Origin of the sequence: Enterovirga sp. (assembly GCF_035325185.1) — a bacterium.
GTDB lineage: Bacteria > Pseudomonadota > Alphaproteobacteria > Rhizobiales > Beijerinckiaceae > Enterovirga.
On record NZ_DAOLAJ010000014.1, the window covers coordinates 1 to 54,168 of the forward strand.

Consider the following 54,168-nt stretch of genomic DNA (forward strand, 5'->3'; position numbering starts at 1 on the left):
CCGCCTCTGCGCAGGCCAGGTTCTTCCTCCAAGAGAATCCAAGCTTAACCCGACAGCTTCAGAGCGCCGGCAGCCTCGATGAAGCCAACAGGCTCATGGCCAATGCCTGGAAGTTCAAGGGCTACGACGGCTCAACCGCCGAATTCGGCGCCCGGCTCGGCTCTTCCCGATCGTACCTCGATCAGTTCGGCATAGGCTCACGCGCCGATCTCAGCAACAGCACGGTCGATTACAGCGCTGCGCTCAAGAGCGCGCAGGATTCGACCGAACAGGCGTCGAAAGCCTTGACCGACCTCGGCCAGTCGGTGGGACAGATCCCGGGTGCGGCTTCGTCGGCGGAGAGCGGGCTGGCGTCGTTCGCCTCGTCGCTCTTCAACTTCAGGCCCGGAGGCAGCGGGATCAATCTCGGCAGTCTGTTCGGAGGCGGAGTGGGCGAGTCAGCCGTGCCCGCGGGCGGAGACTGGTTCGCCGTCGGCGGCTATACCGGCCCCGGCGGGCGCTACGAGCCGGCCGGCGTCGTCCACCGTGGCGAGTATGTCTTCTCGGCCTCCGCCGTGGATCGCATTGGCCTCGGAACCCTCGACGCCATGCATCGCGGGCTTCCGGGCTATTATAAGGGCGGGCTCGCTGACTCTATGGCCGCATCTGCGCTTGAGCCTAGCGGAAACGGAGGCAAGCCCATGATTTTCGTGAAAGCTGCTGCATGACGGCAATAGCGATGTGGGTTGGCCCCAGCGAAATCGCCGTCGCTTCGGACGGCGTCGCCTATGACTATGGCGGCACCGTGCGTCAGATCCATGCAAAACAGATCGTAGACCTTGCCTGGGGTGCTGTTGTCACAGCATCGGGCTCGGGCGGTGTGTTGGATTATCTCCGCCATTATCGACCCGCCACCCTTTGGATTCGACGAATTCCTGAGGGTTCTTCCGGATGCGGGCCGCTGGATAATGCAGCAGATCGCCGACAGACGACTCGTCGGTGATGTCGATGGCTCCAGCCCCCCAGGGTTCCAAATGCTCATCGGGGGGGTTTCAGACGAGCGCCAGCGCTATGAGGGATATTGGTTCGGTTCGGTATCCTTTGAGAGCGAGGGTAAGACGATCGAGGCATTCACGCCCGTTCCGGTGCAGGCTTTTGCCAAGCCTGAAGCGTCAGAAGAGGCGCTGAAGGAGGTTGGGCTTTGGCCGATCCCGGCGACAATCGACGATCCTTTGAACTTTGCAATCGGATTGATGGACGCACAGCGGCGAACGCCAATGTTGCTGCATAACCAAGTTGATGGCCCGCGAGGCTATGGCGTCGGCGGGTTCTGCCAAATCACGAAGTTTCGCAAAGACCTTGTCACAACCTTTTTTGCCAAACGTTGGCCCGATAAGATCGGTGAGAAGATCGACCCGACGTCGGGCTATAGCTTTACGAGCTATCCCGATCTCCTGGCCGATGAGGGCGAGGACGAGAAAGTCGGATGAAACTCGCCGCCGTCGCGTCGTTCCTCATCATCGCGGCGATCGTCGCGGCGCCGCTCTGTCGGTGATCGGATCGGGATGAGGATGGGTTAGAACGAGTAAGATCGCGCTGGCATTGGCCAATGGGAGCATCCTGGCAGACTCGACCGGCAATCGACGCCGTGGAATCTTACGTCGGACGACAAGGGATTGCTTAGGACATGGCGAGAGGGGAGCGGGGCACCCAAATCATTCTGGGCGCATTGAACATTGTAGCCAGCCCGCATCCCGAAGGGATTTACCTCCGGCTGCTTGAGTCATCTGCTGACATAGAGATCGAACTATACGGAAATGATTGGGCTAAAATCACCAAGCCCTTAGCCCGCGCCGGACATCCCGATCATTTTCTGGGTCAAATACTCGTCTGGACGCATGTCGACAAGTCAGGGAGATGGATCCACAAAAACAAAAACAAAGAGGCTACTGATGAGGACAAGGCTGGGATTACTATCCCCGATCCTCTTCAGCCGAATTTTCGGCCTTTCAGCTATGGATTTATATTATCAAAGCACCGTCTAGTGGTAGAATACAAAAACGAGTTCGGCGATAGATTCGGAGCGAAGAGAGCGGAGCGATTTTTTGCAAGATTATTTTCAAAGGAGACTTTAGGGCACGAATTCCCAGAGGTTTCCGTCACAGCAATACCCGAGGATGACACCATTCAAAAGATCTTGTCGATACCCCGGTTGCGACGGCTTGAGATTCACCTGCGCCGGCCTAATCCAGACGATCTTTCAGACGATGTTGCTAGGATATTAGCGGAACTCGAGGAGCAAGGCGCAAAGAGCCAAGATATAATTCTGACCAAGGCACCTAAGATAGATAGCCTTACGCCTAACGAAGAGACTGTGAAGCTCGCCAAAGTTGCGGCCGAAAATGGCTACGTGAGGGGTAGAGGAGCGAGCAATGATGGAACCGTTCTCGACGAGTCGACTAAAGAGCACCCTAAATCTCTGGTGGTGTCGGTCAGTGCGGATCAGTCTGCGAATGTACGCTTTCGCAATGCGATGGAGAGGTTCTAACGCGTGGCGGAACCAGTCTAAGCAGTTCCATAGAGCATATGTACTCTATGGTGGCGCTGCTGCCATTGTCAGATCGCCTTATCTTCACGTCGCCGCGGGTGCGGCTCTTGTCCTGTGCCTCCTCCCATCTCGTATTCGTTTTGGCGAAGTCGGACTTACCGTTCTGCCTAACCTTCTGGGTTTTACCATCGGCGCCATGGCAATTGTCCTGTCCGTCAGTTCGAGCAACATATTCATAAGTCTGGCTGAACACGGCAAGCCAGACTCTTTTTTTATGAAGCTTGTTGCGAATTTTATGCATTATATCATAGTTCAAGCGCTAACTATCGGTTGTTGTGTGCTTGAGAAGGGCTTCCTGGAGGTTTTTTGGCCGCTAAATTACATATCAGCTACGATGTTCATATATTCTATACTTACTCCGGTTGCGATAGGAACGCAGTTGTTCCAGATGGCTAGCATCTATAATGCCTCAGCAAGCCTGAAGAAGAGCGCAGCCGAGACCTGCACAAGCGATGATCCTCACCACGGACCATCCGAAAGGTAGTGCTGTCTTCGTAATCCTACGGCCGTCGGCTCGGCTGCGAGGTGGGCTGAGCTGGGCTTCCGGTCAGAAGATCACGTGTAGCAGCTTATACGTCGCGCCGGCCACGAGGCCCGCGAGCGCTGCATTGTCGACCGCGGTGGCGTGCGCCTCCCATGCTGCCACCCCGTGCGAAGTCTTTGCCGTTGCGAGGGAGAGGATAGCGAGAACGAGCCTCATTCCCCTGCCTTTCGCTTCGCCCGAGCCCACGCAGGAACCGTCAGGCCGCTTTACGGGACGGCGTCGGAACAGCCCGGCCCATCTCATGGGCGCCTTCGATCCAAGCTTCGATCGCGTTGCGGACGTTCGCGAGGGCGAGGTGATGGACACCGGAAATCCCGGCATCCAAAACGCCATCCCCCGCGCGCATGGAATGGCTCAGATTTGGATCATGTGCCCGAATGCCGGAAATCACGGCATTTTCGCCCGTTTCGACGGAAACCTCTGCCGGGCCGAGTTGGGCCCGGCGGAGAGGGCCGCGCAGACCTCGCGCCGCAAGGAGATCTATGAGGCGCTGCATCCGGCGACGTCCCATGGCGCAACCGGGAAGGGGCGGCCAAAGAGTCGCCAAATTGGCGACTCTAACGAACCCGAGCGCTTCACCGCTTCCACCGCCAATGCCACCGGGCGTTCCGAGCGAGAGGGTCTGCACAGAAGCCATCGACCTGATCCGCGGTACCGATCTCGACAGGGTTGGTTCCCCCGATCTGGGGAATCGCCTCGCTCCCCAGATTTGGGGACTGGGGGGCCGCGGCTCCGCCCGCCGCTTCGCCTTCGGCTCCTCGGGGGCAGGGTCCATGCCCACAGACGCGCGCAGAACACTGCGGACTCGGTTCTGCCAGCCCTTGCCGGCCGACTGCAACGCCGCCAGCAGCTCCGGTTCAACCCTCACCGGCAACTGCACCTTGGCAGGTAGCTTGCCGGGACCGCGCTGGCCGGGAAGCCGCTTCACGAATTCAGAGAGAGGGGCGGCGCGCTCGCTGCCGTCTTCGGCCGCATGACGCCGAATATCCGCCTGCGTCGTCGCGCGCATCTTCGCCCGGTCCATCGAAGCCAGAGCCCTCTCCCGGTCGATCACCCGCCCCGCCGGCTTCTTGCTTTCCGCTTCCATCGTTCCACCTCGTCGTCCTCTGCGAGGCGGGCGGAGATGATCCAGCGATAGGGCTCGCGATCCGTGTAGACGACGAAGAGAATCTCCCCATCGACCTCGCCGATCGCCTGCATGCGCGTCTCGCCGTAGTCTTTCCGCCTGTCCTCGGCTTCCACCGTGATGCCATCGAAAATCAGGGCGGCGACGTCGAAGCCGAAACCCCGCTCAGCGCGGTTCCATTCGTCCTTGTCGTCGTCCCAATCGAAGAGCATTGCTTTTCGTAAGACGGAAAGAGGCGCCGGTCAATAGCTTTTCGTAAGACGGAAAGGAGAATGCAGACGCGCGGGATGAGATACGCATCACGATTTCGTGACTGGCAGTTCCGAGTTTCGCCTCGCTTGCGCCGTCACGCGCTCACCCCAGCATCCCCTTCGCCTTGAGCCATTCCGTCACGATCCGGCGGATCAATTCGGATCGGCTCGGCTTGTCGTCCTCGGCGGCGGCCGCGGCGTCGAGGGCGGCCGTCATTTCCGGAGGCATGCGGACACCCGTCATGGGGTCGGTGCCTGTCGCAGGGCGCCCTAGTTTACGTTTAACGGGAATTGACATTACAGCTATTTACGTTAAACGCAATTGCGAGCCGGGGCAAGGATTGCAGCCTCGCCGCCGGCTCTAACCCCACCCGAACTTAAAGGGAGTTCAGGGCATGGCTACGTACGCCAATAGCACACCCGCGCCCGAAGATGGCGCCCATCATCGCACCCGCCGCGCCGTCGAGGCGCATATCGAATGGCTGATCGCTCTTCTCGACGATCTCGACGACGATCCGGACCTTGAAGACGATGGGACGGCTGAAGAGGAGCCCGATGCCGAGCCGTCCATCGGCTGGCCGGAGAGCTTCGGTCGCACGCCCATCAGCTGCCACCGCCTGATGTACTACGACACGGGCGAAGAGGAGCACACCGCGCCGGAGCGGGCTGGCCGGGGTTATCCGTACCGAATCGCTCCCGACGACGCCGAGGACACCCACGACGCCGAGGCGATGGACGAGGACGGTTCCGAGACCGGGCCGAGCGACAACGGCATCGCGGACGCCGGCGGCGCGGCCGAGCAGTTCTTCGGCTTCGTCCACGGCAATGTCGAGATGACCCGCGACATGCCGGGCGGCGATGTAATCGGTGCCGATGAAGGCCGGGGAGGTGTCCGATGACCGGCCCCTCGGATCGCCGCGGCTTCCTCCGCGGCCTCGTCTCGCTTCCGCTGATCGGCGGCTGCGTGACGCTCATCGGCCAGCCCACGGCGGCAGCCGTGCCCGTCACCGAAGCCCTGATGGCAGAGTATGCCAACTGGCTCGCCTTCGAGGCGTATCGGGCCGGCGTGGAGCTATATGGCCGCGAGGGGCAGCGGTCGCGAGACTGGTACGAGCACGAAGGCCCTGCTTATCGCTGGCACAAGGCAATGGACATGACGGGCGTCCGACCGTCAACCCGAGCCGCCGTCGTCCTATCGGCGGTCGGATGCGATTGGGGGCGGTCATGAGCGCGTCTCCCTCGAAGCACGTCATCAACAACGCGAAGCTCGAGAGCGCCCTCATCGACGTGCAGGGCGACGTGCTGCTCCTTGATCTCGCCATCGAGGACATGGGGATGGGCGACGCCTGGGGCATCATGAGCCGGGTGCCGCTGGACGGCTACAAGCTGTTCCTGCTTACCAACGAGCAGGTCCGCGCGATCCGCCACGCGATATGCCGGCTCAGGGGCAGCATCGACGAAGCCGCGATCGAGTTCTGGGGCCGCGAGCTGGCGTTCAACGCATGACCCGCCACCTCCGCGACCTCGTGCTCCGCAAGATCCGGCAGGCCCGCCGGCTGCACGACGTGGCCCTTCGACACTGAGAGGTTTCATGATCTTCGCCCCGGTGGCTCCAGCCGCTGGGGTAAGCTTGAAACGAAAGAGGAGCGCATGGTGCGAGAGGAGGAGCTTGAGAGGGCGGCTGCGATGATGGCTTACATCGTCGTCCGACACGGACCGCGCTATGCGCCCATCTTCGATTTCCTGGCGACGGAGCTTGAGAGGATGCGCGCCGACGGTGGCGATCCCGTCGAACGAGCGAGACGCTACCTTCAGAATCATTCGCTCATGGCGATCAAGGGATCTCGGGCCGGCGAATGCGACGCCGAGCAAGGCGGTGACACGGATGTGACACGACCGAAACTGTCAGTGACACGAAAATCTAGAAGATAGTGATTTCAGTGAGTTAGCTGGCTGGGGGACGAGGATTCGAACCTCGACTAACGGAGTCAGAGTCCGCTGTTCTACCGTTAAACTATCCCCCAACGTAAGACGTTGAGATCGCTTGATTTATCTCATCGCTTCACGAGCCGGCAAGTCAGTGTCCGCAGACTCGCTGCCGGAGCGGTTCCATTAGGCGGCTTCGGGCCTTGCGTCAACGCTCGCCGGGTTGCTTTCCCGGGCGATCGGGTGAAGCGGGCTGCCGGTCATCCCTCTGTCATTCCGGCCCTTGTCATTCCCGGCGGCCCGAAGGGCCGAGATGGGAATCCGGAGCCGCAGGCGAGCCCTCCTGGATCCCCTCTCCCTCCGCGGAGTTTACTTCGGGCCGGCCGAGGATGACAGAAGGAAGCTTCAGGCGCTCGCCCTGGGCCGCTTTCCGGGCAGCGTCAGCCCTTGTGGGGCTCGAGGATGTGGATGGAGCGGCTCGCCAGGAGATCCTTCGTCCTGGCGCCGTATTCCTTCATGTGGGGAGAGACGCTGTGGGCGGCGAGATCGGCCATCGTCTCCCATTTCTCCACCACGACAAAGGTGTCGGGGCCGAAGGCGGCCTGGGCGGGGCCCGCATCGGCGGCATCGACGGTGGGCACGTACTCGACGCAGCCCTTCTCGGCGAGGACCGCGGGCACGTTGGCGTGGAAATGCCGGAGCACCTCGTCGCGCTTGCCCGGCTTGGCCGTGAGGACGGCGATGACATGGATCATGGATGCTTCACTCCCGATGCGGCGCCAGGCCCGACGCGGCCCGGCGAAGCATCCTCCTGCCGGACAGGCGCCGGGATGCCAAGGCGTGCCGTGCAAGTGGCACTTGCGCGGCACGCCTTATCGGCCGGGAGCGGGGCCGGTCAGCGGGTGGCGAACTTGATCGTCAGCGAGCCGCGAGCCTGGAAGCCGGGGCTGTAGTTGAGATCAAGATAGCGAATGTAGCGCACGTTGCCGACATTCGCGAGGGTCAAGTCACCGCGAATCCAGTCATTGTACTGGTAGGAGGCGAACAGGTCGACGAGCGTATACGCCTTCGCCGGATAGATGGACGTCGTGTCCGGGACGTTGAGCCGTGAAGCGAAATGCGTCACGCGGGCGCCTACCGTCAGCTTATTGTCGAGGAAGCGCAGGCCGAGCGAGCCGCCGATCTTGTCGGGAGCGATCGTCGTGAGGGTCTCGCCCGTCGTCTTGTTCTTGCCGTCGGTATGCCCATAGAAGACCGAGGCGAAGCCTCTTCCCCAATCATAGGCGCCCTCGGCCTCGACGCCCGTGATGTCGGCTTTGGCGATGTTCACATATTGCTGGTTCTGGATCGGGATCTGGCAGAAGGCGAAGGGCTTGGTCCGCCCGGCGCAGAAGGAGTTGAAGAAGGCGCCGGGGATGACGGACAGGTAATAGGTCGGCCCGACGCCCGTCATGTCGATGTAGTTGTCGACGCGGTTCTGGAACACGACCACCTTGCCACGGAACTTGTCGCCGTCGGTCAGGAGGTCGTCGAGCTTGATGTTGACGCCGCCTTCCGTGTTGTGCGCCGTCTCGGGCTTGAGCGCGGGGTTGGGCAGGATCGTGAAGGCCGGGAACGGATGGACGCCGGAAATCAGCGTCTCCGTGATGGTGGGCGCGCGATAGCCCTCGGCATAGGTGCCGTAGAACTCGATCCACGGGAAGGGCGAGATGCCGATCGTCCCGCGCGGCGAGACGCGGTCGCCGTCCGACTTGTAGGGGCCGCCCTTCAATTCATAGGAATCGTAGCGTGCCGCCGCCACGGCGCGGAACCAAGTGTCGTAGCGCATCTCGTCCTGGACGAAAGCGCCGAGAAGCCGGCGCTCGCCCGAGGGCGTGAAGGCGGTGAGATAGCCGCCGGCCTGATCGGAAGTGTGGACCTTGTCGAAGACGCCGTCGCCGCCGAAGGTGAGGGCGTGGCTGATGGGCCCCGTGTCGAAGCGGGAGGTGTTGTAGATGTCGAAGCCGCGCGTATCGAGATTCGCCCGGGTCTTGTCGCCCGGCCGCACGCCGAGATCTGTATAGGTGCCGTCCGAATCCGACGCGATGAAAGTTTGCCCCTGATTGGTCCGGGTATAGTATCCCTTCACGTTCAGGTCGAACAGCTTGTTGTCGGCCGGGTTGAACCTGTAGCCGAGCGTATAGGTCTGCGTGTCGAGGTTGGTCCCGAAGCGCGCGCCGCTGGACGACGTTCCGTTATTCGTGAAATCGTATTTCTGGATGAGCGCCGTGGCGCTGAGCTGGTGGCCCTCGGCCGGGTTGACGTTGACCTTGAAGTTGCCGGCCCGGAGTTCGCTGCCGGTATCGGGGATGATGGTGCCCGCGCCGTCCTTGTAGTTGTAGTTGTTGCGCAGCACGAACTGGCCGAAGGCGTTGACCGCGTTGTCGGGCAGGCGGAAGCCGGCCGCCGTCGAGTTGAGGAAGCCGGCGCCGTTGGTGCCGCCCCCGATGGTCTGCTCGACGCCCGCCATCTCGTCGGGCTTGAGGATGTCGTCGATCCCCTTCGTGCGGAAGGCCACCACGCCGCCGATCGCGCCCGATCCGTAGATGGTCGAGACGGGGCCGCGGGTGATGTCGACCCCGCCGATCAGGGCCGGATCGAGGAAGAAGGTGCTCTGGGGGCCGTGGCCCGTGACCTGGAAGTTCTGGCGGGCGCCGTCGACGAGCACGTTGACGCGGCCGAAATCCTGCATGCCGCGGATATTGATCGCCTGGGCGGGGCTGTTCGGGTTGGAGGCCGTGTTGACGCCCGGGACCTGCTGCAACAGGTCGGAGACCGTGTTCGGCTGGATCTCGCGCATCTGCTGCTGCGTAATCACGGTGGCGCCGCCGAGCGTGTCGATGGCCGGAGTGTCCGTCTTGGTGGAGGTGGCGCTGAACTCGTCGAGCTGAACCGGCGGCAGGACCGGCGTCTCGGAGGAGGGAGCCGGCGTGCGGTTCACCGTGTTGGTCCGGCCGAGCGGACGCTGCGGCCGGGCGACCGCCCGGTGCACGACGGGCTCGGGAGCGGCCCGGACCGGAGCCGCCCGGCGCGCCGCCGGCGGCGTGACGGTCACCGGCGGCAGGGCCGTGCTGGAGCCTTCGGCCGGCGTGGTGCTCTGCGCCTGGGCCGCGCTCAGCGTCAGAAGGGACACGCCCACGAGGGCGAGAAGGCGGTGGGACGCGATGGACATGACAAAACTTCCAGCAGCGAGATCATCCGGCTGGCTGGCTGGGTCCGTCCCGGCTGGCTGGCTGGCTGCCGCGAATGCGACTGCGCGGGGAGAAATGCGAGGCCGGGCCGCGCAGCGTCAAGCGATCTGCCCTAGAATAGACTTAATCGAATGTAGATCTGCGAAAAGATAGATTTCTTCCAAAATAGAGGCTAAGCGAGCGTCCCGGCTGGACAAGTCTGGGGGAAAAAGGCGCTGCTCGCGTCGGCACCGGTTGTTTCCAGCCGGTCAAGAGCCGCCGCCTCTGTGACAGTGCTGCAACAGAGTGGCCGGTCAGATACGCTGCGGCAGCAGGAAGGGCCGGCCGGCGGGAGGCACGGTTCCGACCCTCAGGGGCACGCCGAAAACCTCCGCGATCATCGAATCGGTGACGACCTCTTCAGGCGTCCCCCGTGCGGCCGCGCGGCCCTTCGACATGACGAGGATCTCGTCCGCGAAGGCCGCGGCGAGGTTCAGGTCGTGCAGGACGGCGAGCACGGCGACCCCCTCGCGCGCGAGCCCCGCGGCGGCCTCCAGCAGGGAGAGCTGGTGCTTCAGGTCGAGGCTCGCGATCGGCTCGTCGAGCATCAGGACCTGACGCTCGGCGACCGTGCGGCCGGCGGCGAGCTGGGCCAGCACCCGCGCGAATTGCGTGCGCTGCTGCTCGCCTCCCGACAGGCTCTGGAAGGTCCGCTGCGCGAGATGGGCGACATCGGCCCGCAGCAGCGCCTCCGCGACGATCGCCAGCCGCCGGCGGCGGTCGAGGCCGCGCCCGATGCCGTCGACGCCGATCCGCACGATCTCGCCCGCGGTGAAGGGGAAGGCGAGGCGCGAGGCCTGCGGCAGCACGCAGCGCAGGCAGGCGAGCCGCCAGGGCGGGATGGCGCGCGCATCCGCGCCTTCATAGGTCACGCGCCCGGAATCGGGCGGATTCTCACCGGAGAGCAGCTTGACGAGGGTGGATTTGCCGGCCCCGTTCGGGCCGACAATGACGGTCATCCGTCCCGGCGCGAGATCGAGCGAGACGCCTTCGACGAGGGTCGCGCCGCCGATCCGGTAGCCGACGCCCTCCGCTTGCAGGATGGCGGTGCTCATGCGTCCAGCACCGTGTTGCGGCGCAGGAGCAGCCAGAGGAAATAAGGCGCGCCGAGAAGGGCGGTCACGATCCCGATCGGCAATTCGGCCGGCGCCACGACGACGCGCGCCGCCATGTCGGCACAGACGAGCAGGATGCCCCCGCCCAGGGCCGAGGCCGGCAGCAGGAGGCGGTGGTCGGGCCCGATCGCGAGCCGGATGATGTGCGGCACGACGAGCCCGACGAAGGAGATCAAGCCGGACACGGCGACGGCGGCGCCGACCGAGACCGCCGTGAGCACGATGATGAAGCGCTTCGTCCGCTCGACGGCGATGCCGAGATGGAAGGCTTCCGCCTCGCCGAGGACGAGGGCGTTGAGCGCGCGCGCCGCGAGCGGCGCGAGGCAGAGGGGAAGGGCGATCAGCGGTCCGACCACGGCGAGCTTGCTCCAGGTCGCGCCTCCGACAGAGCCGAGCGTCCAGAAGGTCAGGTCCCGGAGCTGGCGGTCGTCGCTGAGGAAGCTGAGAAAGCCCGTAACCGCGCCCGCAAGCGCCGAGATCGCGATGCCGGCGAGAAGCATGGTCGCGATCGAGGTGCGGCCCCGCCGCGTCGCGATGCCGTAGAGGATGGCGGTCGCCGCGAGCGCGCCGAGGAAGGCGGCGACCGGCAGCACCGCGAAGGGAAGGGGACCGGCCGTGAAGGTATGGCCAAGCACGATCACGCAGGCCGCGGCAAGCGCCGAGCCCGAGGAGACCCCGACCAGGGCCGGATCGGCGAGTGGGTTGCGGAACAGCCCTTGCAGGAGCCCTCCCGCCGTGGCGAGGGCCGCCCCGACCAGGAGCCCGATCAGGGTCCGAGGCATGCGGATGTCGAACAGGATCACCGCGTCGCGGGCGGTGGCCGGATCGGCAAGTCCCGCCTCGCGGCCCCGCGCCACGATGGCCGCGACCCGCGCCAGCGGCAGGGAGACGGCGCCCGTGCCGAGGGAGGCGAGCGCGGCGAGGACGAGCCCGGCGGCGAGCACGCCCAGCACGAGCCCCGTGCGCAGGCGGCCTTCCGGGGATTCGAGGATGCCCCGCCGCCGGGCCGTTCGCACGGCCGCTTCGCCGCTCATCTCTCCGCTCGCCCGGCTTTCAGGTCCGGGTACAGGGCGAGGAGCAATTCGCGCGCCGCATCCGGCGTGCGCGGCCCGAAGCCCAGGAGATAGAGTCCGTCCATGGAGACGAGGCGCTTGTGGCGCCCGGCCGGCGTCTGCGACAGGGCGGGCTCGTCGAAGAGGTCGGCAGGGGGCGTTCCGCCGGGGCCGTGTTCCATCATGACGACGATGTCGGGAGAGGCCGCGACGATGGCCTCGTCGGTCATGAGCTTGTAGCCCTCGATGGCGGAGGCGACGTTGCGCGCGCCGGCAAGGGCCAGGATGCCGTCCGCGGTGGTGCGGCGTCCTCCGGCCATGATCCGCCCGTTCTGCATGGAGAGGATGAACAGGGCCCCGGCCGGCTCGCGGATGCGGCTGCGCAGGGCGGCGAGGTCTGCGAAGCGGCGGCTCGTCTCCCCGGCCAGCTTCTCGCCCTGCTCCACCCGGTCGACGGCGCGGGCGGTAGCCCGGATCCGCGCCAGGACGCCCTCCTCGGTCGGGTCCTCCGGCACCATCACGAGCGGCACGCCCGCCTCGCGGACGAGCTTGAGCGCGTCGGGAGGCCCCGCACCCTCAGCCGCGATGACGAGGGTGGGGCGGACCGACAGGACGCCCTCCGCCGAAAGCTGGCGCATATACCCGACATTCGGCTTCGAACTCATGGCCTCGGGCGGATAGAGGCTCGTCGTGTCCACGGCGACGATGCTGTCGCCGAGGCCGAGATCGTAGAGGATCTCGGTCACCGCGCCACCGATCGAGACGATCCGCGGCGCGGCCGGGTCGGCGAGGGCGGCGGCCGGCCGCGAAGCGACAGCCAGCCGCAGGGCGAGGACGCCCAGCGCGCCGCCGATCAGGAGGCGCCGGGAGGGGAGGGGGGGGCGGCTCATTTGGTCAGAATCAGCTTTCCGCTCTGCGTCTGGCGCAGCCGATAGGGCTCGCCCTTGTGGACGAGAATCACCTCCCGCTTCGTTCCGAACAAGGTGCTCGTGTCGAACGTGGGAGGCCGTTGCTCGCGACCTTCCGGCTTCGCATGGCCGGCGCGTCGGTCGGGGTCGCCGTCCGTCATTACTTCGGTTCCTGGCTCGAAATATTTACGGGCGGAATTGCTATTTTTGTTTAGAAAAATCAAAAACAGACGACTTTCCGCTTGCCATCGGATTAGATCGGCGGCTAAGCGCTGGCAAGCGCGCCGATCGCTGCCGTGCGATCCGACTTTTTGGAGGTGCCTCATGTTCATTGCGATGAACCGCTTCAAAGTGTTCAAGAATGCGGCGGAGGAGTTCGAGGCGATCTGGAAGAACCGCGACAGCAGCCTCAACGAGATGGCCGGCTTCGAGGGCTTCCACCTGCTGCGCGGGCCGGAGACGCCGGACTACATCCTCTATTCGTCCCATACGACCTGGCGCTCGAAGGCCGATTTCGAGGCGTGGACCAAGTCCGAGCAGTTCCGCAAGGCGCATTCGCGCGCCCCGAGCAGCATCCCGCTCTATGACGGCCATCCCCAGTTCGAGGGGTTCGAGCCCGTCCAGACGCTGCCCGCCACGGGCCCCAAGGAGGTCGCGGCTTGAGCGCGGTCGCGGAGAAGCTGGACGGCACGGCCGAGCGGCTGCGCGCGGCCGTCGCCGCCGATCCTGGCGGCGTGCTGGAGAACATCGCCCGCAACGAGGGCGTCTCCTACCGCGCCGTCCTCGACATCCTGCCCGAGGGGCAGGCGGTAGCCTTTCCCGGAAGCGCGTTCGAACGCGTCTGGGAGAGCCTCGTCGGCTGGCCCGGCGAGGTGACCTTCATCGTGCATACGGCGGACGGCGTCTTCGAGACCCGCGGGGCGATCCCGCCGGGCACCACGGGCCGGGGCTATTTCAACATCCACGGCGACAGCCCGATCGGCGGACATATCCGCGCCGACAGGTGTGCGGCGATCTATTTCATCGACCGTCCCTTCTTCGGCCGCCGCTCCTGCTCCGTCCAGTTCGTCAATCATGACGGGACGGCGATGTTCAAGGTCTTCGTCGGGCGCGGGGCCGACCGCGAGCTGGATGCCGGACAGGTCCGCCTTTTCGAGGACATGCGCTCGGCGGGCGCGTAGAAGGCAACGTTCCGGCGCCTTGCGAGGCGCCGGGGTTGCGGCACCCTGCCCGGTCCTCGGGAGGGTGGAAGCACAAAACGCCCATGACGAGGCGGGTGCCGCGCAAGCTAACGGGTCAGCCCGCTTATGATGCGGTGCGGCATAATCGCCGGAGCGCCGGGCGGGATGCCGATCGGGTGGATTGCCCGTGCAATTCGTTTCTTCCGCGATATGCTTTGGGCATGGCCGCCGACCTCCTCACCGAGATCGTCTCGCCCGACCGTCGCCTCACTGCGCTCGCGGCCGGACCCGAAGAGGGGCCGCCCGTGCTGTTCCTGCATGGGGTCGGGGGCGGGGCGCGGCTCTGGTCGCGCCAGCTCCGTGACCTCGGGGCGCGCGGCTACCGCGCCATCGCCTTGAACCTTCCGGGCCATGGCGGCTCCGCGCCGGTCGAGCCGGCGAGCGTCGGCCTCTACGGCGACATCCTGGCCGGCTTCATCAGCATGACGGCGCTCGCGCCGCCCGTCCTCGTCGGCCATTCGCTCGGGGGAATGGTCGTGCAGAGCTATCTGGCCGACGGCCTCGGCCTGTCGCGCGGGGTGGTGCTCGCCCATACGAGCCCGTCCTTCGGCGGACGCGATGCGGCCTGGGCCGGCGCCTTCGTCGAGACCCGGCTCCAGCCGCTCGACCGGGGCGAGACGATGGCGCAGGTCGCCGAATGGAGCGTTCCGGCGATGATGGGCCGCGACCCGCCGCCGGAAGGCGTGGCGCTGGCGCGGCGCCTGATGGCGGAGACCCCGCCTGCCACCTATCGCGATAGCCTCCTGTCCATGATCGGCTTCGACAGGCGCAGCGCCCTGGCGCGGATCGGCGTGCCGGCGCTCCTCGTCGCCGGCGTGCTGGACGAGATGGCGCCCGCCGCGACGATGGAGAAGATGGCGCAGAAGATCGCCGGCTCCGAGTTCCTGTGCCTCGAGGGCGTCGGTCATTTCGCGATGCTGGAGCGGCCGGAGGCGTTCGAGGCCGCGATCGCAGGCTTCCTGGCACGGGTCGTGCCAGTGGGCTGAAGGGGCCGCGGGCTGCCCTCGCGGCTGGCCTGCATTCCTTGCATGGCGGCGAAAGAGGGGCGGATCCAGCCCTTCCGGCCGCGATTTTCTTCGAAAGGCCGGGGAGTAGCCGCCGGATGGTCGAGCTTGCGTCACGGTTTCGTGTGCGGATCAGCACCTGGGAGGCGGCCTCGGCCCCGGGCCTTCGGCAGTGGTGTTGCTCCTTTGCGGCATGTTGCTGCCGGGGCACACTCATTTGGCCCTTGTCTTGATAAAGTCTCGTCAATTCCTCAAAGAGCGATCCGAACGGAGCCATGACTACAAGACGCACCGTGCTGGCCATGTTGATCGGCGCCCCCGTCGCCGCCTGCCAGACGAGAGCCGACGGGCCGCTCAGCCTGACTCCCTCCCAGCAGGCCGATGCCGATTACGCGCGCTGGTATGTCGGCAAGGTCCCCGATGGGGAATACGACATCCCGAAGGTCGATCGCAGCCTCCTCGATCCCGATCTCGCGCCGGTCGAGGTCGAGTATGCGAGCCATTACGCCCCGGGCACGATCGTGGTCGATATCGACCAGAAGCGCCTCTATCACGTGCTGGGCGGCGGCCGTGCCAAGCGCTACGGCGTCGCCGTGGGCCGCCAGGGCTATTCGCTCCGCGGCAGCGGCACGGTCGGGCGCAAGGCGAAATGGCCGAGCTGGACCCCCACCGCCCACATGGTCAAGCTGCGCCCGAGCCTGACGCGCTATGCCGGGCCGGGGCTCGCCAATCCCCTCGGCGCGCGCGCCCTCTATCTCTACCAGGGCGGCCACGACACGATGTTCCGCATCCACGGCACCAACGAGCCCTGGTCGATCGGCACCTCCGTCTCCTCGGGCTGCATCCGCATGCTGAACGAGGATGTCCTCGATCTCTATGACAACGTGCAGGTCGGGGCGCCGGTCGTCGTGCACCGCAACGGGCCCGCTCCGAAATCCGCCTGATATGCCGCGTCCCGGCCGGCGCGAAGCGCTTCTTCTCGGGGCGGCCTCGCTGATCGCGGTGGCCTCCTCGGGCCGCGGCCTTGCCCAGGGGCACGGCTCGGTCTCCGGCATCGCCCTCGACGAGGACGGCCGGCCCCTCGCCGGAATCCAGGTCGAGGCGGTCTACCGGACCGTCACGGCCCGCCAGCTTCCCTATGGGGGCCGGAGCATCAAGGCCGAGGGCGCGACCGGGGCCGACGGGCGCTACAGCCTCTCCCTCGCGGGTCTGCCGCCCGGCGAATATGACGCCCATGCCTATCAGGTCGTCGCGAACGGGGGACGGCGGCTCAATATCGATCTCGTGGCTTCCGATTCCTCCGGCTTCGGCTCGCACGAGACGGTCCGGCGCGACTTCCGGCGCGTCATGGTCGAAAGCTCCCCGGAGCTTCCCTATGGCAATGGCGGCGTCTTCGTCCTCGAGAACGCCGTCATGGACTTCACCGATCTCGGCGAGGCCGAGGTCACGCTCGCGCCGGCCGCCGGCGGGCGGCCGATCGTGCGGCAGGTGCGGCGGACGGGGGAGGGGCTCGTCGTCACCGGCATCCCCTTCGGAGCCTACCGGGCCTCGGTGCGGCTCGGCGCTCGGCCGCTCCTGCTGCGCCTCTGGGGGCCGGATGTCGAGGACCGCTATCGGGAGAGCGTCGAGCACGATTTCACGATGGGCTATCTCGGCAACCAGTTCCGCGTCCTCGCCAAGCCGGCAGGGTGACGGAATCGCGGAAGTTTCGGGGCCCGGACCCGCTTCACCGCCTTGAAGGCGCGGGGCATCTGCCTATATCGGTTCCATCGCTGGGAACGGTGCTTCGCCGCAGGTTTGCCCCGAGGTTCCGCGCCCGAATTTTCTCCACCATGGGCCGGGTTGCCTTCGAGGGACCCGGCGGTCTGCTTGAAGGATGAGGGATCCCGCCATGGCAAAAGTAATCGGTATCGACCTCGGCACCACCAATTCCTGTGTCGCGGTCATGGAAGGCTCGACGCCGAAGGTGATCGAGAATCAGGAAGGCGCGCGCACGACGCCCTCCATCGTCGCCTTCACGGATGACGGCGAGCGGCTCGTCGGCCAGCCGGCCAAGCGCCAGGCGGTGACGAATCCCGACCGCACCTTCTTCGCCATCAAGCGCCTGATCGGGCGCACCTTCGACGATCCCATGACCAAGAAGGACATGGGCCTCGTCCCCTACAAGATCGTCAAGGGCGGCAACAACGACGCCTGGGTCGAGGCGGACGGCAAGTCCTATTCCCCCTCCCAGATTTCCGCCTTCATCCTCCAGAAGATGAAGGAGACGGCCGAATCCTATCTCGGCCAGCCGGTGACGCAGGCCGTCATCACGGTCCCCGCCTATTTCAACGACGCCCAGCGCCAGGCCACCAAGGACGCCGGCAAGATCGCCGGGCTCGAGGTGCTGCGCATCATCAACGAGCCGACGGCGGCCGCGCTCGCCTACGGCCTCGACAAGAAGCAGACGGGCACGATCGCGGTCTACGACCTCGGCGGCGGCACCTTCGACGTCTCGATCCTGGAGATCGGCGACGGCGTCTTCGAGGTGAAGTCGACGAACGGCGATACGTTCCTCGGCGGCGAGGATTTCGACAACCGCATCGTCGAGTACCTGGCCTCCGAGTTCAAGCGCGAGCAGGGCATCGACCTGACCAAGGACAAGCTCGCCCTCCAACGCCTCAAGGAGGCGGCCGAGAAGGCGAAGATCGAGCTGTCCTCGGCCGCCCAGACCGAGATCAACCTGCCCTACATCACGGCGGATGCGTCGGGGCCGAAGCATCTCGCGCTGAAGCTGTCGCGCGCCAAGTTCGAGAGCCTCGTCGACGACCTCATCCAGAAGACCGTCGAGCCCTGCAAGAAGGCGCTCAAGGATGCCGGCCTCTCGGCGGGCCAGATCGACGAGGTCGTCCTCGTCGGCGGCATGACCCGCATGCCGAAGGTCCAGGAGGTCGTGAAGAACTTCTTCGGCAAGGAGCCCCACAAGGGCGTCAACCCGGACGAGGTCGTCGCGATCGGCGCCGCGATCCAGGCGGGCGTGCTCCAGGGCGACGTCAAGGACGTGCTGCTGCTCGACGTGACCCCGCTCTCGCTCGGCATCGAGACGCTGGGCGGCGTGTTCACGCGCCTGATCGACCGCAACACCACCATCCCGACCAAGAAGTCGCAGGTCTTCTCGACGGCGGAGGACAACCAGAACGCCGTCACGATCCGCGTCTTCCAGGGCGAGCGCGAGATGGCGGCCGACAACAAGCTGCTCGGCCAGTTCGATCTGATGGGCATCCCGCCCGCGCCGCGCGGCATGCCGCAGATCGAGGTGACCTTCGACATCGACGCGAACGGCATCGTCAACGTCCAGGCCAAGGACAAGGCGACCGGCAAGGAGCAGCAGATCCGTATCCAGGCTTCGGGCGGCCTGTCCGATACCGAGATCCAGCGCATGGTGCAGGAAGCCGAGGCGAATGCCGCCGAGGACAAGAAGCGCCGTGAGCTGGTCGAGGCGAAGAACCAGGCCGAGGCGCTCGTCCACTCGACTGAGAAGTCGCTGGCCGAGCACGGCTCGAAGCTGGCCGAGGCCGACAAGGCCGCCATCACCGGCGCCGTCGAGGCGCTGAAGACGGCGGTGGCCGGCGGCGACGCCGAGGCGATCCGGGCCAAGACCAACGACCTGATGCAGGCCTCGATGAAGCTCGGCGAGGCGATGTACGCGGCCTCCCAGGCGGAGGCGCAGGCCGGCGGGGAGGGCGCGTCTTCCGCGCCGAAGCAGGACGATGTCGTCGATGCCGACTTCCAGGAAGTCGACGGCAACAAGAAGAAGAGTGCGTGATCGTCATGTGACGCCGTCCCCAGGCTTTGCGGCCCGGGGATCGCGCTCCGCGGGCGTGGCTCGCGGAGCGGGATGGCCGGGCCGAGCCCGGCCATGACGCTTCGAGGGGCTAAGGCTAAGGGCGGCGATGTCCAAGCGCGACTATTACGAGGTGCTCGGCGTCCAGCGGACCGTGACCGAGGTCGAGCTGAAGGCGAGCTTCCGCAAGCTCGCCATGAAGTATCACCCGGACAAGAATCCCGGGGACCATACCGCCGAGATCAAGTTCAAGGAGATCAACGAGGCCTACCAGGTCCTCTCCGATCCTCAGAAGCGCGGCGCCTATGACCGCTTCGGCCATGCCGCCTTCCAGAATGGCGGCCCCGGCGGCGGTCCCGGATTCGGCAACGAGTTCGGCGACTTCATGTCGGATATTTTCGACACCTTCTTCGGCGATGCGCGGCAGGGCTCGCGCCGGGGCGCGGGCGGCCGCGAGCGCGGCGCGGATCTGCGCTACAATCTGGAGATCAGCCTCGAGGATGCCTATAAGGGGCGCGCCGCCTCGGTCACCATCCCGACCTCGGTCACCTGCGAGGTCTGCTCGGGGACGGGCGCCAAGATGGGATCGAAGCCGCGCCCCTGCCCGACCTGCGGAGGCCAGGGCCGGGTGCGGGCCGCGCAGGGCTTCTTCTCGATCGAGCGCACCTGCCCGAACTGCCACGGGCGGGGCGAGGTGATCGACGATCCCTGCCCCAATTGCAGCGGCGCCGGCCGCGTCACCCGCGAGCGCACGCTGTCGGTGAACATTCCGGCGGGCGTCGAGGACGGAACGCGCATCCGCATCGCGGGCGAGGGGGAGGCGGGCCTGCGCGGCGGCCCCGCCGGCGACCTCTATATCTTCCTGACCGTCAAGCCCCATCCCTTCTTCCAGCGTGACGGGGCCGATCTCTATTGCCAGGTGCCGATTTCCTTCGTCACAGCTGCGCTCGGCGGCGAATTCGTGGTGCCCACGATCGACGGGCAGGATGCTCGCGTGAAGGTGCCGGAGGGGACCTCGTCGGGCAAGCAGTTCCGCCTGCGCCAGAAAGGCATGTCCGTGCTGCGCACCCGCGACCGCGGCGATCTCTACATCCAGGTGGCGGTCGAGACGCCGCAGAACCTGACGCGCCGGCAGCGCGAGCTGCTGATGGAGTTCGACCGGGTGTCCTCCAAGGACACCTCGCCGGAGAGCAGCGGGTTTTTTGCGCGCATGCGCGATTTCTTCGACGGGATCAGCGGTTCGGCGGGTCGCGCTTGAGCTCACAATGGGATAAGCCCGCTTCTTTGGGGCTGTTTTGAACAGGGGTCCGGGGGTGCTTCAGCTTTCCGAGGATGGCTCGCCACGCAAGCGGCTCATCGGCCGCGGTCGCTTCGCCAACGAGGCCCGCTTTCTCCGCTCCTGGTTCGAGCGGCCGCTCCTGACGGGCGCCGTGACGCCGTCCGGCCGGTTTCTGGCCGACGCCATGGCGTCCTACATCCATCCCCGCCGCAAGGGGCCGGTCGTGGAGCTGGGCCCCGGCACGGGTCCCGTGACCGAGGCGCTGCTGCGCCGCGGCATCGAGCAGGAGCGGCTGATTCTCGTCGAATACAGCGAGGATTTCTGCCAGCTTCTCAAGCGGCGCTATCCGCGCGCCACCATCATCCAGGGCGATGCCTACGGGGCGGGCGAGGTTCTGGCGGATGTGGTGAAGGAGCCCTGCGCGGCGGTGCTCTCCAGCCTGCCGCTCCTGACCAAGCCGATGGCTCAGCGAATCGAGCTTCTCGCCGCCGCCCACGACCTGCTCGACCGCAACGCGCCCTTCGTCCAGTTCACCTACGGCGTGAAGCCGCCGATCCCGACCGCGGACCATTACACGGTCACGCCTTCCGACCGCATCTGGCTGAATTTTCCGCCGGCCCGCGTCTGGGTCTATCGCCGTCCCTGAGCCGCCGGACACGACAAGGGAGCGAGCCCATGCCCAAGGCCTATTGGATCGGTCGCGTCGACGTGCACGATCCCGACAACTACAAGAACTACGCCGCCGCGAACGGAAAGGCTTTCGCGAAGTTCGGCGGCCGTTTCCTCGTGCGGGGCGGGGCCTTCGAGACGGCCGCCGGCGCCGCCCGCCAGCGGAATGTCGTGATCGAGTTCCCCTCCTACCAGGCGGCCCGCGATTGCTGGGCCTCGGAGGAATACCAGGCAGCCCGCGCGCTCCAGAAGGGCGGGGCGGAGATGGATCTCGTCATCATCGAGGGCTACGAGGGTCCCCAGCCCGGCGAGTAAAATCCTCCGCTCACTGGGAACCTTTTGTGCGTCCCGCGCGTCGTGTCGTGCCGGCCCGCAACGCGGGCCGCGATGTCCCGGAGGGAGTGATGCGGCGATCCAGCTTCGCCCCGAGAGGGCATGTCCCGACGCGCGGCCGCTGATCTCACCTTCGCGCCGCGTCCTCGTCGGGCGATTCTCACCCATCCCGTTCATCGTCGGGCCCGGCCTTCGCGCCGGGCGCGGGACTTCGCCATGTATATCCGGTTCGCCCTCGGGCGGCTGGATCCGTGGTCGGGCGCGCCGATGGGTTTCTTCCGCGTGGCCTATCTTCTCCAGGGCGACGAGCGCGTGCCGGACTGGCTCCGCGAGGTGTTGCGCGAGGAGACGGATTGGTTCGACCGGCATCTCGGGCTGCCCGCCCGGTGCTGGCGCGGCGACCGTGCGCGCCTCGGCGAGACCGGCATCTGCTGGTTCCGGCCCGAGGCGCGGAAACATATCGCCCACGCCCATGTCCTGAAGGCTCTCATCGAGGAGGCGGGCGTGGCCGTGGGGCGCTTGCAGACCCGGGATCCCGGCGACGTCGTCTGGCATGACAGGCACCAGATCGTCGCCAAGCCCGTCCATACGACGCGGGTCGCCTGGTGATCCGGGCGGCCCGCGCTTCCTTCAGCCGCAGCGGAAGCGCGGATCGCAGCCGGTGCGCGCGAAATGGGCCCAGTCGGATTCGCTGCCGTAGAAGGCGTTGCGGTCGACGGCGCCCGAGATGCCCGGCACGCGGCCCGTCGTCGTATACTGCCAGAAGGTCCAGGTGCGGTCGTGATAGCGCTGCTCCGGCTCGGCCGCGGTCGAGCGGATCCAATGCGCGTGGTTCCTGAACTCGCCTTCGAGGATGTCCTTGTGGAAGGTGATGTCGGTATAGATGATCGGCCGCTTGCCGGTATGGGCCTCCATCTCGCGCAGCATGACGGCGATCATGTGCAGGGCCTTCTCGCGGTTGACCTTGTGGGGGCAGGTGCGCGATTCCCCGTTCCATTCGACGTCGAGCACGGGAGGCAGGGCGTTCGGATCGCGCGGCACGACCTGCTTGAACCAGGCGGCCTGCTGCTCGGCGGGACGGCACCAGAACATGAAGTGATAGGCCGAGCGCGGGACGCCCGCCCGCGCCGCGCCGACCCAGTTCTGGAGGAAGAGCGGATCCACATGGTCGCCGCCCTCCGTCGCCTTGATGAAGGCGAAGCGCTTTCCGGAAGACGCGACCGAGGCCCAGTCGATATTCTTCTGCCAGCGCGAGACGTCGATGCCGTGGATCGGCAGGGCATGGGCCGCCGCGACCGCCGGATGGGGCCGTGCGTCGCTCAGCCGGTCGACCCCGGTCGCGCGGCCACAGGCCGCAAGGCCCATGGCCAGAATCGCGGCGGCCATCCAGCCGCCCATCCGCCTCGCTCCGCCTGTCGCGAAGACCATCCGCCCAGCCCCATTTACGCAACTACAGCCCTACTGGATGGGGGAGAGGAGGTTAAAGGAGCTTTGACGAGACCGGAGCAGAACGAGAAAAGCTGTTGCGCGCCGGCGACATGGCAGGCGAGCGCTCAGCGGAAGCGCGATGCCGCCTCGTTGCAGGCCCGGATCACGGCCTCGATATCGGCCTGCGGCATATGCGGGGTCATGGGCAGGCTCAGCACCTCCCCGGCCAGCCGCGAGGCGAGAGGCTGGGGCGCGACGCCCGGCATGTCGCGATAGGCCGCCTGCTCGTGGGGCGGCACGGGATAGTGGATCAGCGTCTGCACGCCGGCCTCGCGCAGGGCGGCCTGGACCTCGTCGCGCCTCGCCACCCGCACGACGAAGAGATGCCAGACGGGCTCCGCCCAGTTCGGGACTGAGGGCAGGCCCCAGCCCGTCGCCGCGAGGCCCGCGAGATAGGCCGAGGCGATGGCCCGGCGGCTGGCATTGTCCTCGTCGAGGCTCGCGAGCTTGTGGCGCAGGAAGGCCGATTGCAATTCGTCGAGGCGGGAATTGTAGCCCCTCTCCTCATGCCGGTATTTCACCTGCGAGCCGTAATTGCGCAGGAGGCGAAGGCGCTCGGCGAGACGCGCGTCATTCGTCGTGATCGCGCCCCCGTCGCCCAGCGCGCCGAGATTCTTCCCCGGATAGAAGCTGAAGGCGGCCGCATGCCCCAGCGATCCCGCCGGCCGGCCGCGATAGCGCGCGCCGTGCGCCTGCGCGGCATCCTCGAGCACCTTCAGCCCGCGTGCCTCGGCAAGGGCAAGGATCGGCTCCATATCCGCCGTCTGGCCGTAGAGATGGACGGGAACGATCGCCTTGGTGCGCGGCGTGATCGCCGCGGCGATGCGCTCGGGGTCGATATTGTGGGTCGCGGGATCGGGCTCGACCGCGACGGGAGTCGCGCCGGCCTGGCTGACGGCGAGCCAGGTCGCGACGAAGGTGTTGGAGGGAACGATCACCTCGTCGCCCGGCCCGATATCCCAGGCCCGCAGGACGAGATGCAGCGCGTCCAGCCCGTTGGCGACGCCGATCGCGTGATCGGCGCCGCAATAGGCGGCGAAATCGCGCTCGAACGCCTCGGTCTCGCTCCCCAGGACGAACCAGCCGGACTCCAGCACTCGGTCGAGCGCCGCCCGGAAAGCGTCCCGCGAGCGCAGGTTGACCGTCTTGAGGTCGAGGAAGGGCACCATGATCGGATCAGCCCTGAGCTTTCGCGGCCGCGAGGAAGGCGTCGTAGTCGCGGATGTAGTCGGTGGGGTCGTAGCGTTCGGAAGCGAGGACGAGGCAGACCGCGCCGGACGAGAAGTTGTTCAATTCGCGCCAGATATAGGGACAGATGAGCAGCCCCTGATAGCCGCGGTTGAGCTGGAAGGTGCGCTTGCGCTCTCCGTCGTCGAGCGTGATGTCGAAGGAGCCCATGATCGCGATGACGAGCTGCCAGAGGGCCTTGTGGGCATGGGCGCCCCGGTCGGCGCCGCCGGGCACGTCGTAGAGATAATAGACGCGCCTGATCTCGAATCCCGTGACGTCCGTTCCCTCGATGGCCGTGAGGTTGCCGCGCGCATCCTGGATGCGCGGCAACTGGATCAGCCTGCACTTGTCCAAGCGGGAAGTCATCCGCGCTCCGTTTCCGGGGAAAGTTTCGCTCGGGTTAATAGAGCATGCCGGGCTCGTGCGGAACCATGCCGCCTACTCGACCTTCCCCCGCTTGCGGCGGGGAGGGCCGGCCTGCCTCAACCTCCAGCCTGGGCCTTCCGCCGGGCGCGGCGGTCGTCGCGGAGGTTGCGGTAGAAGCGGACGGGGCGCGCGAGGACGAAGCGCGCCGGGAACATGACGAGATGCTTCGGCTCGAACCGCAGCGCCAGCGCCTGGCGCAGGTAGCCGAGCGTCAGCCCCAGATGCTTGAAGCCGTAGGCCGCGCCGACATTGGCCTGGAAATAATACATCCGCGCCAGTTCGTCGGTCCTGTCGGGGAAATGATAGTATTTCTCGACGACATCGACCATCAGCTTCGATTGCCGGGGGAAGTTCTTGTACGAATTGTTTTCGTGCTGCCGGTAGAGGAAAGAAGCGAAGGGCAGGTAGGAATATTGCTCCGGCCGCTCGAGGTGGCTGAAGAGGCGGATATTGAGAATCCAGTCGTCGGCCAACGCGCCCTCGTCGAAGCCGCCGACGGCGCGGATGAGGTCCGTGCGCGCCATGAACGTCTGGATCATCAGGCCGCGATTCTCGAAGATGTAGCGCAGGACCCCTTTCGGTTCCTGCGCGAAGACCTCGAGGCAGCGGGCATCGTCGTGGACGGGCTGGCCGTCCTGGCGTCCGCCGAGGAAGAGGCCGTTGCTGTAGGTGATCCGGAGCGCCGGGGCGGCGGCGAAGGCGGCGACCTGCCGGGCGATGCGGTCGCCGCAGAAGAGATCGTCTCCGGAAAAGAAGCAGACCAGCTCGCCCGTGGCCCGGCGGATCATGCTGTTGAAGCCGGCATTCACGGGCGTGCCGGGCGGGTTCTGGAACAGCACGATCCTGCGGTCCGCATGATCGGCCGCGATCCGCTGAAGCTCCGCCCAGGTGCCGTCCGAGGAGCCGTTCTCGCAGCAGATCAGCTCGACGTTCCTGAAGCTGTCGCCGAGGATCGATTCGAGGCACGGGCGAATGAAGGCTTCGTGGTTCCAGGTCAGCACGAGGACGCTGACGAGGGGCGGGGCGGGACGCTCGCCGCCTGCATCTTCCGCGGCGGCCGGATCGTTCTCAGTCATGATGTCACCGGGCATGGGCGTCGGCGGGTTCCGCTGCCGGAAGCGGGGGCCGGCGGACCCGCCGGCGGATCGCCTTGCGCATCGGCTCCTCGATGGTGTGGAAGCCGATCCCCGAGAGGCTCAGCAGCACGAGCAGCGCGGCGGCGAGCAGGACGCGGTTGTCCGCGAGCGCCGGCGCGGCGCGCAGGATCGCCTCGTGATAGGTGCCCAGCACGAGCAGCACGAGGAGCTGGAAGGAATAGAAGCAATAGCTGATCCGCCCGAGCCAGACGGGGAGGGCGTGGCCGAGAAGGCGATTGACGAAGCCGCGCTCCTGCGCGCCGGCGACGAGGAGCATGCCGATCACCGGCAGGACGATCCAGTTATGGGGAGTGTAGAGCGGAATCCGTTTGCCGAGGAGCGCGAGGTACGGAACGAGGGCAAGGGCGGCGAGGGCGTAGAGCGCATCCGGGTTCAGGCGGCGCAGGCCCGTGCGGCTCCAGGCGAGGAAGATGCAGATGCCGAGGACGAATTCCGGGAAGCGGAAGATCGGCATGGCGTAGAAGATCTGGAGCAGGTGGTCGGGCCTCGGCCTGAAGGCGAGGGCGACCGCGGCGGTCAGGACCGACAGGAGATAGGCTGCGACAGCGATCGAGACGATCTGGCCGGCCGTCCGGCGGAAGAGCGCGGGGAAGATCGCCGGGAGCATGACGTAGAAGAAGGCTTCGACCGAGATCGACCAGGAGCCGCTGTTGTTCCAGAAGACGAACATCTGCGGAAACCATGCCTGGATCAGGAAGGTGTCGGCGACGATCAGGAGCCCGCCCATTACGACATTGCTGGCGAGCCCCCGCTCGGCCGCCCCTGCCCCCAGGAGCCAGGGCAGCGTCACGATCGCGGCCACGGCATAGATCGGATAGATGCGCGCGAAGCGGTTGGTCAGGTAGTCCCGCACGTCGAGATGCCCGGACTGGTAGCGATGGGCCAGGATGAAGCCCGACAGCATGAAGAACAGGCTCATGCCGACCGCCCCGGCCGAGAGGAGATTGTCCGTGATCCCCGTCCCGACCGGCCAGTGGGAATGGATGTGGAAGACGAAGACATAGAAGGCCGCGACGAAGCGCAGGCTCGTCAGGGGACGGACCTCCGACAGCTCCGCCGCCTGGATCGCTCGAGCCTCGCTCGCCATCGTGCCTTGCATCACTCCCGCGCCGCGGTGCTTAGAGCATTTTTGAAGCGGCCTCGCGCGCAGAAAATGCGTCGCGGCCGGGGGCGCGGCCCGTCGAGCGCCCTTGCGGTGGCGAGGCGGCTGCCTTCATGGAAAGGAACCCGCAGGGCCGCCGCGAGGGAAGGCATGTTCCGATGAGCGCCAGCCGCGTCATTCACCCGAGCGCGATCGTGCATGAGGCCGCCCGTCTCGGAGAGGATGTCGAGATCGGCCCCTTCACCCGGATCGGGCCGGGCGTCGTGCTTGGCCGCGGCACGAAGATCGAGGGCTGGTGCGATCTGGGGCCGGGCCCCGAGCGGCCGCTCGTCCTCGGCGAGGAATGCCTCGTGCGCTCCCACAGCGTGATCTATGCCGGCTCGACCTTCGGAGACCGGCTGAGGACGGGCCATCACGTCACGGCCCTTCCGGGGGTGCGGGCCGGGGCGAGCTTCCAGCTCGGCTCCTACGGGGACGTCCAGGGGCCCTGCGAGATCGGCGACTACGTCTCCTTCCAGAGCAGCGTCTTCGTCGCGCCGGGGACGGTGATCGGCGATTTCTGCTGGGTCTTCATCAACGTGGTGCTGACCAACGACCGGACGCCGCCGAGCACGATCACGCGCGGCGCGGTCCTGGAGGAGACGGCCGTGATCGGGGCGGGCAGCGTGGTGCTGCCGGGGCGCCGGGTCGGGCGCGGGGCGGTGGTGGCGGCGGGAAGCCTCGTCGGCCGCGACGTCGCCCCCGGCATGCTGGTCGCGGGCAATCCGGCGGTCGAGAAGGGCCCTGCCTCCGAGATCGGATTGCGCGACGGCACCGGGCGGGCGGCCTATCCGTGGCAGGGGCATTACCGTGCGAAATATCCCCCGGAAGTCACGGCCGAATGGCCACAGGCTCGCATCCTCGAGGTCGAGCAGGCCGCGGCGCGCAAGGGCGGCCCGCGCCCGTGACTTCGCCTCACGATCCCGAGAGCAGCGTCGCGAGAGTGCGGATGCGGCTCCTCGCATAGACGGGGAGGCCCGCGCTGAGCGAGGTGCCGGTGTTGAAGGAGCTGGTCCCCATCAGCACCTGGGAGGGCACGAGGTTGCGCAGCACCGGGACGCGCTCGTATTCCTTCTTGCGGTTCAGCACGTCGCCCTTCACGGCGAGGGCGAGATAGACCGACACGACGGACTTGCCCGGATCGGAGGGCGCCGGCTGCACGACGGTGAGGAGCTTGCCGAAGCGCAGGATCTGGTTGACCTGGAAGGTGCTCTGCACGAGCGCGCCGGTCACGGGGGTCGCGATCCCGGTGAGGCGGGGAAGGGCCGCCGCCTCGATCTCGCCGGGCGAGAGCAGCCTGATCTCGCTCTGGAAGGTGACGTGCTCGGCGATCTTCTTGCCGCTTTCCGAGAGCTTGTTCGCGAGCCTGATCCCGAGCGGGAGCTTGCCCTCCAGGTCGTAGCGCGATTCGTAGCAAGAGGCCCCACCGTCGCACCAGGCCCGGTCCGGGAGGCGGTTATAGGGCTGCTCGGGATCGCGGTTGGGGATCGCCTCGTCCTTCGTGATCGGGCGATGGTGGATGGCGGGATCGATCCTGGCCAGCGCGCCGGACGTGGCGAGCTGCGCGAGATCGACGCTCTCGGGCGGCCGGTTCAGCATCACCCGCGCCGCCGCGACATAGACTTCGAGCTTCTCCGCATGCGTCTTGCGCAGGCCGTCGACGGTGACGGACACGTTCGGCTCGACATAGGCGGGATGGAGCGAGAGCAGCCGCTTCTGCTCGGGATAATCCTTCGTCCAGGCGGCGAAGGCGGTGAGGCTCGGCGCCTTGTCCGCGCCTTCCCGGTCCGAGAACAGGATCAGGTTCGGCCGCGCCGGCAGGCCGAGATCGGAGACCGAGCGCGCCTCCTCCAGCGCCATCTCGGGCGCGGCGCAAGCAGGGGCGAGGCCGAGAAGGAGGCCGATGAGGGCGGCAGCCCCGAGCGCTTTCATGTCAGTAGATGTCCCGGGGGCCCCAGAAATAATCGGGATCGACGCGGCGCTGGCGGCGGCGAGGCTGCTCTTCGCCCGGCCAGACGAAGCGGTTCTGGTCGGATTGGAACCAGTCCGGCCCGCCGCCCTGCTGGGCGCGGCCCTGCGGCCATCCCGGCGGATCGCGGTCGTACATATCAGGGTCGGGCGAGGTGGAATAGGGAATCTCGTCGCCGCCGTCCGGGAAGCCCCCGCGGGCCGCGTAGGCGGATTCGCGCTCGACGAACCGGAACTGCGTATCGACCACCGCCCCCGAGGCGCTGCGGCGGAAATGCTCCGTGAAGCCCCCGTGGCCGGCGCGGTCCCCGGTGCGCAGGTCGATCCCGATATCGGCGATGAGCCGGCTCGCCTCCGGGGAGGGCGGAGCGAGGGGCGTGCGCGGGCGCGTCGCCCAGGCCGCCTTCATGATCGCCTCGAAGATCGGCACCGCGACCCGCCCGCCCGTCTGGCCGCGGCCGAGAGTGCGGCGCTTGCCGTCCGCATTGTCGTTGCCGACCCAGACGACGACGGTCACGTCGTTCGAGAAGCCGGCGAACCAGGCGTCGTTCTCGTTCTCCGAGGTGCCGGTCTTGCCCGCGACGTAGGGCGCGAGGGAGCGCATCGCGCTCGCGGTCCCGCGCGCCACGACGCCCTGGAGCATGGTCTTGAGCTGGTAGAAGGCGACGCGGTCGGCCGAGCGGATCCGCACGGGTGTCCTCGCCTCGTGCCGGTAGAGGAGGCGGCCTTTCTCTTCGACCGATTCGAGCACGTAGGGCGAGGGCCGCCCGCCCTCGTTGGCGATGGCGGCATAGAGGGCGGCCAGGTCGATCGGGCGCACGGGCTGGGCGCCGAGCACGAAGGGATAGTAGCGCTCGCATTCGGCATAGAGCTCGGCTTCGAGCGCGAGGGTGCAGACCCGCTGGAGGCTGTCCTCCGGCCGCGAATCGATCACCCCGTCGAGGAGGCGGGCGGTGACTTGGTTCTTGGAGTTCTCGAGGGCGCGCCGGAGCGTCGTCAGGCCGCTTTCCGAGCGATCGGCGTTGCGGGGTGTCCAGTCGTCGCCGACCCCGCCGATGGGCGGCAGCGTCACCGCGCGGTCCCAGAGGAGCGTGTTCGGCTGCACCCCCTGGGCGAGGGCCGCGAGATAACTCAGGGGCTTGAGGGTCGAGCCCGGCTGGCGCACCGCCTGGGTGGCGCGGTTGAGCTGGCTCAGCGGATAGGAGAAGCCGCCCGTCATGGCGAGGATGCGCCCGGTCCGGTTCTCGATCGCGACGGCGGCGCCCTGCACGGTGGGGCGGATGCGCAATTCGGCCCGCCCGCCCGCCTTGCCCGCCCCGGCGCGCACCAACACGACGTCGTAGAGCTTGAGCTTGCGCCCCTCGCTCCAGGCGGCGAGCGGCAGCACGCGCCCGTCCCGCAGTCCGACCCTGAGCGCGCCCGGCCGCGTGTCGAGGACGACCGCCGTCGGCCAATGCACGTCGTAGAGCGGCGCGCGCCACGCTTCGAGCGCGCGCAGCCAGTCGGGCTTCGGGCCCGCCGGCACGATGGGCACCGGGCGCGCAGCCTTCGCGGCGGCGGACCTGCCCTTGCGGGACGCCGCCGGGGCGGGATCGCCCGAAGGAGGCGCTGCCGGCGCTGCCAGTGCCGCCGGCACCTCGGCCGAGGCCGCGCGGGCGGCGGTGGTGCGCAGTTTCTCGATGGCGGCGGCGAGGTTGCCTTCGGGTTCCAGGAAGCGGGCGCGGCCGGTGGCCATTTCGTAGCGGGCAAGCCCGTCCTGGAGCGCCGTCTCGGTCGCCCGCTGGAGCGCGGCGTCGATCGTGGTGTGGATCGTGTAGGTCGAGGCGGTGAGGTTCTCGACCCCCGCGAAGGTCCTCGCCTCCCGGTTCACGTGGTCGAGGACGTAGAAGCCGCTGTCGCGCCGGCTCCGCTCGGAGGGCACCAGCGCGACCTTGCCGGCGAGCGCGGCGGCGCGCCTGCCCTCGTCGATCACCTTGTCGTCGAGAAGGCGACTCAGCACATAGGCGAGGCGCTCGCGGGAGCGCTCGGGATAGCGCTCCGGGTCATAGTAATTGGGGCCCTTGGGAAGGGTCGCGAGGAGCGCCGCCTCGCGCAGGTCGAGAGCCCCGACGGACTTCCCGAAATAGCTCCGCGCCGCCATCTCGACGCCCCAGGAGGAGCGGCCGAGATAGATGGCGTTCAGGTAGATTTCGAGGATCTCGTCCTTCGAGAGGATCTTCTCCAGCCGCGCGGCCAGCACCATCTCGCGCATCTTGCGCTGATAGGTGATGTCGTCGCCGACGAGCAGGTTCTTGACCACCTGCTGGGTGATGGTGGAGCCGCCCTGCGGCCGGCCGGACCCGGCGAGATTGGTCATGAAGGCGCGGATGACGCCGCGCTCGTCGAGGCCGTGATGCTGGAAGAAGCGCTTGTCCTCGGCCGCGACGAAAGCCTTGCGGACGATCTCTGGAATCTCCTTCAGCGGCACCCAGGCCCGCCGCCCGTCCGGCGGATAGACCTCCGTGAAGCGTTGGCCGGACCCGTCCAGCACGGTGCTCGCGCCGGGCAGGCGGAAATTCTTCAGCTTCGCCACGTCCGGCAGGTCGACCATGGCCTCGTTATAGGCCCGCACCACCTCGCCGAGATCGACCACCTCGCGCTCGACCTTCTCGGATTTGCAGAATTCCCGGTAGGAGAGTTCCAGGTCCTTGAAGTCGAGCCCCTTCAGCATCGCGGTGTCGCCCGCGACCGCCTTCGGATCTTCCATCGCCGTGGAGATCAGCTCGTCGATATTGATGTCCTCGACATCGAAGGCCCGGCGCAGATGGGTGCAGCCGTCGCGCAGGATCTGCGTGACCTCGCCCCGGCTCCGATCGGGATCGAAGGAGGTTCGGACGGAATCCGGGCGGGTGGCGATCTGGCTGAAGGTCAGCGCGGTCGCGAACAGCTTGATGAGGAGCGTGCTCATGAGGGCGATGGCGCTGGCGGGTCCCCGGCTCGGCTGGGAATCCTAACGATCTAAGATGAACAAGAGGCCCGTCAAAGGCGGCGCTTTTGCGAATGCCCGCCCTGCGGCGAATTTCCTCCGGAAGGCAGCCACTCCTGCTTCTCCCCGCCCGCGGAGAGAAGGTTCCCCCGCGAGCCGCCGACGCCACAGGCGATCACCCCGCCTGCGAAGCACGGTGGAGGCCCAGTAGCTTACCGCAAGAAGTCCGCGAGCGCGGCGAGCGTCTCGGCTGGTTTCTCCTCGGCGAGGAAATGGCCGCAATCGAGCACGGCCGCCTCGATCTGCGGCGCGAAGCTGCGCCGCCATGCCTCGGGCGGCTCCTCTGCGCCAGGCCGGACGAGATAGGTGCGGCTGTAGAGAAGGAGGGCCGGGCAGCCGATCCGCTTGCCTGCGGCGAGGTCCGATTCGTCCTGCGACCTGTCGGTCGTCTTGCCGGCACGGTAATCTTCGCAGAAGGCGTGGATGCGGTTCGGCTCGTTGCAGCTCTGGCGATAGGATTCGAGTGCCGCGGGATCGAAGACGTCGAGGGATTTCGGCCCGGACCAGTCCCTCAGCAACCCGTCGAAATAGGGCAGGGGATCGCGGCCGATCTCCTGCTCGGGCTGCGGCGCCGGCCGCGCCAGGAAATCCCAATGAGCGGCCGGCTGGAGCCCGGCCTCGATCCGCCGCCAGACCTTGATCGTGGGAATGATATCGAGGAGGGCCAGCCGCTCGACCCGGCCGGGCGCGTCGAGCGCGAGCCGATAGGCCACGCGCGCGCCCCGGTCGTGCCCGACGAGCGCGAATCGGACATGGCCGAGCTGCTCCATGACGGAGACGACGTCCCGCCCCATGACGCGCTTGGAATAGGCGTTCCGTCCTCCGTCCCCGGGCGGAACCGAGGACCAGCCGTAGCCCCGCAGGTCCAGGCAGAAGACCTCGTGTGTCTTCGCGAGAGCCGGCGCGATCCGGTGCCACATCGCGTGAGTCTGCGGGAAGCCGTGCAGCAGCACGAGCGGCGGCCCCTCGCCCCCGGAGCGGGCAAAGATGCGACCCGCCTCCGTATCCAGCCAATGCGACCGAAAGCCGGGGAAGAGATCGCACGTCACGGGGCGTCGTCCGGCATCCAGGCGGGGCGGATATCGGTCAGCGCGAACCCGTCTCCCTTGAAGAGAAGCGGGGCGTCCCGCTGGCGGGCGAGGCCCATCACGATGCAATCGGCGAAGGTGAGCGCAGCCTCGTGCCGGCCCTGGCCGTAGGCCGCGAGAGCCGCGCGGGCGAATTTCGCCTGGACCGCGTCGAAGGGCACGATCTCGATCCCGAGGAGGTCGAGCAGACGGTCCAGCACCTCGGGCTCGCAGGTCGGCAGGCGCCGGCGCAGGACGATATCCGTCTCGACCACGATCGCGGCGGAGGTCGCGACGGCGGGCGATTGCAGGATCAGGTCCTCGAACAGCGCGCGTTCCGGCTCGCCGAACAGGATCGCCGCAAGGGCGGAGGTATCGACGATCATCGGGCGCCGTCCGATTCGCTCGCGGCGGCGCGGGGCAGGCCGTCGAGATAGGCCGTGATTTCGCGCAGGCGCCGCTTGCGGCGGGCGACGTCGCTGCTGTCGGGCATCAGCCGCGCGAGCCTTTCGGCGACGGAGATTCTCACGGCCTCCGTGAGGGTCTCCCCCGACCGATCCGCCAAGTCGCGGATGAGGCGCTCGACCTCGACATCCCTGATCAATACCGCCATCGCGCTTCCCACGCCGACCCGAGTCGCCCCCTATAGCACGGCCCCGAAAGTCTCTCAGGCGTTCTCCCGCACGATCGCGCGAAAGCCGATGTCGCGGCGGAAGAACCCCTCCGGCCAGTCGATCGCGGCGACGCCCGCATAGGCGCGCTTCTGCGCCTCCCCGATGGTCGGCGCCGTCGCGGTGACGGCGAGGACGCGGCCGCCGGCGGCGATCAATTCGCCGCCCTCCTGCGCCGTGCCGGCGTGATAGACGCTCACGCCTTCCAGCGCTTCCGCCGCCTCGACGCCGCGGATGACCGAGCCGCGCCCGACCCGTCCGGGATAGCCGCGGCTCGCCATGATCACGGTGAGCGCGGCCTCCTCCGACCAACTCGGCCGGATCGTGTCGAGGGCGCCGTCGCGGGCCGCGATCATGAGGGAGAGGAGGTCGCTGCGCAGGCGCGGCATCAGCACCTCTGCCTCGGGATCGCCGAAGCGGACATTGTACTCGATCAGCTTCGGCCCCTCGGCCGTCAGCATCAGCCCGGCATAGAGGATGCCGAGGAAGGGCATGCCCCGTTCCCGCATCCCTGCGAGGGTCGGGCGGATGATCCGCGCCATGATCTCCTCCTCGAGGGCGGGCGTGACGAGGGGCGCGGGCGAATAGGCGCCCATGCCGCCCGTGTTCGGCCCCTCGTCGCCGTCGAAGGCGCGCTTGTGGTCCTGGGCCGTGCCGAAGAGGACGGCGTGGATGCCGTCGCAAAGGGCGAAGACGCTGGCCTCCTCGCCGACGAGGCATTCCTCGACGAGGATTTCCGCCCCGGCCGCGCCGAGCCCTCCACCGAGCATCGATTCGGCGGCGGCCTCCGCCTCGGCGAGCGTCGCGGCGACGACGACGCCCTTGCCGGCGGCGAGGCCGTCCGCCTTGATGACGATCGGGGCGCCCCTCTCGCGCAGATAAGCCTTCGCCTTTTCGATCTCGGTGAAGCGCGCGAAAGCGGCGCCCGGAATGCCGAAATCCCGGCCGATCTCGCGGGTGAAGGCCTTCGAGCCCTCGAGCTGCGCGGCGGTCCGGCGCGGCCCGAAGCAGCGGAAGCCCTGCTCTTCGAGATCGTCGACGAGGCCCGCGACGAGCGGCGCCTCCGGGCCGACGACGACGAAGTCGATCTTCTCGCGCCGGCACAAGGCGGCGACGGCCTCGTGATCGGCGATGTCGAGCGGCAGGTTGGTGCCGCAGGCGGCCGTTCCGGGATTGCCGGGCGCGATGAAGAGCGCGTCGCAGAGGGGGCTTGCGGCAAGCGCCTTGGCCAAAGCGTGCTCGCGCCCGCCCGAGCCGATGAGGAGAACGTTCATGGGCGCTGCCTAGCCGGGGCTTCTGCGGGGGGCAACCGCTGCCAGCCCTCCCCGCCACTTCGTGGGGGGGAGGGTGGGAGTCAGCCCTCGCCGCGCGCCCTCAGCTCCGCCCGGAAGCTGTCGATCGCAACGCGCCGGCTTTGCCGCTCGGCGTGCCAGAAGGTCCAGCCGTTGCAGGCGGGCAGGCCCTGGACCAGCGCCCCGATCTTGTGGATCGAGCCGACGGCGGGCGGGACATGGAGCGTGCCGCCCGCCCGCACGAGAGCGCCAGGGCGCCGGGACGGGCGGGGGAGCCGCCCCCCCGGCCCCACGAGCCCCGCCTCGACCACGTCGAGGAAGGGAATGCGCCGCTCGGCGCGCTTGGCCGGGGGGGCGGCGATCGCCGGATTCGCCAGCGGCTCGACGGCCGCGATGCGCCGGCGGGCCACCGCGGCATAAGTCTCGTCCCGCTCGATGCCGACGAAGCGGCGGCCGAGCCGGCGCGCCACGGCGCCGGTCGTGCCCGAGCCGAAGAAGGGATCGAGCACGACGTCGCCCGGATTGGTCGCGGCCATCAGGACGCGCCCCAGCAGCGCCTCGGGCTTCTGCGTCGGGTGCGCCTTGCGGCCGGCCTCGTCCTTCATCCGCTCCTCGCCCGTGCAGAGCGGGAACAGCCAGTCGGAGCGCATCTGGAGGTCGTCGTTCCCGGCCTTCAGCGCCTCGTAATGGAAGGTGTAGCGCTTGGCCTGCGGCCCCTTCGAGGCCCAGATCAGCGTCTCGTGCGCATTGGTGAAGCGGCGGCCGCGGAAATTCGGCATCGGGTTGGCCTTGCGCCACACGATGTCGTTCAGGATCCAGAAACCGAGATCCTGAAGGCTCGCGCCGACCCGGAAGATGTTGTGGTAGGAGCCGATGACCCACAAGGTCGCGTTCGGCTTCATGATCCGCCGTGCCTCGGCGAGCCAGTTGCGCGTGAAGGCGTCGTAGCTCGCGAAGGAAGCGAACTTGTCCCAATCGTCGTCCACCGCATCGACGAGCGACTGGTCGGGCCGCGTCAGCGCGCCTTCGAGCTGGAGATTGTAGGGAGGGTCGGCGAAGACGAGGTCCACGCTCTCCGAAGGCATCCGGCGCAGAGCCTCGATGCAATCCCCGACGATGATCTCGTCGAGCGCGAGGATCTCCCTTGTGGGAAGAGTCCGTGGCGCCGGCGCGGTCGACCCGGTACGCGAGACCTGTTTCCGGGCGACGGCGCCGGCTGCCGCGGTACGCAGGGTACCCATGGCCAAACACCGGTTACGCAACTGACGCCGCGGTTATGGTCCGGGCAGGGTAAAAGCCGCGTTTGCCGTTCCCGATCGGGGGCGTTTCGTTTTGGGGCTGCAATTTTTGCCGCCCCGGTCAGGCAGCCGATTTGTCCCTCGCCGCCGCGGCGACGCGCACGGGCGCGAAGGAGCGCCGGTGATGGGGGCAGGGCCCCTCGCGGCCGAGCGCGGCGAGATGGGCTGCGGTCGAATAGCCGACATTGGTCGTGAAGCCGTAGGCGGGATGGAGCAGGGCGAGGCGCTGCATCATCCGGTCGCGCACGACCTTGGCCACGATCGAGGCGGCCGCGATCGAGGGCACGCTGGCATCGCCCTTGATCACCGTCTCGACGGGGCAGGGAAGGGGAGGCGGATCGTTGCCGTCGACCAGGGCCGCGTCCGGGCGGCAGGGCAGGGCCGCGAGGGCCCGGCACATCGCCGCAAGCGTCGCCTGGCGGATATTGATGCGGTCGATCTCGGCCGCCGCCACGGACGCGATCCCGACCGAGGCGCCCGCCAGGATCTCCAGGAACAGCTCCTCGCGCCGCTCCGCGCTCAGCGCCTTCGAATCGCCGAGTCCCTTCGGGATGCGCCGCATGTCCAGGATGACGGCCGCGGCGACGACCGGGCCCGCCAGCGGACCGCGCCCGACCTCGTCCAGCCCCGCGACGAGGCCGTGTCCACCGCGGATCAGCCTGCGCTCGCGGGTGGGCTTGAGGAGAGGAAGAGGCGGCACCTGAAACCTCCGGCGAATCGGGGCGATCGGCCCGGCAGGCGACACCGGCGGAAGCCGATTCGCAACCGGGCGGCGCCTCAGAACAGAGCGAGCTGGGCGGCTTCCTTCACCGGCGCCCTGAAGAGATCGCAGCGAAGCTTCGCGCGCTCCGTATTGAAGCCGAGCCTTTCCGCCGCCGCCTCGAACCTGCGGCCGATCATCCAGGCATAGGGGCCGGTTCCGGTCTGCCGTTGGCCGAAGGCCGAATCGTAGAGCTTGCCGCCGCGCGTCTCCTCGACGAGCGAGAGGACGTGCTTCATCCGGTCCGGGTAGTTCTCCGCCAGCCAGTCGCGCACGACGCCCTTCAGCTCGAGCGGCAGGCGCAGCAGCACGTAGCCCGCCTCCCGCGCGCCCGCCGCATGGGCGGCCCTGAGGATTCCCTCGATCTCGTGATCGTTGATCGCCGGGACGATGGGCGCGACCAGGACCGAGACGGGAATGCCCGCCTCGGCGAGCTGGCGGATCGTCGTCAGCCGCCGGGTGGGCGTCGCCGCGCGCGGCTCCATGCGGCGCGCGAGCACGGGGTCGAGCGTCGTCACCGAGATCGCGACCTTGGCGAGCCCGCGCGCGGCCATCGGGGCCAGGAGGTCGATGTCGCGCGTCACGAGCGCGGATTTGGTCACGATCCCGACCGGATGGCCCGTCTCCGCGAGCACTTCCAGCACCTGGCGGGTGATCCGATAGGTCTTCTCGATCGGCTGGTAGGGATCGGTATTGGTGCCGATCGCGATCATGGCGGGCTCGTAGCCGGACGCTGCGAGTTCCTTCCTCAGCAGTTCGGCCGCATTCGGCTTGGCGAAGAGCTTCGTCTCGAAATCGAGGCCGGGTGAGAGGCCCTGATAGGCGTGGGTCGGCCGCGCGAAGCAATAGACGCAGCCGTGCTCGCAGCCGCGATAGGGATTGATCGAGCGGTCGAAGCCGATATCGGGCGAGTCGTTGCGGGTGATGATCGTGCGCGGCTTCTCGATGGTCACCTCGGTGCGGAAGACGTCGGCTTGCTCCTCGGTCTCCCAGCCGTCGTCGAAGCGCTCGCGCTGCACGGGCTCGTAGCGCCCGTCCGGATTGGCGGTCGCGCCGCGGCCGCGCCGCCTCTGCGCCTCCACAGGGCCGTAGGTCCTCGCCTCCGGCCGGCGCCGGTCGATCGCCGGCTCCGCGAATCGGGTGGGGGCCTTGATGATGTCGTCCTGCTTCGCGCGTCGAAGAAGCGTGCGGGCCATGGCGGCCTCCTGCGAATCGTCTCACGCACAGACTAGAACAAAACAAGAACTTAGCAATCCTGCTCCATCCTTGGCCGCCGTTCTGCCGCAAGCCCCTGGAGAAGCGGGCTTTCCGACGAGAACGAACGGAGATCGCGTTCGGTTTCGGACAGCCTGTGGATAACGGGGATGAAGACTTGCGCCCCTTGGAGATCGTTGGGCCCGGCCGACGACGTCCGGGACGGCGCCCCGCTTTCAGGCGGCTGTCTTTTCGCCGTCTATCGGCGAAAGCGCGCCCAAAGCAGCAGTCCCGCCACCGCTGCCACGATCATCATCACGAGGGCGACGAAGAGGGCCGACTGGTCCAGCCATGCCGCCGCGGGCACGCACAGCCCCATGACGATGCCGTTCAGCGCCATGCGCCAGGACGCGGTATGCACGCCGGCGACGAAGGTGCCGAGCGCCAGCAGCAGGAGCACGGTGAGGCTGGTGGCATCGGCATCCGCGACCGCCTGGACGCTCGGAAGGAACACGAGGTTCATGGCGGCCAGGAACGCGCCCCAGTGCAGGGCCTGCGTCCAGATGAGGCGCAGGCGCTGGTCCCTGCCCGCCGCTTTCGACCAGCCGGAGAAGATTCCCACGCCGCAGCCGGCAAGCGCCGTGAGTTCCCAGTAGACGACCAGCAGCTTGTGCGTCATCGCCCCGTAGGCGACGCCGCCCACGGTCATGATCAGAAGGAGGAGATAGGGCAGCTCGCGCAACCAGAAACCGCGATCCAGCAGCCCGGACGCAACCCCCGCTCCTCCTGGCCGATGCGCATTGCTCATGGTTTCCGCTCCCCTCGCCCGACAGTTGAGGCTGCGGTCGCCTCCGCCCTGCCATGGCGGGATCCTTGCCATAGCGGAAGGCCGGGCGATGCCACAAGCAGGCGGGCGATCGGGCCCGGCGCCGCTAGGCTCCCTGGACCGCGCCGCGCCGCAGATGCTCGTCGAGGCGGGGAAGGATCTCGACGAAGTTGCAGGGCCGGTGCCGGTAGTCGAGCTGCGCGGCGAGGATGCCGTCCCAGGCGTCGCGGCAGGCTCCCGGCGATCCGGGCAGGACGAAGACGAAGGTCTGCCCGACGAGGCCCGCGGTGGCGCGCGACTGGATCGTCGAGGTGCCGATCTTCTCGTAGCTGATGCGATGGAAGACGGTCGAGAATCCCTCCATGCGCTTCTCGAAGAGCGGCTCGATCGCCTCGGGCGTCACGTCGCGGCCGGTGAAGCCGGTGCCGCCCGTGGTGAGGATCGCGTCAATGCCCCGATCGGCGCTCCAGGCGGCGACGGTGCCGCGGATCACCTCGACGTCGTCGGCTACGACCCGGCGCCGGGCGAGGACATGGCCCGCCGCCGTCAGGCGCTCGACCAGGATGTCGCCGGAGCGGTCGTTCTCGATGGTGCGGGTGTCGGAGACCGTCAGCACCGCGATCCGCAGCGGGACGAAATGGCGGGAAGGGTCGAGGCCCATCGCCGCCTCAGAGATAGGAGGCGCGGAAAGTGTCGCAGCTCTGGACCTGCCCGGACTTGAAGCCCTTCAGCAGCCAGCGGACCCTCTGCTCGGAGGTGCCGTGGGTGAAGGTGTCGGGGATAGCCTCCCCCTGGGAGCGCTGTTGAAGGCGATCGTCGCCGATCGCCTGGGCGGCGGCGACGGCCTGGCGGACATCCGCCTCGGTGATGGCGTTGAAGCGGTCGTTCGAGTTCTTGGCCCAGACGCCGGCGAGGCAGTCGGCCATCAGCTCGACGCGGACGGAAAGCTGGTTGGCCTCCGCCTCGCTCACCTCCTGCTGCTTGCGCTGGACCTTGGGCAGGATGCCGAGGACGTTCTGGACGTGATGGCCGACCTCGTGCGCGATCACATAGGCATAGGCGAAGTCGCCGCCGGTGCCGAACTTGCGCTGCATGTCCTGGAAGAACGAAGTGTCGAGATAGACTTTCCGGTCGAGCGGACAATAGAAGGGCCCCATCGCGGACTGGGCCATGCCGCAGCCGGAGCGGGTGCCGCGCGTGTAGAGGACAAGCCCGGCCGGCGAATACTGGCGGTTCATCTGCGCGGGCAAGACCTGCTTCCAGACGTCTTCGGTATTGCCGAGGATATTGGCGGCGAAGCGGCCCATCTGGTCGGCGGGGGCGCCCTTCTTGCCCGGCGCGGGCGCCTGCTGCTCGGTGGCCGGTCCCTTCCCGCCGGTGACGACCTCCGCGCCCTGGATGAGGATGCGGGGATCGATCCCCAGCGCCCAGGCGAGAATGCCGACGATGATCAGCGTGCCGAAGCCGAGGCCGCCGCGCGAGCCGGGAAGCGGCACGCCGAAGCCGCCGCCGCCGCTCTGGCCCCGGCGATCCTCCACGTAGTCGGAGGGGCGGAAATCTTCCCAGCGCATGGCGGTTCCTTCGGCGGTTCCCCGGCGGCCTCGAAAGGGGCCGGACTGACAAGCGGATTGCGGCGGCTCGGGTTCCGCCATCCCGCTTGCAGAAGCTCTAGAGCTGGCTCCCTCCCGGGTTGCCGTCAAGCTCCCTCTTGAGGAGCAGGAGGTCGCGCCAGGCGAAGCGCTTGTGGAGCGGCTGGCGCAGCAGATAGGCGGGATGGAGCATCGGCAGGATGCGCAGCGGGCGTCCGCCCACGACGCGGTCGTGCCAGCGTCCGCGCAGGCGCGTGATCCCTTCCTTGGCGCCGAGAATGACCTGGGTCGAGGGCGCGCCGAGCGTCACCAGCACCTGCGGGGCGGCAAGTTCGATCTGGCGCAGGGTGAAGGGCAGGCAGGCGGCGACTTCCTGGGGCGTCGGCGTGCGGTTTCCCGGCGGCCGCCAGGGCACGATATTGGCGATGTAGACGCTCGTGCGGTCGAGGCCGATGGCGGCCAGCATGCGGTCGAGGAGCTGGCCCGCCCGGCCGACGAAGGGAAGGCCCGTCCGGTCCTCCTCGGCTCCGGGCGCCTCGCCGAGCAGCATCACCCGCGAGCCGGGCGCGCCGTCGGCGAAGACGAGCCGGCGCGCCGATCCCTTCAACGCGCAGCCGTCGAAGGCGTCCAGCAGGAGGCGCAGTTCCTCCAGGCTCCGCGCCCCCGCCGCGCGGCTGCGCGCATCGGCGGCGACCGTGTCCGTCGCCTGGACGGCGAGTCCGGGAAGAGCGGCGGTGCGGGGCTCCGCCGGAGATCGCATGTCCCGGCGCTCCGGCTCCCGGCGCTCCGGCGGCGTGGGCCTGGGCGCGGACGGGCGTGAGGGTTCCCGCTCGGCGAAGCGGTCGCGTGGCGTCTCGTCGAGCGCGGCGTCGACGCCCGCGGCGACATGGAAATCGAGCAGGGCGAGGAGGCCGTCGCGTTCGCAGGGGCCGTCCGTCGGAGGGGGGCGAGAACTCGGCACAGGGGTTCCGGCTGGGCCGGATCAAACTAGGACGGAGGGCCGGCCCGGTCCAGCGGCGGATGAGCGCGGCGCGAAGGGGATAGAATGCGGGATCTTTAACGAAGTATGTCAGAAGCTATGCTCATGACGCATGCCAACATGGCGATTAAGCCGATTGTTGCGCTGCAACATGATACATACACATATCTCCACGAGAGGAATCGCCCTGGAACGGCCTTTCAGCCCCGGTGGCTAGCGCTGCCGGATATGTCACCAGGAGACGAACGATGCTGCTGTTTTTCCATTTCCGTGAGGTTCTCGCCGAAATCCGCGACCTCTTCCGTCGGCTCGATCGGGCTTCGAGCAAGACCGATCACTAAGGCCGCCATGACCCGCGAACGGGATGCCGGCCTTGGCCGGCCCCGCGGGTGAGAAACGCCGCCGACTGGGCGCGTTGTTGCGCTGCAACATGGTGCATACGCATATCTCCACGAGAGGAATCGCCCTGAGCCGGCCTTTCAGTCCCGGCGGCTAGCGCTGCCGGATATGTCACCAGGAGACGAACGATGCTGCTGCTTTTCCATTTCCGTGAGGTTCTCGCTGAAATCCGCGACCTCTTCCGTCGGCTCGATCGGAGTTCGAGCAAGGGCGATCGCTAAGGCCGCCATGGCCCGCAGACGGGGTGCCGGCCTTGGCCGGCCCCGCGGATGAGAAGCCGCCGCCGACAGGGCGTGACCCACGACGGCATCCGCCGAACGCTCCCTTCCCTGCTTGTCACCGGGCCGGCACCATCCCATAGGTCCTGATAAGGATTCCAATCTGGCTGGAGCGGGAAAGATCATGTCCGAGGCGGACGACGCGTTGCCGGCGCGCGAATCGATGGAATACGACGTCGTGATCGCGGGCGGCGGCCCGGCGGGCCTCGCGACGGCGATCCGCTTGAAGCAGATTGCGGCCGAGCGCGGCGAGGAGATTTCCGTCGTGCTCGTCGAGAAGGGCTCCGAGATCGGCGCGCATATCCTGTCGGGCGCCGTCATCGACCCCATCGGCCTCGACCGCCTCCTGCCGGACTGGCGCGAGGATCCCGAGCGGCCCCTGACGACGCAGGTCACGAAGGACGAGTTCCTGTTCCTCGGGCCCGCCGGCGGCGTGAAGCTGCCGAATTTCGGCATGCCGCGGCTGATGGACAACCACGGCAAGTTCATCGGCTCGCTCGGCGATCTCTGCCGCTGGCTCGGCCGGCAGGCCGAGGCGCTCGGCGTCGAGATCTATCCCGGCTTCGCCGCGGCCGAGATGCTGATCGAGGACGGCAAGCTCGTCGGCATCGCCACGGGCGACATGGGCATCGGCAAGGACGGCGAGCGCAAGGACGATTTCACGCGCGGCATGGAGCTGCGCGGCCGCTACACGATCCTGGCCGAGGGCTGCCGCGGCAGCCTGTCCAAGCAGGCCATCGCCCGGTTCGAGCTGGCCCGGGAGGCCGACCACCAGAAATACGGCCTCGGCGTCAAGGAGCTGTGGCGCATCGACCCGGAGCGGTTTCGCAAGGGGCTCGTCCAGCACGCCATGGGCTGGCCGCTCGGCGGGCGCACGGGCGGGGGCTCCTGGCTCTACCATTTCGACGAGAACCTCGTCTCGGTCGGCTTCGTCGTCCATCTGAACTACCAGAACCCGACGCTGTCCCCCTTCGAGGAGATGCAGCGCTTCAAGACGCACCCGATGATCCGGGACGTCTTCGAGGGTGCCAAGCGCATCGGCTACGGCGCGCGCGCCATCGTCGAGGGCGGCTGGCAATCGGTGCCGCGGCTCGCCTTCCCCGGCGGCTGCCTCGTCGGCGACGCGGCGGGCTTCGTGAACGTGCCGCGCATCAAGGGCTCGCACAACGCGATCCTCTCGGGCATGCTCTGCGCCGAGCATTTGGCCCCGGCCCTCGCCGAGGGCCGCTCGCATGACGAACTCGTGGATTACGAGGAATCCTGGCGCGGCTCGGAGATCGGGCGCGACCTGTTCAAGGTGCGCAACGTCAAGCCGCTCTGGTCGAAATACGGCACCTATCTCGGCATTCCGCTCGGCGGGCTCGACATGTGGATGAACGAGCTGACGGGCTCCTCGCTCTTCGGCACTTTGTCGCACGGCAAGCCCGATTATGAGACGCTGAAGCCGCTCTCCGAAGTGAAGCCGATCGTCTATCCGCGCCCGGACGGGGTCCTGACCTTCGACCGCCTGTCCTCGGTCTTCCTCGGCAACGTCAACCACGAGGAGGACCAGCCGGCGCATCTCAAGGTCGCCGACATGGCCTTGCAGAAGCGTTCCGAACTCGACGTCTATGGCGGCCCCTCGGGCCGCTATTGCCCGGCCGGCGTCTATGAATGGCTGGAGGAGGCGGGAACCGAGCCTCGCTTCGTGATCAACGCGCAGAATTGCGTCCACTGCAAGACTTGCGACATCAAGGACCCGAACCAAAATATCACCTGGACCACGCCCGAAGGCGGCGGCGGGCCGAACTACACCAGCATGTGAGCGCCGGCCCCTCGGGCCGGCCGAGGCAGGCACCGATGGCAGAGCAGGATCTCACGGGCATCTGGCAGGGGCTCTATTCCTATGGCGGCCTCGGCGATCATGTCGGGTTCACCGCGACGCTGATCGATTCGGGCGGGGCCCTCTACGGCTCGACGCATGAGCGCGACCCGCATCTGGCGCCGACGAGCCTCGAGGCGAGCCTCTCCGGCCGCCGTCGGGGGCGGCGGGTGAGCTTCACCAAGATCTACGAGGCGCAGGACGAGCACCTCCTGCCCATCGCCTATGAGGGCAATCTCAGCGGGGACGGGACGGAACTGGAGGGGACCTGGGAGATCCGCAGCCCGCCCCTGTCGGGGCGCTTCCTGATGTCGCGCCCGCCTCGCCGGGCGGCCGAGGCCGAGGTAGGGGAGACGGTTCGCGCCTGAGAGGCTGCGGCATCTGCGCGTCAACCGGGCGCCTTGCCGGTCCTTGGCGAAGGGTCCAAGGTGGCATAATTCCCCGCGCGCGCCCGAATCCCGGACGCGCCAGGCCGGAGCGGATATGCAGTTCCTTTCTTCCTGCGGTATCGCCGCCTCGCGCCGGCATGCGGCCGGGCCGGTCAGCCGGGCTCTGCTGGTCGCGGTTCTCGCTGGCGGCGTCTTCTCGACCGCGGCCGAGGCGCGCCGCAGCCAGCCTGCGCCGCCTGCCCCGAAAGTCTCCCCCTACGTCTCGGCCGACAGCCTCGAAGGCAATTTCCTCTCCGGCTATATCGCCGTGGCCTCGCGCGACACCGGGGCGGCGGCTCATTATTATCGCGAAGCCCTGCGCGACGATCCCGGCAATCCCGACCTGCTCGACCGCGCCTTCATCTCGCTCCTGGCCGACGGCGATTTCGCCGAGGCGGGCCGGATCGCCGACCGCATCGTCGCGCGCGATCCGGCCAATGGCCTCGCCCAGCTCGCCCTGGCCGTGCGGGCGATCAAGGCGCGCCAGTTCGTCACGGCGCGGAACATCCTGTCCCGCGGCGGGCGCGGCAGGACGGCCGACCTCACCGCGATGCTGCTGACCGCCTGGTCCTATGCGGGAGCGCGCGAGGGCAAGCGGGCGCTCGAGACCATCGGCTCGGCGCGCGGCGAGGGCAGCTTCGCCGTCTTCCGGGACTACCATGCCGCGCTGATCGCCGACGTGACCGGCAACGTGGCCGAGGCCGAGCGCCGCTTCAAATCGGCCTGGGACGCCGACAAGTCGACGATGCGCATCGTCGACGCCTATGGGCGGTTCCTGGCGCGCCAGGGCCGGCGCGAGGAGGCGCTCGCCCTCTACCGGAGCTACGAGGGGGCGGGCTCGCGGCACGCCTATATCAAGTCGGCCATCGCCGCGCTGGAGGCGGGCAAGCCGCTCGATCCGCTCGTCAGGAACGCGCAGGAGGGAGCGGCGGAGGTGCTGTTCGGGCTCGGCTCGGCCGGCTCCCAGCAGGGCGACGAACTGGCCTCGCTGATCTATCTGCGCCTGTCCCTGGTCCTCAATCCCGACAACGCGCTCGCCATCGTCGCCATGGCGGACGTGTTCGACCGCATGAAGCAGACCGACCAGGCGATCGAGGCGCTGAAGCTCGTGCCGGCGAATTCGCCGCTCAAGGCGAGCGCCGACATCCAGATCGGCCTCAGCCTCGAGCAGATGGGGAAGGGCGAGGAGGCGATCGCCCAGCTCGACCGCGCCAGGGCCGAGAAGCCCGACGACACCGAGGCGCTCGTGGCGCTCGGCAACGTCCTGCGCTCGCGCAAGCGCTACGCCGAGGCGGCCGAGGTCTATACGCAGGTCCTCGACAAGATGCCGGAGGACCAGCCCGGCCGCTGGCCCATTCTCTATTATCGCGGCACCGCCTATGAGCGCGCCAAGCAATGGGACAAGGCGGAGGCGGACCTCAAGGCTGCCCTCGCGCTCGTTCCCGAATCCGAGCCGATCGGCCGTTCGCAGGTGCTGAACTATCTCGGCTATTCCTGGGTCGATACGGGTCGCAACATCGACGAGGCGTTCAAGCTGCTGAAGCGCGCCGTCGAGCTGAATCCCCGCGACGGCATGATCATCGACAGCCTCGGCTGGGCCTATTACCGCCTCGGCCAGTACGACGATGCCGTGCGCGAGCTGGAGAAGGCGGCGGAGCTGAAGGCCGGCGATCCCGTGATCAACGACCATCTCGGCGACGCCTATTGGCATGTCGGGCGACGGCTCGAGGCGCAGTTCCAGTGGCAGCATGCCAAGGATGCCGGCCCGGAGCCCGAGGACCTGCCGAAGATCGAGGAGAAGCTGCATGGCGGCATGCCCGAATTGCCGCGCCCGGCCGAGACAGGCTCGACCAACCTGACCGAGCAGATCAAGAACGGCGGCTGAGCGTTCTTTCCGGGCCGAAGCGATGAAGGGGGGAGGGGGGAGCGCCGTCCTGCGGACGCGCGCGCCGGCCAAGGTCAATCTGACCCTGCATGTGCGCGGCCGCCGCGCGGACGGCTATCATCTGCTGGAAAGCCTCGTGGCTTTCGCGGGCGCGGCCGATCTTCTGGAATTGCGGCCCGCTGATGCTCTCGCGCTCGAGGTGGAAGGGCCGACTTCCGCCGCCTCGGGCCCCCCCGAGGCCAATCTCGTGCTGCGCGCGGCGCGAGCCCTGGCGGAGCGCCGGCCCGGACTGAGGCTCGGCGCCTTCCGGCTCGTCAAGCGACTCCCGGCCGCGGCCGGGATCGGCGGCGGCTCCTCGGATGCGGCCTCTGCCCTGCGGCTCCTCGCGCGGCTGAACGGATGGCCGGTCACCGACCCGGCGATTGTCGGGGCGGCGCGGGCGACCGGCGCCGACATCCCGGTCTGCCTCGATCCGCGCGCGCGCATGATGCGGGGAATCGGGGAGGAGATCGGCCCGCCGGCCGCGCTGCCTCCTCTCTCCTGTCTTCTGGTCAATCCCGGTGTCGCGGTGCCGACGGCCGATGTCTTCCGCGCCCTCGGCCTTCCCCCCGGCGCGATCCGGAACCGCGAGGCCCACGCCGAGGCGCCGCGAGGCGTCGACGCTCTGCACCGCATGCTCGCCGCAGCCCGCAACGATCTCGAGCCGCCGGCCATCGCCCTTGCGCCGGCCGTAGCGGAAGCGCTCGATCTGCTGCGCGCGCTCGACGGCTGCCGCCTCGCCCGGATGTCCGGCTCGGGCGCGACCGTCTTCGGTCTCTTCGACGATTGCCGGGGCGCGGCGCGGGCGGCTGCCGTGGTCCGGGCCGCGCGGCCCTCCTGGTGGGTCAGGCCGACCCTGCTGCGCTGAGTGAGCTGTCCCGCCTGCGGCGCCCGGAGGCGCCGGGCGCGGGTCAGCAGCAGCGGAAGCCGCGCCGTCCGTCCGCGCCGTAGCGGGCGAGCTGCCGCTCCCGGAAGAATTCCGGATAGGTCATCGGCGTCCGGTCGGGATGGGTCGCCCGGATATGGGCGACATAGGTGTCGTAATCGGGGAAGCCCACCATCAGGCGGGCTCCCTGGCACAGGCAGCGCGCGAACTCGGACCAGCGCGCCTTGAGATCGCTCGCCTTGAGATCGCTCATGGCCATGGCGGGCCTCAATGCCCCGACACGACGACGGCGTTCGGATCGGCGACGCCGACCGTCTCCTGCGCTGTCCAGCGATCGGCCCGGTAGGCCTCGAGGCAGGAGCGGATGCCGTAGAAGATGATGCTGACGACCACGATGACGAAGATGCCCGCGAGCGCCGCGTCGATGCGGTCGTTGAGGATGATCTGGCTCATCTCGCCCGCGTTCTTGGCCGGCGCCAGGATCTCGCCCTTGGCCGCGGCCTCGGAGAAGCGGTTCGCATGCGAGAGGAAGCCGATGCGCGGATCGGGATGGAAGATCTTCTGGAGGCCCGCCGTCAGCGTGCCCACGACCAGCCAGACCGTCGGCACGATCGTGATCCAGGCGTAGCGCTCGCGCTTCATGCGGAAGATCACCACCGTGCACAGGATCAGCGCCACCGCTGCCAGCATCTGGTTCGAGATGCCGAAGAGCGGCCACAAGGTATTCACGCCGCCGAGCGGGTCGGTGACGCCCTGGTAGAGGAAATAGCCCCAGGCTGCGACGCAGAGCGCCGTCGCGGCGATGCTCGAGCCCCATGAGGCCGTCTCGCGGAAGGCCGGCACGAACACGCCGAGGAGATCTTGCAGCATGAAGCGCCCCGCCCGCGTGCCCGCATCCACCGCGGTCAGGATGAACAAGGCCTCGAACAGGATGGCGAAGTGATACCAGAAGGCCATCATGGCCTTGCCGCCGACGACGGAGGAAAAGATATGCGCCATGCCGACCGCGAGGGTCGGCGCGCCGCCGGCGCGCGAGATGATGGTGTGCTCGCCGACGTCGCTCGCCGTCTGCTTGATGTCCTCAGGGGTGACCTTGAAGCCCCATTCGGAGACCTTCGCGGCCGCGCTCTCGGGCGTCGTGCCGATCACCGCCGCCGGGCTGTTCATGGTGAAATAGATGCCCGGATCGATGATGGAGGCCGAGACGAGCGCCATCATGGCGACGAAGCTCTCCATCAGCATGCCACCATAGCCGATGAAGCGGGCATTCGTCTCGTTGTCGATCAGCTTCGGCGTCGTGCCGGAGGAGATCAGCGCGTGGAAGCCCGAGACCGCGCCGCAGGCGATGGTGATGAACAGGAACGGGAAGAGCGAGCCCGACCAGACCGGCCCCGTCCCGTCGATGAAGCGCGTCACGGCCGGCATCCGCAGGTCGGGCGCGACGAAGAGGATGCCGAGCGCGAGGGCGCCGATCGCCCCGATCTTGAGGAAGGTCGAGAGATAGTCGCGCGGGGCGAGCAGCAGCCAGACGGGCAGGATCGAGGCCACGAAGCCGTAGCCGATCAGCATCCAGCAGAGCTGCACGCCGGTGAAGGTAAAGGCCGGTCCCCAGACGGGGCTCTCGGAGACGTTGCGCCCGAAGACGATGGCCAGCATCAGCAGCACGAAGCCGATGATCGAGACCTCGCCGATGGCGCCTGGCCGGATATAGCGCGTGTAGAGCCCCATGAAGAGCGCGATCGGGATCGTGGCCGAGACGGTGAAGAAGCCCCACGGGCTCTCGGCCAGCGCCTTGACGACGATGAGCGCCAGCACCGCAAGGATGATCACCATGATGACGAAGGTGCCGAAGAGCGCGATCACGCCCGGGATCGGCCCCAATTCGGTGCGGATCAGCTCGCCGAGGGAGCGCCCGTCACGCCGCATCGAGACGAAGAGGACCATGAAGTCCTGCACCGCCCCCGCGAAGACGACGCCGGCCAGGATCCAGAGGATGCCCGGCAGATATCCCATCTGCGCCGCGAGGACCGGTCCGACCAGGGGCCCCGCGCCCGCGATCGCCGCGAAATGGTGGCCGAAGAGGACGTAGCGGTTGGTCGGCACGTAGTCGAGGCCGTCGTTGTGGACCATGGCAGGGGTCGCGCGCGACGGGTCGAGCTTCATCACCTTCTGGGCGATGAAGAGCGAGTAGTAGCGATAGGCGATAAGGTAGACCGCGACGGAGGCGACCACCATCCAGAGCGCGTTGACATGCTCGCCGCGCTCCGTCGCCACGATGGCGAGGGCCGCCGCTCCGAGTGCCCCCAGCAGGATCCAGGGCCCGTGTGTCCGTAGCGCGCCGACCATAGACATTTCCTCGCGATTTTCCCGATCCATTACGTCTTTCGTCGAGCCTGTCCAGCGGATTCGCGGGTCCAGGTGACGGGCGTTCACAGGTGGGGAGGGCGCTTCGTCCTGCCGAGGGAACGGGGCGTCCCCGCCCGTCCGGCCTCGCCCCGTCCGCACCCTACCCACCACCTCCCGCCCGTGCTAAACGCGCGCCCATCCGAGGAGCGCCGGCCGTTCGATCGAGGCAGCCCGTTGGCTGCGCGGCCGCCTCTTCGACGAGGTCGTCATGAGCGCAGCCACTTCGTCCGGCTACAAGCTGTCGAACAGCTTTTTCTCCGCCTCCCTCGCCGATGCGGATCCCGAGATCGCCAAGGCCGTCGACGCGGAGCTGGGCCGCCAGCGCGACGAGATCGAGCTGATCGCCTCGGAGAACATCGTCAGCCGCGCCGTGCTCGAGGCCCAGGGCTCGGTGATGACCAACAAATATGCGGAAGGCTATCCGGGCCGGCGCTATTACGGCGGCTGCAGGTTCGTCGACATCGCCGAGAACCTCGCCGTCGAGCGCGCCTGCCGCCTCTTCGATTGCGCCTATGCGAATGTGCAGCCCAATTCCGGCTCCCAGGCCAACCAGGCCGTCTTCATGGCGCTCATGCAGCCCGGCGACACCTTCATGGGGCTCGACCTCGCCTGCGGCGGGCACCTGACCCACGGCGCGCCCGTCAACATGTCGGGCAAGTGGTTCAACGTCATCTCCTACAAGGTCGACCGCGAGAGCGGCCTCGTCGACATGGAGGAGGTCGAGAAGCTCGCGCGCGAGCACCGGCCGAAGATGATCGTGGCCGGCGGCTCGGCCTATTCGCGCCATTGGGATTTCGCGCGCTTCCGTCAGATCGCGGACGAGATCGGCGCGTATTTCATGGTCGACATCGCCCATTTCGCCGGGCTCGTCGCGGGCGGGGCGCATCCGTCGCCCTTCCCGCACGCCCATGTCGCGACCACGACCACGCACAAGACCCTGCGCGGGCCGCGCGGGGGCATGATCCTCACCAACGACGAAGCCTTGGCCAAGAAGTTCAACTCGGCCGTCTTCCCGGGCCTCCAGGGCGGGCCCCTCATGCACGTCATTGCCGCCAAGGCCGTCGCCTTCGGCGAGGCGCTCCGGCCGGACTTCAAGCTCTACGCTCATGCGGTGGTGGAGAATGCGAAGGCGCTCGCCGGGACGCTGAAGGCCGGCGGCCTCGACATCGTCGCGGGCGGCACCGACAACCACCTGATGCTGGTCGACCTGCGCCCCAAGGGCCTGACCGGCAAGGCCGCCGAGGCGGCGCTCGGGCGCGCCCATCTCACCTGCAACAAGAACGGCATTCCCTTCGATCCCGAGAAGCCGATGGTGACCTCCGGCATCCGGCTCGGCACCCCGGCCGGCACGACGCGCGGCTTCGGCGTCGCGGAGTTCAAGAAGATCGGCGAGATGATCGTCGAGGTGCTGGACGGCCTGAAGGCGAACGGGGAGGGCGGCAACGGCGCCGTCGAGGCCGCGGTCGTGGCCAAGGTCGGCGAGCTGACGCGGCGCTTTCCGATCTATCCCTGACGGATGCGCTGCCCCTTCTGCGGCAATCCCGATACGCAGGTGAAGGAGACGCGGACGTCGGATGACGGCTCCGCCACCCGCCGCCGGCGCGTCTGCTCCGATTGCGGGGCGCGCTTCACGACCTTCGAGCGCCCCCAGCTTCGCGAGCTGACGGTGGTCAAGCGCTCGGGCCGCAAGGTCGCCTTCGATCGCGACAAGCTCTCGCGCTCGATCGAGGTGGCCCTGCGCAAGCGCCCCGTCCAGGAGGAGCGCGTCGAGCGCCTCATCAACGGCCTCGTGCGCCGGCTCGAAAGCGCGGGCGAGGCCGAGATCGCCAGCAGGACCATCGGCGATCTCGTGATGGAGGCCCTCAAGGCGCTCGATTCCGTGGCCTATGTGCGCTTTGCGAGCGTGTACAAGGATTTCCGCGGGCCGAGCGATTTCGAGGAACTGCTCGGCTCCCTGACGGCGCCCCCGCGCGAGGAGCAGGCGCCGTGACGCCGGGAGAGGTCGGCCGCGACGACATCCGCCTGATGGGCCTCGCCCTTGCGCTCGGCTGGCGGAACAACGGCCGCGCATGGCCCAATCCCTCGGTCGGGGCGGTGATCGCCGATCCGTTGACGGGACGGATCATCGCGCAGGCCGCGACCCAGCCCGGCGGCCGGCCGCATGCGGAGACCGTCGCCATCCGGGCCGCGGGCGAGGCCGCGGCGGGGGCCGTTCTCTATGTGTCGCTGGAGCCCTGCTCCCATCACGGCCGCACGCCGCCCTGCGCCGATGCCATCGTGGCGGCCCGCCTCGGCCGCGTCGTGACGGCGCTGGAGGACCCGGACCCGCGCGTCGCCGGACGCGGCCATTCGCGCATCGTGGCGGCAGGCATCGCCGTGAGGACGGGCGTGCTGTCGGACGAGGCGAGGCGCGCGCATCGGGGCCATCTGACGCGGATCCGCGAGGGACGGCCCGCCGTCACGCTGAAGCTCGCGCGAACGCCCGACGGATATGCCGCGCGGCTTCCCGGCGAGCGGCGGCTGATGATTTCCGGCGAGGGCGCCGGGCATGTCGTGCACCTGATGCGGGCTCATGCGGACGCGATCCTGGTCGGGGTCGACACCGTCCTCGCGGACGATCCTCATCTCAACGTGCGCCTGCCGGGCCTCGAGGACCGCTCGCCCCTGCGCGTGGTCTTCGACACCCGCCTGCGGATGCCGCTCGGCTCGCATGTCGTCGCGAGCGCCCGCCTCCGCCCGACCTGGGTGGTGTGCGGCGAGGACGCGGATGCGGAATGCGAGCGCGCACTCCGCGCAGCCGGGGTCGAGGTGATGCGCTCGCAGGTCGATGCGGCGGGCCGGCTGGACCTGCCGGCCGCGATGCGGCTCCTCGGCTCCCACGGGCTGACACGCGTCTTCAGCGAAGGCGGCCCGACCCTCGCCGACGCGATGGCGCGCGAGGGGCTGATCGACGATCTCTTCATCGGGACGGGAAGCGTGGCCCTCGGCCGGCCCGGCCGGCCGGCCCTCGGGCCTCATCTCCAGGCCGCGCTGGACCGCGATTTCCGGCTCGTCGCGAATCGGCGGATCGAGGACGATACGATCGCGCATTTCGAGAGGCTTTGACGTGTTTACCGGGCTCGTGAGCGATATCGGCCGGGTGGCGGCCGCGGAGGGCGGGGAGCGCCTGCGGAAGCTCCGCATCGAGAGCGGCTACGATCCCGCGACGATCGCGCTCGGGGCGTCGATCGCCTGCGGGGGGCCCTGCCTCACGGTGACGGCCTCGGGACCGGGAGAGCGCGGCGCCTGGTTCGAGGTCGATGTCGCGGCCGAGACGCTGGCGCGCACGAATGCGGCGGGCTGGCGCCCCGGCACGCGCCTCAATCTCGAGCGCTCGCTTCGGATCGGCGACGAGTTGGGAGGTCATCTCGTCACCGGCCATGTCGACGGCCTCGCCGAGATCGTCTCGCGAGAGGAGGTGACGGGCGGCGATTGGGGAGAGAGCGTGCACTTTCGGCTTCGCGCGCCGCAGCCGCTCGCCCGCTTCATCGCCGAGAAGGGCTCGGTCGCGCTGGACGGGACCTCGCTGACGGTCAACGAGGTGCGGGGCCTCGAATTTTCCGTCCTCCTCATCCCGCATACGTTGACGGTCACCACCTGGGGGGACCGTCAGCCCGGCGACCGCGTCAATCTCGAGGTCGACCTGATGGCCCGCTACGCGGCACGTCTTACCGAGGCAGGCGCATAGGGCATCGCGTGCCGCGTGCGAATGCAGACCTGCCGCGCGGCGCGCGGCTTGCCGATGCGGGGCGGCCCCGATACTGACCCCGACGCCGCGACGGTGCCTTGAGGCGTTTCAAGGCGGGTCGCCCGGTATCGAGGAGCGGGCGAGGCTCGTCCCGGAGAGAATGGTCGCGATCGGTCAATCACGGAAAGCGCGCACGAGGCTCGGCGGGGGCGTCAGGGCCCTGGTCGTCGAGGCGCGCTATTACGAAGGCATCGCCGACGAGCTTCTGGCGGGGGCGCGGGCCGCCTTGCGGGAGGCGGAGATCGGCTGCGACGTCGCCACCGTGGACGGCGCGCTGGAGATCCCGGCGGCGATCGCGATCGCCCTCGACGAAGCGGAGGCCGCGGGGCGGCCCTATGGCCTTGCGGTCGCGCTGGGCTGCGTGATCCGCGGGGAGACGGGCCATTACGACATCGTGGCCGGGGAAAGCTCGCGCGCGCTCATGGACCTGTCCGTCGCCCGCCGCCTGCCGATCGGCAACGGCATCCTCACGGTCGAGAACGAGGAGCAAGCCTGGGCGCGGGCGCGCGTGGCCGAAATGAACAAGGGGGGAGGGGCTGTGGATGCGGCCGTCTCGGTCCTCCTCGCGACGCGCGGCCTGCGGGAGCGCGACCGTGGCTAAGCCGGCGGAGCGGAGCGCTGCGCGGCTCGCGGCCGTCCAGGCGCTCTATCAGATGGATGTCTCGGGCAAGGGCGTCTTCGATGTCATGGCGGAATTCGAGGCGTTCTGGATCGGCCGCGAGGTCGAGGGCGTCGAGTTCAAGCAGGCGGAGAGGGCGTTCTTCCGGGCCTTGCTGGCTGGCGCCGTCGAGCAGCAGCGGGTCATCGATCCGCTGATCGACAGGGCGCTCTCGGCCGGCTGGCCGCTCGCGCGCATCGAGGCCGTCCTGCGCGCCATCCTCAGGGCCGGAGGCTACGAGCTGGCTTGCATGAAGGACGTTCCCGCGCGCGTCGTCATCTCCGAATATGTCGACGTGGCCCA

55 protein-coding genes, 1 tRNA gene and 1 pseudogene are annotated in these 54,168 nt (G+C 68.1%); 27 read left to right on the forward strand and 30 right to left on the reverse strand.

The genetic code is table 11. The annotated features are described in order from the left end of the window. The 3 genes and pseudogenes from PKD06_RS04575 to PKD06_RS04585 form a co-directional block, all read left to right on the forward strand. Positions 1 to 707: pseudogene (locus PKD06_RS04575) on the forward strand (hypothetical protein); the annotation flags it as partial. Positions 708 to 947: 240 nt separating this feature from the next. Beyond that, a complete protein-coding gene (locus PKD06_RS04580) occupies positions 948 to 1,469 on the forward strand; it encodes a hypothetical protein (RefSeq protein ID WP_324378037.1) in 522 nt (173 codons plus the stop codon). Positions 1,470 to 1,666: 197 nt separating this feature from the next. Beyond that, positions 1,667 to 2,527 carry a DUF4747 family protein gene (locus PKD06_RS04585; RefSeq protein WP_324378039.1) on the forward strand — a complete coding sequence of 287 codons (861 nt, stop codon included), beginning with the start codon at positions 1,667 to 1,669 and terminating at the stop codon, positions 2,525 to 2,527. Between the two features lie 800 nt (positions 2,528 to 3,327). Here the strand turns inward: PKD06_RS04585 and PKD06_RS04590 are convergent. The 3 genes from PKD06_RS04590 to PKD06_RS04600 all read right to left on the reverse strand — a co-directional run bounded on the left by PKD06_RS04590 (position 3,328) and on the right by PKD06_RS04600 (position 4,752). Next, positions 3,328 to 4,218: a BrnA antitoxin family protein gene (locus tag PKD06_RS04590; protein ID WP_324378041.1), complete on the reverse strand. Its 891-nt coding sequence runs from the start codon at positions 4,216 to 4,218 to the stop codon at positions 3,328 to 3,330. Beyond that, complete coding sequence (locus tag PKD06_RS04595; protein WP_324378043.1) at positions 4,182 to 4,469, reverse strand: BrnT family toxin; 288 nt, start codon at positions 4,467 to 4,469, stop codon at positions 4,182 to 4,184. The genes PKD06_RS04590 and PKD06_RS04595 overlap by 37 nt, the downstream gene beginning before the upstream one ends. Positions 4,470 to 4,611: 142 nt before the next feature. Continuing rightward, a complete protein-coding gene (locus PKD06_RS04600) occupies positions 4,612 to 4,752 on the reverse strand; it encodes a ribbon-helix-helix protein, CopG family (RefSeq protein WP_324378045.1) in 141 nt (46 codons plus the stop codon). A gap of 151 nt (positions 4,753 to 4,903) precedes the next feature. On the opposite strand from PKD06_RS04600, the gene PKD06_RS04605 reads away from it, so the two are divergent. Genes PKD06_RS04605 through PKD06_RS04615 form a run of 3 tightly spaced genes read left to right on the forward strand, consistent with a single transcriptional unit; the run spans position 4,904 to position 6,014 of the window. Next, entirely contained in the window at positions 4,904 to 5,407 is a 504-nt protein-coding gene (locus PKD06_RS04605) for a hypothetical protein (RefSeq protein ID WP_324378046.1), read from the forward strand. After that, complete coding sequence (locus tag PKD06_RS04610) at positions 5,404 to 5,736, forward strand: hypothetical protein (protein ID WP_324378048.1); 333 nt, start codon at positions 5,404 to 5,406, stop codon at positions 5,734 to 5,736. The genes PKD06_RS04605 and PKD06_RS04610 overlap by 4 nt, the downstream gene beginning before the upstream one ends. Beyond that, entirely contained in the window at positions 5,733 to 6,014 is a 282-nt protein-coding gene (locus tag PKD06_RS04615; RefSeq protein WP_324378050.1) for a hypothetical protein, read from the forward strand. The genes PKD06_RS04610 and PKD06_RS04615 overlap by 4 nt, the downstream gene beginning before the upstream one ends. Before the next feature lie 444 nt (positions 6,015 to 6,458). Here PKD06_RS04615 and PKD06_RS04620 read toward each other — a convergent pair. The 7 genes from PKD06_RS04620 to PKD06_RS04650 form a co-directional block, all read right to left on the reverse strand. Beyond that, positions 6,459 to 6,532 (reverse strand) — tRNA-Gln (locus tag PKD06_RS04620). A 342-nt stretch (positions 6,533 to 6,874) separates the two neighbouring features. Further along, a complete protein-coding gene (locus tag PKD06_RS04625; protein WP_324378052.1) occupies positions 6,875 to 7,189 on the reverse strand; it encodes a putative quinol monooxygenase in 315 nt (104 codons plus the stop codon). 140 nt (positions 7,190 to 7,329) lie between these two features. Further along, positions 7,330 to 9,645 (reverse strand): TonB-dependent hemoglobin/transferrin/lactoferrin family receptor, encoded by a 2,316-nt coding sequence (locus PKD06_RS04630; RefSeq protein ID WP_324378054.1) that lies wholly within the window; start codon positions 9,643 to 9,645, stop codon positions 7,330 to 7,332. Positions 9,646 to 9,957: 312 nt separating this feature from the next. Then, on the reverse strand, positions 9,958 to 10,758 hold the full coding sequence (locus PKD06_RS04635) for a heme ABC transporter ATP-binding protein (RefSeq protein ID WP_324378056.1): 801 nt from the start codon (positions 10,756 to 10,758) through the stop codon (positions 9,958 to 9,960). Further along, entirely contained in the window at positions 10,755 to 11,852 is a 1,098-nt protein-coding gene (locus PKD06_RS04640) for an iron ABC transporter permease (protein ID WP_324378058.1), read from the reverse strand. The genes PKD06_RS04635 and PKD06_RS04640 overlap by 4 nt, the downstream gene beginning before the upstream one ends. Further along, on the reverse strand, positions 11,849 to 12,760 hold the full coding sequence (locus PKD06_RS04645; RefSeq protein WP_324378060.1) for a hemin ABC transporter substrate-binding protein: 912 nt from the start codon (positions 12,758 to 12,760) through the stop codon (positions 11,849 to 11,851). Before PKD06_RS04645 ends, PKD06_RS04640 begins: the two co-directional genes overlap by 4 nt. Further along, on the reverse strand, positions 12,757 to 12,939 hold the full coding sequence (locus tag PKD06_RS04650; RefSeq protein WP_324378062.1) for a hemin uptake protein HemP: 183 nt from the start codon (positions 12,937 to 12,939) through the stop codon (positions 12,757 to 12,759). Before PKD06_RS04650 ends, PKD06_RS04645 begins: the two co-directional genes overlap by 4 nt. Before the next feature lie 163 nt (positions 12,940 to 13,102). On the opposite strand from PKD06_RS04650, the gene PKD06_RS04655 reads away from it, so the two are divergent. The 10 genes from PKD06_RS04655 to PKD06_RS04700 all read left to right on the forward strand — a co-directional run bounded on the left by PKD06_RS04655 (position 13,103) and on the right by PKD06_RS04700 (position 21,736). Further along, on the forward strand, positions 13,103 to 13,441 hold the full coding sequence (locus PKD06_RS04655) for an antibiotic biosynthesis monooxygenase (protein WP_324378064.1): 339 nt from the start codon (positions 13,103 to 13,105) through the stop codon (positions 13,439 to 13,441). After that, on the forward strand, positions 13,438 to 13,959 hold the full coding sequence (hutX, locus tag PKD06_RS04660) for a heme utilization cystosolic carrier protein HutX (RefSeq protein ID WP_324378067.1): 522 nt from the start codon (positions 13,438 to 13,440) through the stop codon (positions 13,957 to 13,959). The genes PKD06_RS04655 and hutX overlap by 4 nt, the downstream gene beginning before the upstream one ends. A gap of 221 nt (positions 13,960 to 14,180) precedes the next feature. Then, positions 14,181 to 15,005 carry an alpha/beta hydrolase gene (locus PKD06_RS04665; RefSeq protein ID WP_324378069.1) on the forward strand — a complete coding sequence of 275 codons (825 nt, stop codon included), beginning with the start codon at positions 14,181 to 14,183 and terminating at the stop codon, positions 15,003 to 15,005. Positions 15,006 to 15,298: 293 nt separating this feature from the next. Then, entirely contained in the window at positions 15,299 to 15,967 is a 669-nt protein-coding gene (locus PKD06_RS04670; RefSeq protein WP_324378071.1) for a L,D-transpeptidase, read from the forward strand. A 1-nt stretch (position 15,968) separates the two neighbouring features. Then, positions 15,969 to 16,715, forward strand: coding sequence for a carboxypeptidase-like regulatory domain-containing protein (locus PKD06_RS04675; protein ID WP_324378073.1), 747 nt, complete (start codon positions 15,969 to 15,971; stop codon positions 16,713 to 16,715). A gap of 199 nt (positions 16,716 to 16,914) precedes the next feature. Then, positions 16,915 to 18,828, forward strand: a complete 1,914-nt coding sequence (dnaK, locus tag PKD06_RS04680; RefSeq protein ID WP_324378075.1) for a molecular chaperone DnaK — start codon at positions 16,915 to 16,917, stop codon at positions 18,826 to 18,828. A 127-nt stretch (positions 18,829 to 18,955) separates the two neighbouring features. Next, complete coding sequence (gene dnaJ / locus PKD06_RS04685) at positions 18,956 to 20,104, forward strand: molecular chaperone DnaJ (protein ID WP_324378077.1); 1,149 nt, start codon at positions 18,956 to 18,958, stop codon at positions 20,102 to 20,104. A gap of 97 nt (positions 20,105 to 20,201) precedes the next feature. Further along, the gene (locus PKD06_RS04690; protein ID WP_324378140.1) at positions 20,202 to 20,771 is read left to right on the forward strand and encodes an rRNA adenine N-6-methyltransferase family protein; all 570 of its coding nucleotides are present in this window, start codon (positions 20,202 to 20,204) and stop codon (positions 20,769 to 20,771) included. A gap of 29 nt (positions 20,772 to 20,800) precedes the next feature. Next, a complete protein-coding gene (locus tag PKD06_RS04695) occupies positions 20,801 to 21,109 on the forward strand; it encodes a DUF1330 domain-containing protein (RefSeq protein WP_324378079.1) in 309 nt (102 codons plus the stop codon). Between the two features lie 234 nt (positions 21,110 to 21,343). Then, a complete protein-coding gene (locus PKD06_RS04700; protein WP_324378081.1) occupies positions 21,344 to 21,736 on the forward strand; it encodes a hypothetical protein in 393 nt (130 codons plus the stop codon). 21 nt (positions 21,737 to 21,757) lie between these two features. On the opposite strand, the gene PKD06_RS04705 is transcribed toward PKD06_RS04700, so the two are convergent. From PKD06_RS04705 to PKD06_RS04725, 5 genes are all read right to left on the reverse strand, one after another. Beyond that, positions 21,758 to 22,492: a GH25 family lysozyme gene (locus PKD06_RS04705; protein ID WP_324378142.1), complete on the reverse strand. Its 735-nt coding sequence runs from the start codon at positions 22,490 to 22,492 to the stop codon at positions 21,758 to 21,760. 188 nt (positions 22,493 to 22,680) lie between these two features. Then, positions 22,681 to 23,784 carry a DegT/DnrJ/EryC1/StrS family aminotransferase gene (locus PKD06_RS04710; RefSeq protein ID WP_324378083.1) on the reverse strand — a complete coding sequence of 368 codons (1,104 nt, stop codon included), beginning with the start codon at positions 23,782 to 23,784 and terminating at the stop codon, positions 22,681 to 22,683. A 7-nt stretch (positions 23,785 to 23,791) separates the two neighbouring features. Beyond that, positions 23,792 to 24,211: an FdtA/QdtA family cupin domain-containing protein gene (locus PKD06_RS04715; RefSeq protein WP_324378085.1), complete on the reverse strand. Its 420-nt coding sequence runs from the start codon at positions 24,209 to 24,211 to the stop codon at positions 23,792 to 23,794. A 116-nt stretch (positions 24,212 to 24,327) separates the two neighbouring features. Beyond that, entirely contained in the window at positions 24,328 to 25,347 is a 1,020-nt protein-coding gene (locus tag PKD06_RS04720; RefSeq protein WP_324378087.1) for a glycosyltransferase family A protein, read from the reverse strand. A 4-nt stretch (positions 25,348 to 25,351) separates the two neighbouring features. Continuing rightward, on the reverse strand, positions 25,352 to 26,527 hold the full coding sequence (locus PKD06_RS04725; protein ID WP_324378090.1) for an acyltransferase: 1,176 nt from the start codon (positions 26,525 to 26,527) through the stop codon (positions 25,352 to 25,354). A gap of 161 nt (positions 26,528 to 26,688) precedes the next feature. Between PKD06_RS04725 and PKD06_RS04730 the strand changes: the two genes are divergently transcribed. Further along, positions 26,689 to 27,477 carry an N-acetyltransferase gene (locus tag PKD06_RS04730; protein WP_324378092.1) on the forward strand — a complete coding sequence of 263 codons (789 nt, stop codon included), beginning with the start codon at positions 26,689 to 26,691 and terminating at the stop codon, positions 27,475 to 27,477. A gap of 7 nt (positions 27,478 to 27,484) precedes the next feature. Here the strand turns inward: PKD06_RS04730 and PKD06_RS04735 are convergent, their stop codons facing one another. The 13 genes from PKD06_RS04735 to PKD06_RS04795 form a co-directional block, all read right to left on the reverse strand. Then, a complete protein-coding gene (locus tag PKD06_RS04735; RefSeq protein WP_324378094.1) occupies positions 27,485 to 28,501 on the reverse strand; it encodes a hypothetical protein in 1,017 nt (338 codons plus the stop codon). Position 28,502: 1 nt separating this feature from the next. Further along, positions 28,503 to 31,484 carry a transglycosylase domain-containing protein gene (locus PKD06_RS04740; RefSeq protein ID WP_324378096.1) on the reverse strand — a complete coding sequence of 994 codons (2,982 nt, stop codon included), beginning with the start codon at positions 31,482 to 31,484 and terminating at the stop codon, positions 28,503 to 28,505. A gap of 230 nt (positions 31,485 to 31,714) precedes the next feature. Further along, positions 31,715 to 32,611, reverse strand: coding sequence for an alpha/beta hydrolase (locus tag PKD06_RS04745; protein WP_324378098.1), 897 nt, complete (start codon positions 32,609 to 32,611; stop codon positions 31,715 to 31,717). After that, positions 32,608 to 33,015 (reverse strand): type II toxin-antitoxin system VapC family toxin, encoded by a 408-nt coding sequence (locus tag PKD06_RS04750; protein ID WP_324378100.1) that lies wholly within the window; start codon positions 33,013 to 33,015, stop codon positions 32,608 to 32,610. The genes PKD06_RS04745 and PKD06_RS04750 overlap by 4 nt, the downstream gene beginning before the upstream one ends. Then, on the reverse strand, positions 33,012 to 33,242 hold the full coding sequence (locus PKD06_RS04755) for a type II toxin-antitoxin system VapB family antitoxin (protein WP_324378102.1): 231 nt from the start codon (positions 33,240 to 33,242) through the stop codon (positions 33,012 to 33,014). The genes PKD06_RS04750 and PKD06_RS04755 overlap by 4 nt, the downstream gene beginning before the upstream one ends. 54 nt (positions 33,243 to 33,296) lie before the next feature. Continuing rightward, complete coding sequence (purD, locus tag PKD06_RS04760; protein ID WP_324378104.1) at positions 33,297 to 34,574, reverse strand: phosphoribosylamine--glycine ligase; 1,278 nt, start codon at positions 34,572 to 34,574, stop codon at positions 33,297 to 33,299. A gap of 80 nt (positions 34,575 to 34,654) precedes the next feature. Further along, positions 34,655 to 35,833 carry a site-specific DNA-methyltransferase gene (locus tag PKD06_RS04765; protein WP_324378106.1) on the reverse strand — a complete coding sequence of 393 codons (1,179 nt, stop codon included), beginning with the start codon at positions 35,831 to 35,833 and terminating at the stop codon, positions 34,655 to 34,657. Positions 35,834 to 35,951: 118 nt separating this feature from the next. Next, entirely contained in the window at positions 35,952 to 36,590 is a 639-nt protein-coding gene (locus tag PKD06_RS04770) for a ribonuclease HII (protein ID WP_324378108.1), read from the reverse strand. Positions 36,591 to 36,667: 77 nt separating this feature from the next. Then, positions 36,668 to 37,846 (reverse strand): PA0069 family radical SAM protein, encoded by a 1,179-nt coding sequence (locus PKD06_RS04775; RefSeq protein WP_324378110.1) that lies wholly within the window; start codon positions 37,844 to 37,846, stop codon positions 36,668 to 36,670. Between the two features lie 257 nt (positions 37,847 to 38,103). Further along, positions 38,104 to 38,652: a hypothetical protein gene (locus tag PKD06_RS04780; protein ID WP_324378112.1), complete on the reverse strand. Its 549-nt coding sequence runs from the start codon at positions 38,650 to 38,652 to the stop codon at positions 38,104 to 38,106. Positions 38,653 to 38,776: 124 nt separating this feature from the next. After that, complete coding sequence (gene moaB, locus PKD06_RS04785; RefSeq protein ID WP_324378114.1) at positions 38,777 to 39,331, reverse strand: molybdenum cofactor biosynthesis protein B; 555 nt, start codon at positions 39,329 to 39,331, stop codon at positions 38,777 to 38,779. A 7-nt stretch (positions 39,332 to 39,338) separates the two neighbouring features. Further along, positions 39,339 to 40,241 carry a neutral zinc metallopeptidase gene (locus PKD06_RS04790; RefSeq protein WP_324378116.1) on the reverse strand — a complete coding sequence of 301 codons (903 nt, stop codon included), beginning with the start codon at positions 40,239 to 40,241 and terminating at the stop codon, positions 39,339 to 39,341. Positions 40,242 to 40,338: 97 nt separating this feature from the next. Next, positions 40,339 to 41,220, reverse strand: a complete 882-nt coding sequence (locus tag PKD06_RS04795) for a uracil-DNA glycosylase (protein WP_324378118.1) — start codon at positions 41,218 to 41,220, stop codon at positions 40,339 to 40,341. Between the two features lie 819 nt (positions 41,221 to 42,039). Between PKD06_RS04795 and PKD06_RS04800 the strand changes: the two genes are divergently transcribed. The 4 genes from PKD06_RS04800 to PKD06_RS04815 all read left to right on the forward strand — a co-directional run bounded on the left by PKD06_RS04800 (position 42,040) and on the right by PKD06_RS04815 (position 46,996). Next, a complete protein-coding gene (locus tag PKD06_RS04800) occupies positions 42,040 to 43,719 on the forward strand; it encodes an electron transfer flavoprotein-ubiquinone oxidoreductase (RefSeq protein ID WP_324378120.1) in 1,680 nt (559 codons plus the stop codon). A 35-nt stretch (positions 43,720 to 43,754) separates the two neighbouring features. Continuing rightward, positions 43,755 to 44,144 carry a hypothetical protein gene (locus PKD06_RS04805; RefSeq protein ID WP_324378122.1) on the forward strand — a complete coding sequence of 130 codons (390 nt, stop codon included), beginning with the start codon at positions 43,755 to 43,757 and terminating at the stop codon, positions 44,142 to 44,144. A gap of 115 nt (positions 44,145 to 44,259) precedes the next feature. After that, positions 44,260 to 46,089, forward strand: coding sequence for a tetratricopeptide repeat protein (locus tag PKD06_RS04810; protein ID WP_324378123.1), 1,830 nt, complete (start codon positions 44,260 to 44,262; stop codon positions 46,087 to 46,089). 22 nt (positions 46,090 to 46,111) lie between these two features. Next, entirely contained in the window at positions 46,112 to 46,996 is an 885-nt protein-coding gene (locus PKD06_RS04815) for a 4-(cytidine 5'-diphospho)-2-C-methyl-D-erythritol kinase (protein WP_324378125.1), read from the forward strand. A 43-nt stretch (positions 46,997 to 47,039) separates the two neighbouring features. On the opposite strand, the gene PKD06_RS04820 is transcribed toward PKD06_RS04815, so the two are convergent. Both PKD06_RS04820 and PKD06_RS04825 read right to left on the reverse strand, forming a co-directional pair. Continuing rightward, positions 47,040 to 47,273 carry a CstA-like transporter-associated (seleno)protein gene (locus PKD06_RS04820; protein WP_349255101.1) on the reverse strand — a complete coding sequence of 78 codons (234 nt, stop codon included), beginning with the start codon at positions 47,271 to 47,273 and terminating at the stop codon, positions 47,040 to 47,042. Between the two features lie 8 nt (positions 47,274 to 47,281). After that, a complete protein-coding gene (locus PKD06_RS04825; RefSeq protein ID WP_324378127.1) occupies positions 47,282 to 49,360 on the reverse strand; it encodes a carbon starvation CstA family protein in 2,079 nt (692 codons plus the stop codon). A 268-nt stretch (positions 49,361 to 49,628) separates the two neighbouring features. Between PKD06_RS04825 and glyA the strand changes: the two genes are divergently transcribed. The 6 genes from glyA to nusB all read left to right on the forward strand — a co-directional run. Next, on the forward strand, positions 49,629 to 50,933 hold the full coding sequence (glyA, locus tag PKD06_RS04830; protein ID WP_324378130.1) for a serine hydroxymethyltransferase: 1,305 nt from the start codon (positions 49,629 to 49,631) through the stop codon (positions 50,931 to 50,933). 3 nt (positions 50,934 to 50,936) lie between these two features. Beyond that, positions 50,937 to 51,410 (forward strand): transcriptional regulator NrdR, encoded by a 474-nt coding sequence (nrdR, locus tag PKD06_RS04835; protein ID WP_324378132.1) that lies wholly within the window; start codon positions 50,937 to 50,939, stop codon positions 51,408 to 51,410. Positions 51,411 to 51,445: 35 nt separating this feature from the next. Continuing rightward, positions 51,446 to 52,525 carry a bifunctional diaminohydroxyphosphoribosylaminopyrimidine deaminase/5-amino-6-(5-phosphoribosylamino)uracil reductase RibD gene (gene ribD / locus PKD06_RS04840; RefSeq protein WP_324378146.1) on the forward strand — a complete coding sequence of 360 codons (1,080 nt, stop codon included), beginning with the start codon at positions 51,446 to 51,448 and terminating at the stop codon, positions 52,523 to 52,525. A 1-nt stretch (position 52,526) separates the two neighbouring features. Next, positions 52,527 to 53,147: a riboflavin synthase gene (locus tag PKD06_RS04845; protein WP_324378134.1), complete on the forward strand. Its 621-nt coding sequence runs from the start codon at positions 52,527 to 52,529 to the stop codon at positions 53,145 to 53,147. 160 nt (positions 53,148 to 53,307) lie between these two features. Further along, positions 53,308 to 53,808 carry a 6,7-dimethyl-8-ribityllumazine synthase gene (ribH, locus tag PKD06_RS04850; RefSeq protein WP_324378136.1) on the forward strand — a complete coding sequence of 167 codons (501 nt, stop codon included), beginning with the start codon at positions 53,308 to 53,310 and terminating at the stop codon, positions 53,806 to 53,808. Then, on the forward strand, positions 53,801 to 54,168 hold a 368-nt coding region (gene nusB / locus PKD06_RS04855; protein WP_324378138.1), incomplete at its 3' end, for a transcription antitermination factor NusB. The genes ribH and nusB, both read left to right, overlap by 8 nt.

What these genes read in the sequence shown, in the direction of transcription:
- PKD06_RS04825 (WP_324378127.1), bottom strand. Translation starts at nt 49,360, where the DNA reads ATGGTCGGCGCGCTACGGACACACGGGCCCTGGATCCTGCTGGGGGCA.
- PKD06_RS04650 (WP_324378062.1), bottom strand. Translation starts at nt 12,939, where the DNA reads ATGACGGACGGCGACCCCGACCGACGCGCCGGCCATGCGAAGCCGGAA.
- PKD06_RS04600 (WP_324378045.1), bottom strand. Translation starts at nt 4,752, where the DNA reads ATGACGGGTGTCCGCATGCCTCCGGAAATGACGGCCGCCCTCGACGCC.
- PKD06_RS04730 (WP_324378092.1), top strand. Translation starts at nt 26,689, where the DNA reads ATGAGCGCCAGCCGCGTCATTCACCCGAGCGCGATCGTGCATGAGGCC.
- PKD06_RS04635 (WP_324378056.1), bottom strand. Translation starts at nt 10,758, where the DNA reads ATGAGCACCGCCATCCTGCAAGCGGAGGGCGTCGGCTACCGGATCGGC.
- PKD06_RS04805 (WP_324378122.1), top strand. Translation starts at nt 43,755, where the DNA reads ATGGCAGAGCAGGATCTCACGGGCATCTGGCAGGGGCTCTATTCCTAT.
- purD (WP_324378104.1), bottom strand. Translation starts at nt 34,574, where the DNA reads ATGAACGTTCTCCTCATCGGCTCGGGCGGGCGCGAGCACGCTTTGGCC.
- PKD06_RS04670 (WP_324378071.1), top strand. Translation starts at nt 15,299, where the DNA reads ATGACTACAAGACGCACCGTGCTGGCCATGTTGATCGGCGCCCCCGTC.
- PKD06_RS04590 (WP_324378041.1), bottom strand. Translation starts at nt 4,218, where the DNA reads ATGGAAGCGGAAAGCAAGAAGCCGGCGGGGCGGGTGATCGACCGGGAG.
- PKD06_RS04775 (WP_324378110.1), bottom strand. Translation starts at nt 37,846, where the DNA reads ATGGCCCGCACGCTTCTTCGACGCGCGAAGCAGGACGACATCATCAAG.
- PKD06_RS04610 (WP_324378048.1), top strand. Translation starts at nt 5,404, where the DNA reads ATGACCGGCCCCTCGGATCGCCGCGGCTTCCTCCGCGGCCTCGTCTCG.
- PKD06_RS04820 (WP_349255101.1), bottom strand. Translation starts at nt 47,273, where the DNA reads ATGGCCATGAGCGATCTCAAGGCGAGCGATCTCAAGGCGCGCTGGTCC.
- PKD06_RS04780 (WP_324378112.1), bottom strand. Translation starts at nt 38,652, where the DNA reads ATGAGCAATGCGCATCGGCCAGGAGGAGCGGGGGTTGCGTCCGGGCTG.
- PKD06_RS04655 (WP_324378064.1), top strand. Translation starts at nt 13,103, where the DNA reads ATGTTCATTGCGATGAACCGCTTCAAAGTGTTCAAGAATGCGGCGGAG.
- PKD06_RS04615 (WP_324378050.1), top strand. Translation starts at nt 5,733, where the DNA reads ATGAGCGCGTCTCCCTCGAAGCACGTCATCAACAACGCGAAGCTCGAG.
- PKD06_RS04595 (WP_324378043.1), bottom strand. Translation starts at nt 4,469, where the DNA reads ATGCTCTTCGATTGGGACGACGACAAGGACGAATGGAACCGCGCTGAG.
- dnaJ (WP_324378077.1), top strand. Translation starts at nt 18,956, where the DNA reads ATGTCCAAGCGCGACTATTACGAGGTGCTCGGCGTCCAGCGGACCGTG.
- PKD06_RS04750 (WP_324378100.1), bottom strand. Translation starts at nt 33,015, where the DNA reads ATGATCGTCGATACCTCCGCCCTTGCGGCGATCCTGTTCGGCGAGCCG.
- PKD06_RS04625 (WP_324378052.1), bottom strand. Translation starts at nt 7,189, where the DNA reads ATGATCCATGTCATCGCCGTCCTCACGGCCAAGCCGGGCAAGCGCGAC.
- nrdR (WP_324378132.1), top strand. Translation starts at nt 50,937, where the DNA reads ATGCGCTGCCCCTTCTGCGGCAATCCCGATACGCAGGTGAAGGAGACG.
- PKD06_RS04665 (WP_324378069.1), top strand. Translation starts at nt 14,181, where the DNA reads ATGGCCGCCGACCTCCTCACCGAGATCGTCTCGCCCGACCGTCGCCTC.
- PKD06_RS04790 (WP_324378116.1), bottom strand. Translation starts at nt 40,241, where the DNA reads ATGCGCTGGGAAGATTTCCGCCCCTCCGACTACGTGGAGGATCGCCGG.
- PKD06_RS04585 (WP_324378039.1), top strand. Translation starts at nt 1,667, where the DNA reads ATGGCGAGAGGGGAGCGGGGCACCCAAATCATTCTGGGCGCATTGAAC.
- PKD06_RS04710 (WP_324378083.1), bottom strand. Translation starts at nt 23,784, where the DNA reads ATGGTGCCCTTCCTCGACCTCAAGACGGTCAACCTGCGCTCGCGGGAC.
- PKD06_RS04605 (WP_324378046.1), top strand. Translation starts at nt 4,904, where the DNA reads ATGGCTACGTACGCCAATAGCACACCCGCGCCCGAAGATGGCGCCCAT.
- ribD (WP_324378146.1), top strand. Translation starts at nt 51,446, where the DNA reads ATGGGCCTCGCCCTTGCGCTCGGCTGGCGGAACAACGGCCGCGCATGG.
- PKD06_RS04800 (WP_324378120.1), top strand. Translation starts at nt 42,040, where the DNA reads ATGTCCGAGGCGGACGACGCGTTGCCGGCGCGCGAATCGATGGAATAC.
- PKD06_RS04720 (WP_324378087.1), bottom strand. Translation starts at nt 25,347, where the DNA reads ATGACTGAGAACGATCCGGCCGCCGCGGAAGATGCAGGCGGCGAGCGT.
- glyA (WP_324378130.1), top strand. Translation starts at nt 49,629, where the DNA reads ATGAGCGCAGCCACTTCGTCCGGCTACAAGCTGTCGAACAGCTTTTTC.
- PKD06_RS04740 (WP_324378096.1), bottom strand. Translation starts at nt 31,484, where the DNA reads ATGAGCACGCTCCTCATCAAGCTGTTCGCGACCGCGCTGACCTTCAGC.
- PKD06_RS04675 (WP_324378073.1), top strand. Translation starts at nt 15,969, where the DNA reads ATGCCGCGTCCCGGCCGGCGCGAAGCGCTTCTTCTCGGGGCGGCCTCG.
- PKD06_RS04725 (WP_324378090.1), bottom strand. Translation starts at nt 26,527, where the DNA reads ATGCAAGGCACGATGGCGAGCGAGGCTCGAGCGATCCAGGCGGCGGAG.
- PKD06_RS04695 (WP_324378079.1), top strand. Translation starts at nt 20,801, where the DNA reads ATGCCCAAGGCCTATTGGATCGGTCGCGTCGACGTGCACGATCCCGAC.
- dnaK (WP_324378075.1), top strand. Translation starts at nt 16,915, where the DNA reads ATGGCAAAAGTAATCGGTATCGACCTCGGCACCACCAATTCCTGTGTC.
- PKD06_RS04735 (WP_324378094.1), bottom strand. Translation starts at nt 28,501, where the DNA reads ATGAAAGCGCTCGGGGCTGCCGCCCTCATCGGCCTCCTTCTCGGCCTC.
- PKD06_RS04645 (WP_324378060.1), bottom strand. Translation starts at nt 12,760, where the DNA reads ATGAGCCGCCCCCCCCTCCCCTCCCGGCGCCTCCTGATCGGCGGCGCG.
- PKD06_RS04765 (WP_324378106.1), bottom strand. Translation starts at nt 35,833, where the DNA reads ATGGGTACCCTGCGTACCGCGGCAGCCGGCGCCGTCGCCCGGAAACAG.
- PKD06_RS04715 (WP_324378085.1), bottom strand. Translation starts at nt 24,211, where the DNA reads ATGACTTCCCGCTTGGACAAGTGCAGGCTGATCCAGTTGCCGCGCATC.
- PKD06_RS04640 (WP_324378058.1), bottom strand. Translation starts at nt 11,852, where the DNA reads ATGAGCGGCGAAGCGGCCGTGCGAACGGCCCGGCGGCGGGGCATCCTC.
- PKD06_RS04700 (WP_324378081.1), top strand. Translation starts at nt 21,344, where the DNA reads ATGTATATCCGGTTCGCCCTCGGGCGGCTGGATCCGTGGTCGGGCGCG.
- PKD06_RS04630 (WP_324378054.1), bottom strand. Translation starts at nt 9,645, where the DNA reads ATGTCCATCGCGTCCCACCGCCTTCTCGCCCTCGTGGGCGTGTCCCTT.
- PKD06_RS04810 (WP_324378123.1), top strand. Translation starts at nt 44,260, where the DNA reads ATGCAGTTCCTTTCTTCCTGCGGTATCGCCGCCTCGCGCCGGCATGCG.
- PKD06_RS04705 (WP_324378142.1), bottom strand. Translation starts at nt 22,492, where the DNA reads ATGGGCCTTGCGGCCTGTGGCCGCGCGACCGGGGTCGACCGGCTGAGC.
- PKD06_RS04755 (WP_324378102.1), bottom strand. Translation starts at nt 33,242, where the DNA reads ATGGCGGTATTGATCAGGGATGTCGAGGTCGAGCGCCTCATCCGCGAC.
- PKD06_RS04815 (WP_324378125.1), top strand. Translation starts at nt 46,112, where the DNA reads ATGAAGGGGGGAGGGGGGAGCGCCGTCCTGCGGACGCGCGCGCCGGCC.
- ribH (WP_324378136.1), top strand. Translation starts at nt 53,308, where the DNA reads ATGGTCGCGATCGGTCAATCACGGAAAGCGCGCACGAGGCTCGGCGGG.
- PKD06_RS04580 (WP_324378037.1), top strand. Translation starts at nt 948, where the DNA reads ATGCAGCAGATCGCCGACAGACGACTCGTCGGTGATGTCGATGGCTCC.
- moaB (WP_324378114.1), bottom strand. Translation starts at nt 39,331, where the DNA reads ATGGGCCTCGACCCTTCCCGCCATTTCGTCCCGCTGCGGATCGCGGTG.